At 42.3% G+C, this 57,671-nt stretch carries 52 protein-coding genes and 6 tRNA genes (2 of these 58 running past the window's edge); 32 read left to right on the top strand and 26 right to left on the bottom strand.

All coding sequences use genetic code 11. The features are described from left to right. Window positions 1-1,202, top strand: the 3' portion of a protein-coding gene (gene abuO / locus M5F03_RS16295; protein WP_180116046.1) for a multidrug efflux outer membrane protein AbuO. Its footprint begins 154 nt before the window's first position; 1,202 of the gene's 1,356 nt are visible here — the last part of the coding sequence; its start codon lies off the left edge, out of view; the stop codon is at window positions 1,200-1,202. Window positions 1,203-1,285: 83 nt separating this feature from the next. Beyond that, on the top strand, window positions 1,286-2,002 hold the full coding sequence (gene phoU / locus M5F03_RS16290; protein ID WP_078189433.1) for a phosphate signaling complex protein PhoU: 717 nt from the start codon (window positions 1,286-1,288) through the stop codon (window positions 2,000-2,002). Window positions 2,003-2,059: 57 nt separating this feature from the next. On the opposite strand, the gene M5F03_RS16285 is transcribed toward phoU, so the two are convergent. Beyond that, window positions 2,060-3,856, bottom strand: coding sequence for an ABC transporter ATP-binding protein (locus tag M5F03_RS16285; protein WP_078189432.1), 1,797 nt, complete (start codon window positions 3,854-3,856; stop codon window positions 2,060-2,062). Window positions 3,857-4,028: 172 nt separating this feature from the next. On the opposite strand from M5F03_RS16285, the gene M5F03_RS16280 reads away from it, so the two are divergent. Further along, window positions 4,029-4,655, top strand: a complete 627-nt coding sequence (locus M5F03_RS16280; protein ID WP_249708906.1) for an alpha-ketoglutarate-dependent dioxygenase AlkB family protein — start codon at window positions 4,029-4,031, stop codon at window positions 4,653-4,655. A gap of 230 nt (window positions 4,656-4,885) precedes the next feature. Here the strand turns inward: M5F03_RS16280 and M5F03_RS16275 are convergent, their stop codons facing one another. Next, on the bottom strand, window positions 4,886-5,662 hold the full coding sequence (locus tag M5F03_RS16275) for an IclR family transcriptional regulator (protein WP_249708905.1): 777 nt from the start codon (window positions 5,660-5,662) through the stop codon (window positions 4,886-4,888). A gap of 463 nt (window positions 5,663-6,125) precedes the next feature. Here M5F03_RS16275 and M5F03_RS16270 point away from each other — a divergent pair, with 463 nt between their 5' ends. The 3 genes from M5F03_RS16270 to M5F03_RS16260 are packed head-to-tail and all read left to right on the top strand — an operon-like array spanning window position 6,126 to window position 9,463. After that, the gene (locus tag M5F03_RS16270) at window positions 6,126-8,225 is read left to right on the top strand and encodes an FUSC family protein (RefSeq protein ID WP_249708904.1); all 2,100 of its coding nucleotides are present in this window, start codon (window positions 6,126-6,128) and stop codon (window positions 8,223-8,225) included. Further along, a complete protein-coding gene (locus M5F03_RS16265; RefSeq protein ID WP_078192571.1) occupies window positions 8,218-8,424 on the top strand; it encodes a DUF1656 domain-containing protein in 207 nt (68 codons plus the stop codon). Before M5F03_RS16270 ends, M5F03_RS16265 begins: the two co-directional genes overlap by 8 nt. Before the next feature lie 34 nt (window positions 8,425-8,458). Continuing rightward, on the top strand, window positions 8,459-9,463 hold the full coding sequence (locus tag M5F03_RS16260; protein WP_249708901.1) for an HlyD family secretion protein: 1,005 nt from the start codon (window positions 8,459-8,461) through the stop codon (window positions 9,461-9,463). A gap of 105 nt (window positions 9,464-9,568) precedes the next feature. Here the strand turns inward: M5F03_RS16260 and ruvX are convergent, their stop codons facing one another. Both ruvX and M5F03_RS16250 read right to left on the bottom strand, forming a co-directional pair. Continuing rightward, complete coding sequence (ruvX, locus tag M5F03_RS16255; protein WP_078192570.1) at window positions 9,569-10,012, bottom strand: Holliday junction resolvase RuvX; 444 nt, start codon at window positions 10,010-10,012, stop codon at window positions 9,569-9,571. After that, on the bottom strand, window positions 10,005-10,559 hold the full coding sequence (locus M5F03_RS16250) for a YqgE/AlgH family protein (RefSeq protein WP_078189425.1): 555 nt from the start codon (window positions 10,557-10,559) through the stop codon (window positions 10,005-10,007). The genes ruvX and M5F03_RS16250 overlap by 8 nt, the downstream gene beginning before the upstream one ends. A 308-nt stretch (window positions 10,560-10,867) precedes the next feature. Here M5F03_RS16250 and M5F03_RS16245 point away from each other — a divergent pair, with 308 nt between their 5' ends. After that, complete coding sequence (locus tag M5F03_RS16245) at window positions 10,868-11,593, top strand: hypothetical protein (RefSeq protein WP_249708899.1); 726 nt, start codon at window positions 10,868-10,870, stop codon at window positions 11,591-11,593. A 61-nt stretch (window positions 11,594-11,654) separates the two neighbouring features. On the opposite strand, the gene recN is transcribed toward M5F03_RS16245, so the two are convergent. Then, window positions 11,655-13,316, bottom strand: a complete 1,662-nt coding sequence (gene recN, locus M5F03_RS16240; protein ID WP_249708897.1) for a DNA repair protein RecN — start codon at window positions 13,314-13,316, stop codon at window positions 11,655-11,657. 601 nt (window positions 13,317-13,917) lie between these two features. On the opposite strand from recN, the gene ppnP reads away from it, so the two are divergent. The 3 genes from ppnP to M5F03_RS16225 all read left to right on the top strand — a co-directional run bounded on the left by ppnP (window position 13,918) and on the right by M5F03_RS16225 (window position 16,105). Beyond that, window positions 13,918-14,241 carry a pyrimidine/purine nucleoside phosphorylase gene (gene ppnP, locus M5F03_RS16235; protein ID WP_067763086.1) on the top strand — a complete coding sequence of 108 codons (324 nt, stop codon included), beginning with the start codon at window positions 13,918-13,920 and terminating at the stop codon, window positions 14,239-14,241. Between the two features lie 176 nt (window positions 14,242-14,417). After that, on the top strand, window positions 14,418-15,176 hold the full coding sequence (rlmB, locus tag M5F03_RS16230; RefSeq protein WP_180106790.1) for a 23S rRNA (guanosine(2251)-2'-O)-methyltransferase RlmB: 759 nt from the start codon (window positions 14,418-14,420) through the stop codon (window positions 15,174-15,176). An 8-nt stretch (window positions 15,177-15,184) separates the two neighbouring features. Beyond that, window positions 15,185-16,105 carry a DMT family transporter gene (locus M5F03_RS16225; protein WP_372491165.1) on the top strand — a complete coding sequence of 307 codons (921 nt, stop codon included), beginning with the start codon at window positions 15,185-15,187 and terminating at the stop codon, window positions 16,103-16,105. Between the two features lie 14 nt (window positions 16,106-16,119). Here the strand turns inward: M5F03_RS16225 and coaE are convergent, their stop codons facing one another. From coaE to pilB, 4 genes are read right to left on the bottom strand one after another with little or no spacing between them, the layout of a single operon-like run. Beyond that, a complete protein-coding gene (gene coaE, locus M5F03_RS16220) occupies window positions 16,120-16,722 on the bottom strand; it encodes a dephospho-CoA kinase (protein WP_249708896.1) in 603 nt (200 codons plus the stop codon). A 9-nt stretch (window positions 16,723-16,731) separates the two neighbouring features. Beyond that, window positions 16,732-17,592, bottom strand: coding sequence for a prepilin peptidase (locus M5F03_RS16215; protein ID WP_249708894.1), 861 nt, complete (start codon window positions 17,590-17,592; stop codon window positions 16,732-16,734). Continuing rightward, window positions 17,592-18,818, bottom strand: a complete 1,227-nt coding sequence (locus M5F03_RS16210; protein ID WP_180077152.1) for a type II secretion system F family protein — start codon at window positions 18,816-18,818, stop codon at window positions 17,592-17,594. The genes M5F03_RS16215 and M5F03_RS16210 overlap by 1 nt, the downstream gene beginning before the upstream one ends. A gap of 31 nt (window positions 18,819-18,849) precedes the next feature. Then, a complete protein-coding gene (pilB, locus tag M5F03_RS16205) occupies window positions 18,850-20,559 on the bottom strand; it encodes a type IV-A pilus assembly ATPase PilB (RefSeq protein WP_249708893.1) in 1,710 nt (569 codons plus the stop codon). 275 nt (window positions 20,560-20,834) lie between these two features. Here pilB and tpiA point away from each other — a divergent pair, with 275 nt between their 5' ends. The 13 genes from tpiA to M5F03_RS16140 all read left to right on the top strand — a co-directional run bounded on the left by tpiA (window position 20,835) and on the right by M5F03_RS16140 (window position 29,005). Beyond that, window positions 20,835-21,626, top strand: coding sequence for a triose-phosphate isomerase (tpiA, locus tag M5F03_RS16200; RefSeq protein WP_249708891.1), 792 nt, complete (start codon window positions 20,835-20,837; stop codon window positions 21,624-21,626). Window positions 21,627-21,639: 13 nt separating this feature from the next. Beyond that, window positions 21,640-21,969 (top strand): preprotein translocase subunit SecG, encoded by a 330-nt coding sequence (gene secG / locus M5F03_RS16195; RefSeq protein ID WP_078192560.1) that lies wholly within the window; start codon window positions 21,640-21,642, stop codon window positions 21,967-21,969. A 52-nt stretch (window positions 21,970-22,021) separates the two neighbouring features. Continuing rightward, window positions 22,022-22,106: transfer RNA gene (locus M5F03_RS16190), tRNA-Leu, on the top strand. A 48-nt stretch (window positions 22,107-22,154) separates the two neighbouring features. Beyond that, a tRNA-Met gene (locus tag M5F03_RS16185) sits at window positions 22,155-22,231 on the top strand. Between the two features lie 73 nt (window positions 22,232-22,304). Beyond that, window positions 22,305-22,381: transfer RNA gene (locus M5F03_RS16180), tRNA-Met, on the top strand. 58 nt (window positions 22,382-22,439) lie between these two features. Continuing rightward, window positions 22,440-22,516, top strand: a tRNA-Met gene (locus tag M5F03_RS16175). A 90-nt stretch (window positions 22,517-22,606) separates the two neighbouring features. After that, window positions 22,607-22,683 (top strand) — tRNA-Met (locus M5F03_RS16170). Window positions 22,684-22,899: 216 nt separating this feature from the next. Continuing rightward, complete coding sequence (gene rimP, locus M5F03_RS16165; protein ID WP_078192559.1) at window positions 22,900-23,424, top strand: ribosome maturation factor RimP; 525 nt, start codon at window positions 22,900-22,902, stop codon at window positions 23,422-23,424. A gap of 35 nt (window positions 23,425-23,459) precedes the next feature. Then, window positions 23,460-24,944, top strand: a complete 1,485-nt coding sequence (nusA, locus tag M5F03_RS16160; protein WP_078192558.1) for a transcription termination factor NusA — start codon at window positions 23,460-23,462, stop codon at window positions 24,942-24,944. A gap of 10 nt (window positions 24,945-24,954) precedes the next feature. Further along, entirely contained in the window at window positions 24,955-27,648 is a 2,694-nt protein-coding gene (infB, locus tag M5F03_RS16155; RefSeq protein ID WP_078192557.1) for a translation initiation factor IF-2, read from the top strand. After that, a complete protein-coding gene (locus M5F03_RS16150) occupies window positions 27,648-28,055 on the top strand; it encodes a ribosome-binding factor A (RefSeq protein ID WP_078189413.1) in 408 nt (135 codons plus the stop codon). The genes infB and M5F03_RS16150 overlap by 1 nt, the downstream gene beginning before the upstream one ends. A 195-nt stretch (window positions 28,056-28,250) precedes the next feature. After that, window positions 28,251-28,646 (top strand): tetratricopeptide repeat protein, encoded by a 396-nt coding sequence (locus M5F03_RS16145; protein ID WP_249708890.1) that lies wholly within the window; start codon window positions 28,251-28,253, stop codon window positions 28,644-28,646. Further along, window positions 28,604-29,005 carry a hypothetical protein gene (locus M5F03_RS16140; RefSeq protein ID WP_249708889.1) on the top strand — a complete coding sequence of 134 codons (402 nt, stop codon included), beginning with the start codon at window positions 28,604-28,606 and terminating at the stop codon, window positions 29,003-29,005. Before M5F03_RS16145 ends, M5F03_RS16140 begins: the two co-directional genes overlap by 43 nt. A 66-nt stretch (window positions 29,006-29,071) precedes the next feature. Here M5F03_RS16140 and M5F03_RS16135 read toward each other — a convergent pair whose 3' ends face one another. The 12 genes from M5F03_RS16135 to M5F03_RS16080 form a co-directional block, all read right to left on the bottom strand. Then, the gene (locus M5F03_RS16135) at window positions 29,072-29,473 is read right to left on the bottom strand and encodes a Na+/H+ antiporter subunit G (RefSeq protein ID WP_249708888.1); all 402 of its coding nucleotides are present in this window, start codon (window positions 29,471-29,473) and stop codon (window positions 29,072-29,074) included. Between the two features lie 12 nt (window positions 29,474-29,485). Continuing rightward, window positions 29,486-29,761 (bottom strand): monovalent cation/H+ antiporter subunit F, encoded by a 276-nt coding sequence (locus M5F03_RS16130; protein WP_078192553.1) that lies wholly within the window; start codon window positions 29,759-29,761, stop codon window positions 29,486-29,488. Beyond that, a complete protein-coding gene (locus M5F03_RS16125; protein ID WP_249708887.1) occupies window positions 29,758-30,279 on the bottom strand; it encodes a Na+/H+ antiporter subunit E in 522 nt (173 codons plus the stop codon). The genes M5F03_RS16130 and M5F03_RS16125 overlap by 4 nt, the downstream gene beginning before the upstream one ends. 1 nt (window position 30,280) lies before the next feature. Continuing rightward, the gene (locus M5F03_RS16120; protein ID WP_180133243.1) at window positions 30,281-32,089 is read right to left on the bottom strand and encodes a monovalent cation/H+ antiporter subunit D; all 1,809 of its coding nucleotides are present in this window, start codon (window positions 32,087-32,089) and stop codon (window positions 30,281-30,283) included. Continuing rightward, the gene (locus tag M5F03_RS16115; RefSeq protein ID WP_078189407.1) at window positions 32,089-32,454 is read right to left on the bottom strand and encodes a Na+/H+ antiporter subunit C; all 366 of its coding nucleotides are present in this window, start codon (window positions 32,452-32,454) and stop codon (window positions 32,089-32,091) included. The genes M5F03_RS16120 and M5F03_RS16115 overlap by 1 nt, the downstream gene beginning before the upstream one ends. A gap of 1 nt (window position 32,455) precedes the next feature. Continuing rightward, window positions 32,456-35,296: a monovalent cation/H+ antiporter subunit A gene (locus M5F03_RS16110; RefSeq protein ID WP_249708925.1), complete on the bottom strand. Its 2,841-nt coding sequence runs from the start codon at window positions 35,294-35,296 to the stop codon at window positions 32,456-32,458. Between the two features lie 343 nt (window positions 35,297-35,639). Beyond that, window positions 35,640-37,043: an ATP-binding protein gene (locus M5F03_RS16105; protein ID WP_249708886.1), complete on the bottom strand. Its 1,404-nt coding sequence runs from the start codon at window positions 37,041-37,043 to the stop codon at window positions 35,640-35,642. 46 nt (window positions 37,044-37,089) lie between these two features. Further along, window positions 37,090-38,592: a UvrD-helicase domain-containing protein gene (locus M5F03_RS16100; protein ID WP_111884125.1), complete on the bottom strand. Its 1,503-nt coding sequence runs from the start codon at window positions 38,590-38,592 to the stop codon at window positions 37,090-37,092. Between the two features lie 9 nt (window positions 38,593-38,601). Beyond that, window positions 38,602-39,384 (bottom strand): bifunctional phosphoribosyl-AMP cyclohydrolase/phosphoribosyl-ATP diphosphatase HisIE, encoded by a 783-nt coding sequence (hisIE, locus tag M5F03_RS16095; protein ID WP_180026546.1) that lies wholly within the window; start codon window positions 39,382-39,384, stop codon window positions 38,602-38,604. A 96-nt stretch (window positions 39,385-39,480) separates the two neighbouring features. Next, window positions 39,481-40,782 (bottom strand): FAD-dependent oxidoreductase, encoded by a 1,302-nt coding sequence (locus M5F03_RS16090; RefSeq protein ID WP_249708885.1) that lies wholly within the window; start codon window positions 40,780-40,782, stop codon window positions 39,481-39,483. A 102-nt stretch (window positions 40,783-40,884) separates the two neighbouring features. Then, window positions 40,885-41,772, bottom strand: a complete 888-nt coding sequence (locus tag M5F03_RS16085) for an SDR family NAD(P)-dependent oxidoreductase (RefSeq protein WP_180024275.1) — start codon at window positions 41,770-41,772, stop codon at window positions 40,885-40,887. 401 nt (window positions 41,773-42,173) lie between these two features. Beyond that, window positions 42,174-43,451, bottom strand: coding sequence for an O-acetylhomoserine aminocarboxypropyltransferase/cysteine synthase family protein (locus tag M5F03_RS16080; RefSeq protein WP_180024276.1), 1,278 nt, complete (start codon window positions 43,449-43,451; stop codon window positions 42,174-42,176). A gap of 319 nt (window positions 43,452-43,770) precedes the next feature. Here M5F03_RS16080 and ettA point away from each other — a divergent pair, with 319 nt between their 5' ends. Further along, the gene (ettA, locus tag M5F03_RS16075; protein ID WP_078192544.1) at window positions 43,771-45,432 is read left to right on the top strand and encodes an energy-dependent translational throttle protein EttA; all 1,662 of its coding nucleotides are present in this window, start codon (window positions 43,771-43,773) and stop codon (window positions 45,430-45,432) included. Between the two features lie 64 nt (window positions 45,433-45,496). On the opposite strand, the gene M5F03_RS16070 is transcribed toward ettA, so the two are convergent. Then, on the bottom strand, window positions 45,497-45,907 hold the full coding sequence (locus M5F03_RS16070; protein ID WP_180024277.1) for an SEL1-like repeat protein: 411 nt from the start codon (window positions 45,905-45,907) through the stop codon (window positions 45,497-45,499). Between the two features lie 355 nt (window positions 45,908-46,262). Between M5F03_RS16070 and M5F03_RS16065 the strand changes: the two genes are divergently transcribed. Beyond that, window positions 46,263-47,234 carry a zinc transporter gene (locus tag M5F03_RS16065; protein ID WP_249708882.1) on the top strand — a complete coding sequence of 324 codons (972 nt, stop codon included), beginning with the start codon at window positions 46,263-46,265 and terminating at the stop codon, window positions 47,232-47,234. A 25-nt stretch (window positions 47,235-47,259) separates the two neighbouring features. Here M5F03_RS16065 and M5F03_RS16060 read toward each other — a convergent pair whose 3' ends face one another. The 4 genes from M5F03_RS16060 to M5F03_RS16045 all read right to left on the bottom strand — a co-directional run bounded on the left by M5F03_RS16060 (window position 47,260) and on the right by M5F03_RS16045 (window position 49,894). Beyond that, window positions 47,260-47,601 carry a zinc-ribbon domain-containing protein gene (locus tag M5F03_RS16060; RefSeq protein ID WP_078189395.1) on the bottom strand — a complete coding sequence of 114 codons (342 nt, stop codon included), beginning with the start codon at window positions 47,599-47,601 and terminating at the stop codon, window positions 47,260-47,262. Between the two features lie 154 nt (window positions 47,602-47,755). Beyond that, window positions 47,756-47,831, bottom strand: a tRNA-Glu gene (locus M5F03_RS16055). Between the two features lie 91 nt (window positions 47,832-47,922). Then, complete coding sequence (gltX, locus tag M5F03_RS16050) at window positions 47,923-49,431, bottom strand: glutamate--tRNA ligase (protein ID WP_249708880.1); 1,509 nt, start codon at window positions 49,429-49,431, stop codon at window positions 47,923-47,925. A 169-nt stretch (window positions 49,432-49,600) separates the two neighbouring features. Beyond that, a complete protein-coding gene (locus M5F03_RS16045; protein ID WP_078192541.1) occupies window positions 49,601-49,894 on the bottom strand; it encodes a hypothetical protein in 294 nt (97 codons plus the stop codon). A 381-nt stretch (window positions 49,895-50,275) separates the two neighbouring features. On the opposite strand from M5F03_RS16045, the gene M5F03_RS16040 reads away from it, so the two are divergent. The 7 genes from M5F03_RS16040 to M5F03_RS16010 all read left to right on the top strand — a co-directional run. Next, entirely contained in the window at window positions 50,276-51,283 is a 1,008-nt protein-coding gene (locus tag M5F03_RS16040; RefSeq protein WP_249708878.1) for a sulfate ABC transporter substrate-binding protein, read from the top strand. Between the two features lie 247 nt (window positions 51,284-51,530). Beyond that, window positions 51,531-52,547 (top strand): sulfate ABC transporter substrate-binding protein, encoded by a 1,017-nt coding sequence (locus M5F03_RS16035; protein ID WP_078189545.1) that lies wholly within the window; start codon window positions 51,531-51,533, stop codon window positions 52,545-52,547. Window positions 52,548-52,732: 185 nt separating this feature from the next. After that, window positions 52,733-53,644, top strand: a complete 912-nt coding sequence (gene rsmH, locus M5F03_RS16030) for a 16S rRNA (cytosine(1402)-N(4))-methyltransferase RsmH (RefSeq protein ID WP_180011304.1) — start codon at window positions 52,733-52,735, stop codon at window positions 53,642-53,644. 10 nt (window positions 53,645-53,654) lie between these two features. Continuing rightward, the gene (ftsL, locus tag M5F03_RS16025; RefSeq protein WP_180106813.1) at window positions 53,655-53,987 is read left to right on the top strand and encodes a cell division protein FtsL; all 333 of its coding nucleotides are present in this window, start codon (window positions 53,655-53,657) and stop codon (window positions 53,985-53,987) included. Window positions 53,988-53,999: 12 nt separating this feature from the next. Further along, entirely contained in the window at window positions 54,000-55,826 is a 1,827-nt protein-coding gene (gene ftsI, locus M5F03_RS16020) for a penicillin-binding protein PBP3 (RefSeq protein WP_078192538.1), read from the top strand. A gap of 10 nt (window positions 55,827-55,836) precedes the next feature. Beyond that, window positions 55,837-57,333, top strand: a complete 1,497-nt coding sequence (locus M5F03_RS16015; RefSeq protein WP_249708876.1) for a UDP-N-acetylmuramoyl-L-alanyl-D-glutamate--2,6-diaminopimelate ligase — start codon at window positions 55,837-55,839, stop codon at window positions 57,331-57,333. Between the two features lie 9 nt (window positions 57,334-57,342). After that, window positions 57,343-57,671, top strand: the 5' portion of a protein-coding gene (locus tag M5F03_RS16010; RefSeq protein ID WP_249708874.1) for a UDP-N-acetylmuramoyl-tripeptide--D-alanyl-D-alanine ligase. 1,081 nt of this gene lie beyond the right edge of the window; only the first 329 of its 1,410 coding nucleotides appear in the window; it begins with the start codon at window positions 57,343-57,345; the stop codon falls past the right edge of the window.

The following is a 57,671-nucleotide window of genomic DNA, read 5'->3' as shown; positions in this document are numbered from 1 at the left end:
GGATTGCCAATGGGAACTTACTTCCAACGGTAACAATCTCCGGAAATGTGACCCGAAAAAATCAAAATTCCAACCAAAGCGGCGCTCAAGCCGGGCTGATCATGCCAGACAGCACCACAACAAGACAAATTGCGCTCACTGCTCGTCAGCCCATTTTTCGTTGGGATGCATGGGAAGGGCTGAAGCAAGTCAAGACCTCGATTAATTTAAGTGAAATCAATCTGCGGATTCAAAAACAAGATCATATTTTAAATGTCTCTGAAGCTTATTTTAATGTCCTACGTCAGCAAGCATTGACGGTTGCCAACTTACAAGAAGAACAGGCGCTATCGGAACAGCTGCGCATGATGAATGCTAAATTAAAAGAAGGTTTGGTGGCAAAAAGTGATGTCAGTGAAGCCAATGCACAATATCAAAATGCTCGGGCCAACCGCATGGCGACTAATGTTCAATTGGTTTTGGCGCAGGAACAATTACAACAGTTGATTGGGCCATATCGAGAAAATTTGGCGGTGTTACGTGAAGATTTTCAGTTTGAAAAACCGATTCCAAACAATGTACAAGCCTGGGAAGAACTGGCTCAGGAGCAGAACCTAGGCATTTTACAAGCGCGTATGCAACAACGTTATGCGGAAGATGGCAAACGCGTCGAAAAAGCTGCCTTATATCCTCAGATTGAAGCTGTAGGGACCTATGGTTATAACAAGCAAAGTCCACAATCCATCATGTCGCAAGATGGTCAATTTGATCAGGTGGGGATTGAAATGAACTGGAATGTGTTTAATGGTGGACGGACACAGAAATCCATTAAGCAAGCGGCGATCAATGTTGAAAAAAGCCAAGCACAGGTGGATGCAGCGATTCGAAAAGCACAAACCGATGTAAAAAAATCTTATATGCAAGTCGAAACGGATCAAAGTAAATTACAGGCACGTAAAGCCGCGATGGATTCTTCCGCGCAAGTGTCTTTGGCGTCACAAGCTCAGTACCAAGAAGGTCTGAAAACTATGGTTGATGTGCTACTGGCACAGCGTAATGCCTTTTCAGCCCGTCAAGATTATTTAAATTCCAAGTACGATTATTTAATACATGTATTACAACTCAAAGCCTCCGTTGGGAAATTAACGGAAGCTGATTTAGTGGAAATGAATGCATGGTTGGTCGATCAGAAAAATCAGCCATCGATCCTACTAAAGAAATAATCCATGGTCATAAAAGTTTCACAATCAATATGCTTTAATATGGCACTAAAATCTGCCGATTCACGTTGTAGTGGAGACTCGCTTTGCCTAATAATCCTGTTTTAAACCATCATATTTCTTCGCAATTCAATGAAGAATTGCAGGATGTGCATACCAAATTTATGACCATGGGTGGTTTGGTGGAGCAGCAGGTTGCAAATGCCATTCATGCCTTATTGGATACGGATGCAACGATGGCGATCGATGTTCAATTTCAAGACAATACGGTGAACCGTATGGAAACTGAAATTGATGAAGCGCTTACCCTGATTTTGGCGCGTCGTCATCCTGCTGCGATTGATCTACGCATGGTGATTGCGATGTCGAAAGCCAACACCGATTTAGAACGGATTGGTGATGAAGCGGCAAAAATTGCCCGTATTGCACAAAGTTTGTGTGAAGAAGGTGGTTCACCGCGTGGCTATATGGAAACACGGCATATTGGCAACCAAGTTCGCGTGATGATTCATGATGCGCTCGATGCCTTTGCACGTTTGGATGTAGATCAGGCTTTACGTGTCCTTTTGGCCGATGCTGATATTGACCGCGAGTACCAATCGGCAACCCGTACCCTCATGACGTATATGATAGAAGATCCACGCCACATTACTCGGGTGATGAATGTACTTTGGGTGCTACGTTCACTTGAACGTATTGGTGACCATGCTCGAAATATTTCTGAACAAGTGATTTATATGGTGAAAGGTCTAGATGTCCGTCACACCAGTGTTGAAGAAATTGAGCAAAAAGTTCAGCGTTAATGGATTAGCATCAAGATGAACGAAGCCCATCAAACGATGGGCTTTTTTCGGTCTAAATTAACTATGTGTTTCTTCGTCTTCTTCAAAAGTACGGGCAATTTTGTCAATATTTAAACTTTTCGCCATCGCATCGAAGATTTGCTTATAGGCACCTTCTTGATGGTACAAATCATGATGCTCCCCGTGTTCTACGATTTGTCCATCTTTCATGACGTAGGTGTAATCGGCATCGATAATTTGCGACAAACTATGCGAAATCATGATAACTGTACGCCCTTGCTTAATTTGATCCAGACTATTTTTAATTTGTTCAGCCGCGATAGCATCTAAACTTGCAGTCGGTTCATCCAAGAAAATAATCGGCGGATTTTTCAGGAACATACGTGCCAAGGCAATGCGCTGTTGCTGTCCACCTGAAAGCAGTAAGGCATCTGCTTCATAGGCATGTGGCAGTTTTAAAATCTGATCATGGATCGAGGCTTTCCGTGCTGCATCGAAGACTTCTTGCTCTGTAGCTGTACTTTTGCCATAGCGAATATTTTCAAAAATTGAACCTGGAAAAATATGATTTTTTTGCAATACCAAACCAATATTTTCACGTAAATACTGTGTATCAATCTGTTCTAAATCGATGCCATCGAGTTTGATATTGCCCGCTTGAGGATGATAAAACTTATCCAGTAAGCTAATTAATGTCGATTTACCAGCGCCAGATAAACCAACCAAGGCGGTAATTTTATTTGGTTGGATGGTCATATTGATACGGTGTAATGCCTGAAAACCATTGGGATAACTAAAGTCGACATTGCTCAATTCAAATTGACCTTGAATCGGAGGCTGGGCAGTGCCACTGGTTTCAATTTCATGATCCGCTTCTAAGATGTTAAAGAAGCTTTCTGAATAAATCATCGCAGAGTTAATTTCATCATAGATACGATGCAGCGAGCGAATCGGGGCAGAGACGTTATTAAATAACAACACGTGATACATAATCATCCCGATACTCATTTGCCCATCCAAAACAAAATAGGCCGTCAGAATGATGATCAGCACTACACCGACTTGTTCAATAAAGGTTTTGAGTCCGTCAAAGATATAACTGGTTTGCCGTGTCTGCATTTGGTTTTCAGTCAGTGACTTTTGCAGATTTAATTGCTTTTTCGATTCGACGGCTTCTTTGTTAAAAGATTTAATTACCGTTATCGAATTGATAATACTCAGAATACCCTGATTTTTCTTTTCAAAATTATCGCGTAGGGCACGGCGTTTGCCTGCCAGTTTTTGTGATTGTTTGAAAGTTAGCCAAAAATAAATCGGCACAATAATTGTGGCCACCACGCCAACCCAAACATTGGCATAATACATTAAGCCCAGTGCAATAATAGCACTGGTAAATAGCGGTAAAATATCAATAAAAAAGATTTGAACCAGTCGTGTGAGCGAGCTAACCCCCCGATCAATTCGAGTTTGGAGTTTGCCTGCTTGGTTGTCTTGTTGATCGAAGAATGCCAATCGATAGGTGATAAATTTTTCAATAATGCCTTGGGACAAATCCTGAGAAATTAAAATACGTAATTTTTCACCAAACGATTTTTGTCCAAATTGCACGATGGCATTGATGACTTCTTTTCCCAGTAAAACTACGGTGATGGTGATTAATATATGCCAACCATTGGCTAGACCGAGGCCTTGCTGTAAAAGCTGATTGATGCTGTCTACGGCATATTTGAGTGTCAGGGCATTCACCTGTGCCGTGAGTGAGCCAATTAAGGTCAAGATCAGCGTCACGACCACCAGCCAGCGGTATGGCTGTACGAATGGACGTAATTTTTGGAAAAGCTGCCACAGGTTCATAAGCAATTATTTTTATTGTGAATATGAGCTTTAGTCTAAGACTGAAAATTCTATGCGACAAGTAATGACAATGTTTTGATTTGTGACGAGAGTTTTTCGGCTAAGATATTTTTTAAATGTGCTCACGACATCAGCATCACGCTGCTGTGCCAAACAGTGTTGAGTTGAACCGATGAATTTTGAATTATTTACGCCTGAACCGCATGCAAATCTGTTGCCCTATGATGGTGAAGTTGAAGATTATGGATTGATCTTCAATGCTGAAGACAGTGAAAAATATTTACGCTATTTCCTCACGCAGTTGGCTTGGCAGCATGATGAAGTCATTTTGCATGGACAGTATTTTCAAACGGAACGAAAAGTGGTTTGGTATGGAGATGCTCATTATGAGTATCACTATTCAGGCATGCAAAAGCAGGCATTGATCTGGAATCCAGCTTTACTGCGCTTAAAGCAACATATTGAGCAACGGGTGGGTCAGACGTTTAATTCCTGTTTGGCCAATTTATACGAAAATGGTACGCAAGCGGTGGGGTGGCATAGTGATGATGAGCCATCTTTGCTTTCACCCACACAGCAGGTGGTGATCGCATCTTTGAGTTTTGGTGCAAGCCGAAAGTTTTGCTTTAAACATAAAAGCACTCAAGAGAAAGTACAGCTTTTACTGCAAAGTGGACAGTTGATTGTGATGCGTGGGCAAACCCAACGGTATTGGAAACATGCCCTAATGAAGTCGATGAAAGTGACCGAGCCGAGGGTGAATTTAACCTTTCGTTATTTCTATGATCAACAGCCGTAAAAAAAGCCCATATCTAGATGAGCTTTTTTCTTTCTCTGAGGAAGAGTATAGCGACAATCAACTGAAATCATGGAACACATGGTTGAGATGACTGCTAAAGAACAATAATCATATTATGATAATTTATCTAATATTTATAATTAATAAATTCAATTAATAATATTAATTTATCAGATTAATTAAATATTATCTTTACAACATCGCATCAGTTGTGCGCAATCTGATCAGATTTAAATGGCGTCCGATTCTTCCATCATACTGCTGTATTTTTTCTCAATACGCGCTGTACAGTCTTGCATCATTTCTACGACTTTTTGAAAATTCATAAATTCAAAACGATTTTTAGACGCCAATAGGGTCAAAGCAAGCGGGGATTCTTTACTGGAAAATTTAATCGGAATCGATAAGCTCGACATATTCGGGTCAACTTCACCATTGGAAAAATAATAACCCTGCTTTTTAATCTTTTTCATTTGCAGCATAAATTCTTCTTCATTATGCGCAAAACCAACTTGAGATAACTCGTCCGCAAAACGGTGGTAATAATCTAAAATCCGTTGCTTAGGTAACTGCGACAAAATCACTTTAGACGATGAGCCTTTGTACATTGGACGTGGGCTACCTCGACCATATGCCAAGGCTGCATAGTCTTTATAAAGTTCATGATGTACATCAATGCAAGAGTCGATATTCAGATGCGTCAATAAGCAACAAGACTCTGTGCGTTCCACAATTTCTTTCATGAAGGGAATGCTAATTTGCACCAATGGATCGGTGGTGCGAGAAATAAAATCAAGCACAGCAATTTTTGAACCCAGTGTGTAATCGCCAGAAGTCCCACTGAGGCGCTGCAATAATTCAGCAGAAACCAGTTCTTTTAAATAGCGATAGCTCGTTGGTTTAGATAAGCCTAATTCTTCACTAATAATGTCGACATTGATGATGGGACGAGCAACTGAAAATAAGTCGAGTACGGTGAGAATTTTACCAAAACTGGAAAGCGCCATAAGAACCTGCTTGGTCACAATAAAAATGAATCGTTAAGTTACTTTATAACAAATTGCTCGGCCTGATGTTGCGCTTTTCTACATTGAAAATGAAACAAATCTGAAATATCACAGGGTTTCTTGGGTTATTCTGATAAAAGCATAATAAAAAATTGAAATACGCATTTAAAATATAGGTAAATTATCAAAATAAGATATTAATATTGACTTTAATTTGTTTTTTTATCAAAATTGTCGTGAAAATATCCTATATTGAATAAATATTGCCCATTCTTTCGATGCGCAGGCAATGTTGCACACTACTTTTTGTATTCAAATGGTTTGAAACACGATTTGAATCGCTTCTTTACTTATTGAAATTTCTAGTCATTCCTGTGCCGTGATACAGGTTGTGCTGTCGAATGTTTAAGCATTCGATACGAGGCCGTTTTCACTAAAAAGAAGCAAACCGATGAGATCAATCATGCTGCTGACGAAACAAATACTCGCTTTTCGACCCAATAAAATGGACTGGATTTTTGCGACCAAAACGTTCATCGCGGGCATGTTGGCATTGTATGTGGCCTTTGTACTGAATTTGGCTTATCCGATTTGGGCGATTGGCACCGTTTTCGTAATCGCGAATCCATATTCAGGCATGACGTCTTCAAAAAGTTTATATCGTGTATTAGGGACGTTCTTAGGGGCGGCTGTGTCACTGGTGGCACTGCCACATCTCATCCATATGCCAGTACTGTTTACGGTGTTTTTGGCGGTTTGGGTTGGGTTTTGCCTGTATTTGTCACTGCTAGACCGTACGCCTCGTAGTTATGTTTCCATGTTGGCGGGTTATACCACGGTCATTATCTGTTTTAACGTGGTGTATTTTATTGATACCGCTTCGATCTTCGATATGGCCTTGGGGCGTTTTCTGGAAATTACGGTGGGTGTGGTCTGTAGTGCCATCGTGACCACGACGTTATTTCCAATGCATATTGGTCCTGCGGTTGAAACACGCGTGAGCAAAACCTTTGCCGATACCAAAGAAATATTTGATCAGATTTTATTAGAGCCTGCCGAACTAGAAAATTATTCAAAAAATCTCGGCAATATTGCACGAGATATCGCGGATATACATGTCATGGCGGTGCATTTGTCTTATGAAAAATCAACCTTAAAAGGCATGACACGTCCGTTGCAGGAAATCTTGCATCAGTTGAGTTTGTTGGTCAGTAACTTGGTGGCCATGTCTGAGCGGATGAAACAATTAGACGGTCTGGACACACATTATCGGACGGCACTCAAGCAAGCTCATGAACATATTGCCGCGTTTTTATTAGATCAACATCAGATTGAGGAAAGTGAACTTAATCAATTGCCTGAACAGTTTGAGCAAGATTTTCAACAGATTCAGGCACAGGCATTGCCATCACAACAGGTGATTTTGGGCAGTCTAAAAATGGATATTCGCCATTTTATTCAGAATATTCGTGCGATTCGTCTGCTTTGGCAGCGGGTACAACAAGGCGACTCCACTTTACCAGCTACACTGACTGCCTTGGGCAATAGTCATTATCCGACTTTGCACCGAGATGCGGGGGTTGCCATTCGTGGCGGGGTGTCTGCGTGTCTGATTATTTTAATTTCCACGGGTTTTTGGATCGTTAGTGGTTGGAAAGCTGGATTTATGATGGCTGAAATGGCTGCGATCAGTGCCTGTATTTTAACGGCAATGGATAATCCTGTTCCTGCATTGAAAATGTTTATTCGCGCGAATATGTATGCAGCGGTCGTGGTATTTATCTACGCCTATGGCATTTTCCCGCATGTGACCGCCTTTTGGCAGTTGATCGTGGTGTTAGCACCGTTTGTGATGTTCTGTCTGATGTTGTTTTTACATCCACCTTTGATTGGAATTAGCTTGCCATTACTGATGGGGGCGATTATGGGACTGAATATTCAAAACCGCTTTAGCCTTGATCAGGTGTTTTTCTTTGATGCATCGATTGGGACGGTTTTGGGACCCATTATTTCGGTGTTTATTATTCATTTAGTGCGTGCAATGTCACCAGATATGACGGCCCAACGCATCCTTTCTCAGCATTATAAGGCACTGCGTCAGGCTTTATATCTGCCGTACGGCTTACCGTTTCGGGTGCATTTACGCAGTATGTTGGACCGAATCGGCATCCTAAACAGCAAAATGGTGCAATCAGGAAATTTGAAACAACAGATCGAGTGGGCTTTGGTGGAAGCCAGTGCGGTGATTGATTTGACCCGCTTACAAGAACTGATGAATAAACTCGATCCGAATGATGCACTGGTCGGTAAACTCGAAGAGTTACAACAAGATTTAGATGACTATTTTCGGGCCATGGAACAAGGGCAAAAGAATGTCTTTATGAGCTTGAAACAGCAAATTGTAGAGCGAGTTCAACGATTGAATCAGGCCGTTCAGGGTGTGGAAAACGACGATGTTATGCATCGAATTCAGTATTCACTGAACAATATTCAAAGCAGTTTGTGTCATGTCCTAACACAGCAGACTCCAAATCATTTACAGGTCGAGGCACAACATGGGTGAGCTAAATGTGTATGGCGTCTATGTGCCCATTCTATTGATTCAAGCGGTATTGGCCTATCTGTTATTGCGGATCATCATGCGTTTGCTTGACCGATGGATGGCGCAAGATTGGGTGCCGATGCCCAATATTTTTTATTTGGGTGTATTTGTGATGTTGCTTTGGCTGGTGCATGAAATCTTTATTTTCTGCCAGTTCTAAGCCCCTAAAAAAATGAAATGATTGAGGTAATCGTATGACCAATTTTAATGTCCGAAAATATGTTCGGCCTGTATTGTTGATAATCGTGCTATGCGGCGCATTACTTGCGCTGAAACATATTTGGGACTATTACAATTCGGAACCATGGACGCGTGATGGACGGGTACGTGGTGACGTGATTCAAGTGTCATCGGATGTTTCAGGTTTAATCACAGACGTTTTAGTTCAAGACAACCAACAAGTGAAAAAAGGCCAAGTGTTATTTCGTATAGATGTGGCACGTCAAGCGTTGGATGTTGAGCAAGCCAAATCTGACTTGGCGAAAGCCAAAGCAGGACTCGCAGGGGCTGAAGCACAGCTTGCTGAAGCCAAAGCGAATTTAGTGAAGTCGCAAGCCAATATTAATCTTGCAGATAAAAATGCAAATCGTTATGCAAGTTTGATGGACGGTGCGATTTCAAAACAAGAACAAGATCAAATGTTTGCAGTACGTGATCAATCACATGCAGAGCATGAGCAAACTCAGGCAGCGATTGAACAAGCCAAAGCCAGTGTGGTGCAGCAAAAAGCCCTAATTGAAGCGGCCAATAGCAGTTTACATTTGGCAGAATTGAATTTAAAACGTTCGGAAGTGGTTGCACCGACTGATGGAACATTGTCTAACTTTGAACTCAAAGCAGGGAATTACGTCAAAGTAGGCCAAGCCGTAGCGGCCTTAATTGACCGTCAACAATTGTATGTTGTGGGATATTTTGAAGAAACCAAACTGGATAAAATCTATGTTGGCGCACCGGCAACAATCCAACTGATGGGAAGTTCTGAAGTTTATAAAGGTCATGTACAAGGCGTTGCAACAGGGATTGAAGACCGTGAACGTACCTCGACTGATGGCTTACTGGCCAATGTCAATCCAACCTTTAGTTGGGTCCGTTTGGCACAGCGTGTACCAGTGAAAATTGTACTGGATGAAGTACCGCATGATCAGTTGGCTTTTGTCGCGGGTCGAACCACCACGATTCATATTGTGGATAAAAACTAAGTTATCCCCAATCATTTCATTTGCGCAGCATTGAGTGATCAATCTTGCGCATAAAAAAGCATCCTCTTTTGGATGCTTTTTTATTTGCCTGTTTGTTGAAAGCGCTTAAGGTTTCAGTCCAACTGGATTTCGATACCAACTTTCAATAAACAATGCTGCAGCAAGGCTGTCGGCAGAAAGATTCTTCGCACGGCCTTGGGCTTGATAATGATCTAATTCATCACGCGCTTCACGTGTCGTTAAGCGTTCATCGACCATCAAGGTTTCAATATTGGTTTGGTGGCGAAGGCGTCGTGCAAATTTACGCGCACGTGTGGAGAGTTCAGATTCGCTATCATCCATATTGAGCGGTAGACCCACGATGAACAAATCCGGCTGATACTGTTTCACAATCTTGAGTAGATTATCCCAATTGGGAATGCCATCTTTCATGGGAAAGAGTGGCAGGGGATTTGCACTTTCAATCAGGGCTTGTCCCACAGCCATTCCTGTTTTTTGTGTGCCAAAGTCAAAGGCCATAATCATTTGATATTGTGGTAAATCAGGCATGTCCAATCTCAGATGATAACCACATGCGGTCTACGCCCATTTTTTTATAGGCAGCATCCCAGCGGTCGTCATAAGGTAAGTTAAATATTAAATCCATGTCTGAGTCACAAATGAGCCAATCACCCCGAGCAATTTCTTCTTCTAATTGGCTTTTACCCCAACTGGCATATCCTAGAGCCACCTGATAACGACCAACACCTTCATTGTGTGCAATCGCATCTAAAATATCTTTAGACGTGGTAATGCAGACATTTTCACCTACAGCAATAGACGAATGCCATGTCGGTTGACCGGTATGAAGAACAAAACCTGCCTCTGGGCGCAAAGGACCACCTTGCAACACTTCATGAGGATGCACATTATCTGCCTCAATTTCCAAATCATTCAATAGTTCTTTGATCTGCAAGCCCGAAGGACGATTAATAATGATGCCTTGAGCGCCATCTTCATCATGTCGCGCCAAATAAATCACCGTATTGGCAAAGAATTCATCGTTCATTTCGGGTGGAGCAATCAGGCAGCGGTGTGTGAGGTATTGTTTAGTCACCTAATGGCTTCTCCTTATTGGGGTAAGTTTCATTCTTGGGGGGAATTGCATTCGAATAACGTTGTATTTATCAACATACTAGACTCACAAGTTTTCAACAATGAGTTTTTCTGCAAATTTAATATTTGTCATGCTCGACCAGTGAGGGACATGCTAAAAATCTTCATCGTGCAGGCGGGTCTGCAATGTGGTGAATTGTGAAGCGATGATTGGTGATTTGAACAACAGCAGTACAAAAGTGAGGAGAAGATATACGTGATGGATGACTGAGATTGCTTAAAATAGCAGGATAAACTGAGGGTAAAACAATGACACATTATTCAAAAATAATAGGGATGGCACTCTGTGTAAGCCTACCTATTTCAGGCTTTGCAGGAAGCGCTGACTTACAAAAACATGAATCTCAGGTGATTAAAAAATATAAAAACTTAAATTTTTATGAGGTCAATGAAGCGATAGAACGTGAAATTGTGGATGTCATTGCGGCAGATCCGAGCAGTTTTCACTACGGATTTACGCAACTCGAAAAGCAAGGTTTTGTTCATGTGCAATATTCACCAGATAAAAAACTTAAATTTTATAGTTTTGATGTGTCTGGCGGAGGCACCATGGGGGAGTGGAGCAGCTATGTGCAATATGCAACGGGAAAAACGCAACATTTAGATCAATTTGACTCAGGCTATATCAATCAAATTTTGCCGGTCAACATCCAAAATAAAACTGTATATTTGGTGAAGAGTTATTATAAAGGTGATAATTGCAGTGGACTACATCATCTAAGAGCTGTTGAAGTTGGACCAAAACAGTTACTTAAATCTTATGTATTTCAAACTAAGCAAAAGAAACTAGATCAAATCTCGGTAGATTATGACTGCCATTATGAAACCGATCGTCGTAGCGGTAATGAATATCTCAAAATCAGTCCGAAACACGTGGATGTTATGTTACTCAATCAACAACATCAGCCGCAGTATAAATATTTACGCTATAGCTTAGGCTCGAAAGCCTTTGTGTATCAGGGGATTGTCAAATAGTGTATTTAAGAAAAAAGCCTGTGTACTTTGAATGCACAGGCTTTTTTGAAAGCATCAAAAATTAACTATGTTGAAATTTTAATTGTCGCAACTGTTTTGCGTGTTGTAAGGTCGTTTGACTAATCTCCACACCACCAGTCATTCGAGCCAGCTCTTGGATCCGATCATCTTCTTCTAATTCGATAATGGTACTGCTTGCAGGATCCGTTTGACGTTTTTTCACCAAGAGATGTTGGTCAGATTGTGCTGCAACTTGCGCTTGATGCGTGATACATAGAATTTGCACATGTTGCGCAAGGTCTGCCAATAAACGCCCCACAATTTCCGCTGTACCCCCACTGATCCCAACATCAATTTCATCAAAGACTAACACTTCGGATTCGGTTTTTTCAGCATTCATCACTTGCATGACTAAGGCAATACGAGATAATTCACCACCCGATGCCACGCGTGCTAGAGGCTGAGCAGGAATCCCTTTATTTGCGGTGAACAGTAGTTGAATAAAGCTCAAACCTTCACTTGAAGCTTGTTCAAGCGGTTCAAATTTAAATTCAAAATGAGCCTCTGGGAGCGCGAGCTGCTTCACTTGTTCGGTCAACTGCTTCGCCAATGGGGTAGACGCTTCACGACGAATATCATCCAAATGCTGTGCTTTAGTTAAAAAGTCTTGATGAGACACTTCCACTTGTTCTGCCAACGTTTCAGGATCTTCCAGCTGATGCAGTTGCTCTAACTCAAGTTGCCATGCTTCGTATTCTTGTTTTAAATCTTCAGGCTGAGTACGATATTTACGCGCTAAGCGATGAAAAACTTCCAGTTTGGTATTTAATTCGTCCATACGTTCAGGATCAAAACTTTGACGATCAATAAACTGACGTAAATTTGCGGTGGCATCTTCAATTTCACTTTGAGCGTTCAGCAGCGACGTATAAATTTCAGAAAGTTGTTCACTACGTCCTGCATGTGATTCAATCCGACGAATGATCGCGCCCATTTCTTGATTGATATTTTGCTCGGCGTCATCGAGGGCATTTAGACCATAGCTACAATCTTGCATGATATGTTCATGATGACTGAGACGGTCAAATTCTTGCTCAATTTCTTTGTAGTCCGTTTGCACAACGTCTTCAAGTTCTTCCAATTGAAGTTCAAGCGTTTCTATCCGTTGCTTACGTGTGGCTTGGGCGTCGAGTGCTGCTTGGTGCTGACGAATGTCCTTTTGCCATTTGCTATAAGCATCACGCACGGCTTGAGCAGGCTGATAGAAATTATAATAACGATCCAGCCAATGCTTTGGATAGGGCGGTTCCAAGAGTTGTTGTTGGCTGTGTTGGCTATAGAGTTGTACCAATAAGCGGCCAATTTCTTTTAATTCGGATAAGCTGCTCGGACGTCCATTAATCCATGCTTTGCTGCGACCTGTTGCAAAAATCACGCGACGTAAATGAATTTCCCCAGACTCATCATCCAGCTCATGTTCTTTGAGCCAAAGCGCTTCAGGACTGTGCTCTTGGTAGCTAAAGGTCGCTGTCACATCGGCTTTGTCTGATCCATAGCGCACATAGTTGGTGTCTGTTCGTTCACCTAAACATGCTGATAGTGCGTCTAGCAGCAAAGATTTACCTGCACCCGTTTCACCCGTCAGGACATTAAAGCCTTGTTCAATGTCGATGGCTAAATGGTCGGCTAATGCAAAATTGATCAGAGTTAAATGTGTCAGCATACACGCATCCGAGCTGCGAAAAGTTCTAGTTAAAGATAATTAAGTTTTGTTTTGGTCACAAGATAAGTTTTATTTTAAGATGACGAAAAACCTCATAATTCTATCCTAAATTTCAGTTTAATAAGAAATTAGTTTCGTATCTGCCGTAAGCACGCAGTGTAGTGATGCAAAGAGTAAATGATCTTGCATAACGTGAGCTTAAACCATCCAACATTTTGCTAAGTTCTCACAAAACACGTTTGTGTATGTATTCTTGTATTTAATCTAACGTGTTATTGCCTTAAAACGTCATGATTTGGTCTCTTAAATCCGTCCATATAATTCATTATCCATGTATATATCTGTGAAATGATTTTGCAGCGTTTCAATAGACCCTAACTAGGACTTTAGTGGATGAAATAAAAAAAGTATTTTGTACAAAAGTACAGTATGTTTTAGATTCTCAATGTCAAGGTAGTGAGATGGTATTGGGACATATCCACTTCTCAGATTTTTGTAATTATCTATCTCAAAGTTTTCAACACTGATTGATTAGTTTTTGCAGCACAATTAAACTACTTCAATCAAAATATTATAAATATGCTTTATCTGGAGAAAACGCATGTCAGCACAGTTTGATCATGTATCAGTCATCAAAAAATCAAATGTTTATTTTGGCGGTCTATGTATCAGCCACACTGTGCAATTTGAAGATGGAACCAAGAAAACACTGGGTGTGTTGCTTCCAACTGAACAAGCGCTGACTTTTGAAACCCATGTACCTGAACGTATGGAAATTATTTCAGGTGAATGCCGTGTTCAAATTGCTGATAGCGAAGAAAGCGAACTATTCCGTGCGGGTCAATCGTTCTACGTGCCAGGTAATAGCCGATTTAAAATTGAAACAGATGAAGTCTTGGATTATGTGTGCCACTTAGAAGGCTAATAATTCAATCCATTTAGGCACAGTTTTTTAACCTCAAATCGGTTAAACTATGTGTCATAGCATAAATCCTGTAAAGCTTGCTTTGCAGGATTTTTCTTTTTGATAACCTAAGCTGTGCGCTGGGTGATCATACCCTGTTTAAAAGTTTATCGAAGTTTGCAAATTAGAGGTCGTTCATGGCGAAACCGGAATATTATTATGGCGTTCATTCAGTGGAGTCATTACTGGAACTTGAGCCAGAACGCGTATTAACTTTATTTGCGTTAAAAGGACGTGATGATCAGCGTTTAAAACGTATTTTTGAGTTGGCAGAACCGTTTGGTGTTAGCATTCAAAAAGCTAGCCGTGATAGTTTGGAAAAACTTGCGGGACAACCGTTCCATCAAGGTGTGGTCGCGGCTGTACGCCCCCATCCAGTCTTAAACGAAAAAGATTTAGAGGCTTTATTACAAGCCAATCCCAATGCGTTGCTATTGGCTTTAGATCATATTACAGACCCACATAACCTTGGTGCATGTATCCGTACAGCGGCAGCTATGGGCGTTGAAGCCGTGATTGCACCGCGTGATCGTTCAGCGACGCTTACCCCAACAGCCCGCAAAGTTGCTGCTGGTGGTGCTGAAAAAGTGAAGTTTATTCAGGTGACCAACTTGGCGCGTACATTGGCTCAAATCAAAGACGACTTTAATGTACGCGTGGTCGGCACCATGCTAGATGAAAAAGCGTTGCCGATTCAAAAATTTGACTTCACTGGTACGGGTGTATGTGTGGTGATGGGCGCTGAAGATACAGGTTTGCGTCCTATTACGCAGGCGCAATGTGATCAAACTGTTTACATTCCAATGGCTGGTAACTTGCAAAGCTTAAATGTCAGTGTCGCAACCGGTATGGCATTGTATGAAGCATGTCGTCAACGTAACAATGAATTGAAATAGAAGTGATGATGTCTCCCCAAAAGCAAGGTTATTTATATGTTTTCATTACCATGTGTATTTGGGGTGGATTCACCTTAACGGCGCGTTTAAGCGCCAATTGGGGAATCAGTGCTTGGGACATTACTGCACTTCGGTTTGCTTTGGCATTTTGCATCTTAATGCCAATTTTGATTTATAAAAAAGATACGGCTTTTTTATGGAAGAAAGAGCCTTTTATCCTCGCCATGCTCGGCGGGGTGACCTATTGTTTAACAGCCTATAGCGCATTTCATTATGCTCCTGCGGCCCATGCTGCAATTTTTCTCAATGGTTGTATTCCCTTATGTACAGCCATAGCCGCGTTTCTGATCTTCAAACAGCCGATCGATAAGCATACGTGGATCAGTGTGGTGATTATGGTCTCTGCCATTAGCTTAATGAGCTATTTAATGTACGTCGAGACTGGTGTGGCATTTGGTTTAGGTGATTTGCTATTTTTTATCAGTGCCATTTGGTGGGGGATATTTACGGTATTGCTTAAGCAATGGAGGCTCTCTGCTTGGCATGCCATGGCGGGGGTTGCGGTTTGGTCTGCCGTGGTATTCGTGCCTATTTATCTACTATTTTTCCCTAAACATTGGTCTGACCCAGAGCCATTGCAACTCATTGGACAAGTTATCTTTCACGGTATTTTTGTGGTGATTATTGCGACTTTAACGTATGTAGAGGCGATCAAGCGCCTGGGTGCATTTAAAGCCGGAAGTATCGTAACTTTGGCACCTTTTATTGCTGCAATTTTAGCGGTACCGCTGCTGAATGAACCCTTAAGTTTTGCAATTGTGTGTGGATTGGTCGGGATGGGGATTGGAGCGATTCAACCGTGGAAATGGTTGGGACGAAAGGACAGTCTAGAGCAGCAACTCGAACAACAAAAAAAGCAGTCTGAGTAAGACTGCTTTTTTATTTAGCTTTTTTCAGCGTGCGCTAAGTACTTGAGATGCAACGGCCGAAGCTGTGCATAAAGATGATCTAAATGACCATCATTCAGCACGACATCATCTGCAATTTTTTGCTTTTCCTGTCTTGGCATTTGTACTTGAATAATTTTTTGGATTTGTTCGATAGTTTGACCATCGCGCTGTGATGCACGCTGAATTTGCAATTGTTCCGTGGCATCAATCAGCAAGGTGTGATTGGTCAATTCATGTTGATTGGTTTCAAATAACAGTGGTGAAACCAAGATGACATAGGGGCTAGTGGCTTCGTTTAATTGTTGGATAATGGACTGGCGTATTGCAGGATGGGTAATGGCTTCAAGTGTTTGACGTGCTGTAGGATCTTTAAAGATATGCTCACGTAATGCACGCCGATTTAACTCACCATTCGCAAGTAAAACCCAATCACCAAATTGTTGTTGAATCTGAATCAGTGCGGGTTGCCCCGGTTCGACAACCTCGCGAGCAACGATATCAGCATCGACGACTTGAATGCCTTGGAGTTCAAACCAATTGCTTGCAGCAGATTTACCGCTACCAATACCACCTGTTAAACCCAAGACAAATGTCATACAACGACCTTACTGACCCAAATAAATTTTCATAATTTGATCACCCCATAAAAAGGCGATCCATCCGGCGATGGCAATATAGGGACCAAATGCAAAAGGTTGGTTTTCTTTACGGACTTTGAGCAAAATAATGCCAATGATTGCACCCACCAGTGAAGAGAGTAATACAATCAGTGGAAGCAGGAAAGGGCCCATCCACGCACCCAAGGCAGCTAATAGCTTAAAGTCACCATAGCCCATACCTTCTTTGCCAGTGATGATTTTAAATAAATAGTAAACAATCCATAGGCATAAGAACCCGATGATATACCCCCAAATGGCTGAGGTTGCAGAGGTATAAATGGCATAGCTATTCACGCCAAGCCCGAGTGCAGCCAAAGGAAGGGTATAGCGGTCAGGTAAAAGTTGGGTGTCAAAGTCAATAAATGTTAAGGCAATCAATACATAAGTCAGCACCAAACCAAACAGCATCTGGATGGTTGGACCAAAAACTGCAACAACAATCAGCGCACAGATCATGGTGAGTAATTCGATCAGTGGATAACGGCTACTGATCGGGTTTTTGCAACTTCCACATTTTCCGCGTAACACGATCCAACTGATGACTGGAATGTTTTGATACCAACGAATGGGCGTTTTGCATTTTGGGCAGGTTGAAGCAGGTGTGCTCAGTGTGATCTTTGTTTCGTCAATAATCGGTTGATCCGGATGTAAAAACAGTTGGCAATCCGTACGCCATTCTTGTTCCATCATCTTTGGTGTGCGGTAAATTACCACATTCAAAAAACTACCGATGCAAAGACTAAAAATCCCAATTGCGATATATAACGCAATTGGGGTATTAATTAAATATGTTATTAATTCTTGCATTAAACCACAGAACCCATTTGGAAGATTGGAAGATACATTGCAATCACAAGACCACCAACGAGGACACCTAGTACCGCCATAATCAAGGGTTCCATCATCGAAGTTAAGCCATCTACGGCATTATCCACTTCATTTTCATAATGCGTTGCCACTTTGTCTAGCATAGCATCCAAGGCACCGGATTCTTCACCAATAGCCACCATTTGAATCGCCATAGATGGGAATTTATCGGTGACACGCATCGCAAACTGCAGCTGTTGACCAGTCGCCACATCTTCACGAATTTTCATGACCGCTGTTTCATAGACCACGTTGTTGGTTGCACCTGCGGTTGATTCAAGCGCATCGATTAAGGGTACACCCGCGGCAAATGTGGTTGCCAAGGTACGGCTATAGCGGGCAATAATTGCTTTATAAACCAAATCCCCAAAAATTGGTGCTTTGAGTGCAGCTTTGTCTAAGAAGTCTCTGAAAGCTTTGCTACGTTTTTTTGCTTCCATGAAACCAGCAATCAAAGCGCCAATTCCAATGATGAGGAAGAACCAATATTTTTGCATCCATTCCGACATGTTAACTACCATTTTGGTAAAGGCAGGTAGGTCTGCACCAAATGATGAAAACAAGTCTTGGAATACGGGAACTACTTTTACCATCAAAATGATTGTCACAATAACAGCGACAACAATTACCGCTGCTGGGTATTTCATGGCTTTTTTAATTTTTTGCTTAAGCAATTCACTTTTTTCTTTGTAAATTGCAACACGGTCTAACATGGTTTCAAGTGCACCCGATTGTTCACCTGATTCAACTAATGAGCAAAATAGGTTGTCGAAATACTGCGGATATTTACGGAGTGCACCAGCAAATGTATTGCCACCTTCAACTTCACCTTTAATCCCCAAGACCACTTCACGCATGGCTGGGTTTTCTAAGCCTTCCGCCACGATTTCGAACCCCTGAACGAGCGGTACACCGGCTTTCATCATGGTTGCAAGTTGGCGCGTGAATACCGTGATATCCAAAGTGGATACTTTCTTTTTCATCAAGCCTTCGAGAATGTTTTTACGTTTTTCTCGAATGGTTTTAATGGTGATGCCTTGCTTACGTAAAGTGACTTTAGCTAAAGCCATATTACGCGAAGGCATTTCCCCTTTGATTTTCGCCCCTTTGCGATCCACGCCTTCATAACTGAAGGTTGGCATCATCTGCGCTTTTTTTACAGCCATGAATTTATCCTTATTTTAAATACTAATTCACTTACTCACTGGTCACACGATTGACTTCTTGAAGTGAAGTCACCCCCTGCATGACCTTAATTAAGCCTGAACGGCGTAAATTGTTGAAACCTGCTTGATTTGAAGCTTCGGCAATTTGTAAGGCATTGCCGTCTTCCATAATAATTCTTGAAATTTCAGGTGTCACTTTCATGACTTCGTAAATACCCACACGACCTTTATAGCCTTCACGGCATTCGGCACAACCCACAGGCTGGTATATTTGGAATTCTGGTGTATTTAAATCATCTTCGGTAAAACCAAGCTCCAATAGACTTTGTTTTGGTACGTCTACTGTTTCTTTACATAGTGAACATAGGCGACGTGCAAGTCGCTGCGCAATGACAAGGTTCACGGATGTCGCGATGTTAAATGAAGGCACGCCCATATTGCGTAAGCGTGTCAGTGTTTCAGGTGCACTATTGGTATGCAGTGTAGACATCACCATGTGACCTGTTTGAGCCGCTTTAATTGCAATTTCAGCCGTTTCTAAATCTCGAATCTCACCGACCATCACAATATCAGGGTCTTGACGTAAGAATGATTTTAAGGCTGCAGAGAAGGTGAGGCCGACTTTATTATTTACGTTGACCTGATTGATCCCTTCTAAGTTAATTTCCACGGGATCTTCGGCCGTTGAAATGTTGGTATCTTCACGGTTGAGAATATTTAAACCTGTATATAGAGATACGGTTTTACCGGAACCCGTTGGACCGGTAATGAGCAGCATGCCTTGTGGTTTTTCTAAAGCTTGCATGAACAGTTCTTTTTGATCAGGTTCATAACCCAACGCATCAATCCCTAGCATCGCACTAGATGGATCAAGGATACGTAGAACAAGTTTTTCACCAAACAATGTTGGTAAAGAGTTCACACGGAAGTCGATAGCTTTGTTCTTTGACAGCTTTAACTTGATACGACCGTCTTGAGGTATACGCTTTTCCGAGATGTCCATTTGTGACATGACTTTTAAACGCGAAGCAAGTCGAGTCGCGAGCTGCAAGGGCGGATTTGTAATTGTTCTTAACACGCCATCGACACGGTAGCGGACGCGATAGGTTTTTTCGTAGGGTTCAAAATGTAAGTCAGATGCACCCATACGAATTGCGTCGACTAGCAGCTTATTGATGTATTTAACAATTGGAGCTTCATCCCCCGTTGCCTCATCTTCATCTTCTTTCGTTGGATCAATAGTTTCCTGTTCTAAATCAAGATCAAAGTCATCATCAAAGTCAAAAGTACTTTCTTCAGCAAAGTTCTGTTCAATTAACTTTTCAAGTTTGTCATGTTCAACAATAACTGTTTCGGTATTCAGCTTACTACCAAATCGAATGGCATCCACTGCTTCAATATTGGTGGGGTTACTGATCGCAACGAATAATAAATTGCCATGTTTAAAAATAGGCAAAATACGATGCTTGGTAATGAGTTTATCTTCAAATTCATCACGTATAATTAAAGACGTATCATAAGTTGAAATATCAAAAACCGGTTCACCGAACTCTATCGAAATGGTTTCTGCGATCAGGCGTGCTGAAAGGCGATATTCCTGAATCAAATGCGGCACGATATCTTGATGAGCCTTTTTTGAATTTTGCAGCGCTGCTTGCATTTTTTCGGCAGACAGATGCCCTTCGTCAACTAAGCGACGAATAAACCCCGTAAATCTTGAAGAACCTTGAACTGCTGTCATGCTTTTACTTGCCTATGCTTCAGTCTGTTTATAATTGGTATAGCAAAATTATACTTTTGTTGCACAAAAATACCATATCTTAAAGTGTTGTCACTAGCTAAGAATTGGTAAAAAGCATGAACCAGTCCTTAAATCTGCTTAATTTTTTTACAGAAAAGTGAAGATCTTGGAATGACTGGTGTGCTTCGAAGATGCAAATGTGTTGAAATTTATCTTCAAAATTATGAATTACGTGTAGAATGTGCCCGATTTCATCTTTGTCATGTGGGATAAATATGTCGGGTTCGACGATTACGCCTTGGGTAGTGGGTAACTGGAAAATGAACCCATTGCAAGCCGATGCTGGCGCACTTCTTAAGAATTTTAAGCAATTATTAGATGAACAAAATATTGCTGAATCGGCATGTCATATTGGGGTTGCACCAACAGCTATTGCTCTGACCACGGTGCAAAATGAATTAACACAAGCTAGCCGTAACATCATAACCGTTGCACAAGACGTTTCTCGCGTTGCAGGTACAGGTGCATATACGGGTGAACTCAGTGCTGAGCTATTAAAAGATTATGGTGTTGAGTTTGTACTGATTGGTCATTCGGAACGCCGTGAAATATTCGCTGATCAACCGCATATCATTAATGAAAAAGTAAAAAATGCATTAAACGCAGGTTTGACTGTGATTTATTGTGTGGGTGAAAGCTTAGAACAACGTGAAAGCGGCCAAGCAGAACAGATTGTGTTACAACAAATATGTGATATTGCTGCTGTTGTGCAAGCAGAGCAGTGGAAACAAATTGTGGTAGCTTATGAGCCAATTTGGGCCATTGGCACAGGTAAAACAGCGTCACCTGAAGATGCGCAAGCGATGCACGCTAAAATTCGTGAAGGTTTAAGCCAAATCACCCCAATGGGACTTCATACTGCGATTCTTTATGGTGGTAGTGTAAAACCTGAAAATGCAGTAGAGTTGGCAGCCTGTCCGGATATCAATGGTGCGCTGGTCGGTGGTGCATCATTAAATGCAGAGTCGTTTTATAAAATTGCTCAAGCATTTGCAAATACAAAATAATTAGGAGTTCAGCATGCATACGTTTGTGCTGGTGGTACATATTATCTTAGCGATTTTAATGATCGTGCTGATTTTAGTTCAGCATGGTAAAGGCGCAGATGCGGGTGCATCTTTTGGTGGCGGCGGTGCTGCAACTGTATTTGGTGCATCGGGTTCGGGTAACTTTATGACCCGTTTGACTGCGATTTTAACGGCTTTGTTCTTCGTTACGAGCTTGACACTTGCTGTGTTTGCAAAGAAACAAACGACAGATGCTTATAGTCTGAATGCGATTTCTTCAGTACCGACTGCGCCTGCAAAATCGGCTGAAACTTCGCCAACTGCACCAAAAAGCGCTGAATAATTTATTTAGAGCTTTCTTTTTTGACGTGTTGCGACTAGAATGCGTCACAGCTGCGGTGGTGGTGGAATTGGTAGACACGCTACCTTGAGGTGGTAGTGCTTTCGGGCGTGGGGGTTCAAGTCCCCCCTTCCGCACCAACTTATAATCCAGAATATAAGTTGGTGTATGCAGCAAAACTCTGTTGATGCGGGATGGAGCAGTCTGGTAGCTCGTCGGGCTCATAACCCGAAGGTCGTTGGTTCAAATCCAGCTCCCGCTACCAATCAATTCTATTTTTAAGATGCAAACTTTTAAATGGACAGCTTTTAAAGCTGAGAAAACTATTTGCATATTGATGCGGGGTGGAGCAGTCTGGTAGCTCGTCGGGCTCATAACCCGAAGGTCGTTGGTTCAAATCCAGCCCCCGCTACCAATCTTATATAGCACACAATCTATATAAGCAGTTTATCTGAAAGTCATTGTGATGTTGATGCGGGATGGAGCAGTCTGGTAGCTCGTCGGGCTCATAACCCGAAGGTCGTTGGTTCAAATCCAGCTCCCGCTACCAATCCTCTGAGATGCAACTCAGTAGGGCAATTCTTCAGGTTGTTTTAGATTGAAAATGACCAAGAAATTGTATATAATTTTTGCATGTTGATGCGGGATGGAGCAGTCTGGTAGCTCGTCGGGCTCATAACCCGAAGGTCGTTGGTTCAAATCCAGCTCCCGCTACCAAGTTTCTAAAAGAGGCTCACAACTAGGTGGGCCTTTTTGCACAGTGGACTATGGTTTTCTGTGTAATAATGGGGCGATTTACGCCCTTTTTTATTGGCTATCGTGTAGTGTCGACAGTATTTTGGTCAAACCGTCATGTTTCACTACTACTATAGTTTCGCATTGGTCTGTAGTGGTCATTTCGACCATCGAATCGCACAAATTTGACGAGAGTAAATGAAGCTATCAAATAAAACTCAAGCACTTCAGGACTTAATTGCCCCAGCGGTGCAAGCATGTGATGTAGAACTTTGGGGGATTGATTTCCAACCTCAAGGAAAACGTTCACTGTTACGTATTTATATCGACCGTGAAGTTGATGAAAATGCAGAACCTGTCATCAATGAAGATGGTGAAGTTGAGCAAGGCCGTGGTATCGGCGTGCAGGACTGTGTTCGTGTCACTCAGCAAGTGGGTGCGATGTTGGATGTACATGATCCAATTTCAGGCGAATATGCATTAGAAGTGTCATCTCCAGGTTGGGATCGTCAGTTCTTTAAATTGGAACAAATGACGGCATATATTGGTCAGCAAGTCGCTTTGCGTTTGATCAGTGCTGTAGATAATCGTCGTAAATTCCAAGCCAAACTTGTTAACGTAGACCTTGAGAACGAAATGATTCAGGTTGAAGTTGAAAAGCAACAAGTGTTGGATATTGACAGCCACAATATTGATAAAGCAAATCTGGTTTTCCAAGATTAATTTAATAAATAAGAATCTGAACGAATAGGTGACTTATGGCTCGTGAAATTCTTACCGTAGTAGAAACGGTTAGTAACGAAAAAGGTGTAAGTCGTGATGCAATTTTTGAAGCGCTTGAACAAGCTTTAGTTGCAGCGACTAAGAAGAAATTCTACGAGGGAACTCACTCGGAAGAAGCTCGTCTACGTGTAGAAATCGACCGTCGTACTGGTGATTACCGTACTTTCCGTCAATGGGAAGTGGTTGCCGACGAAGATCACGAAATGCCAGCATGCCAAGATGCGATCTCTGATGTAGATCCTGCAAAATGGGCAATTGGGGATATCCGTGAACTTGAAGTTGAATCGATTGATTTCGGTCGTATTGCGGCACAAATTGCGAAACAAGTAATTGTTCAAAAAATTCGTGAAGCAGAGCGTGCGCTAATTGCAGATGCTTACGAATCTAAAGTTGGTGAACTCATCTACGGTGAAGTGAAAAAACAAACCAAAGATGGCTTTATCATTGATTTAGGTGACAATGCAGAAGCATATCTTGCGCGTGAAGAAATGATCGCTAAAGAAATTCTACGTCCTAAACAACGTGTAAACGCGATTTTGTTTAACGTAAACCGTGAAGGCCGTGGTGCTCAGTTATTACTTTCTCGTTCTAAACCAGAAATGCTCATTGCATTGATGAAGAAAGAAATTCCTGAAATTGCTGAAGAAATCATTGAGATTAAGGCTGCTGCACGCCAACCTGGCGTTCGTGCTAAAATCGCTGTGAAAACAAACGATCACCGTATTGATCCTGTAGGTGCATGTATTGGTATGCGTGGTACACGTATCCAAGCAGTTCAATCAGAGTTAAATGGTGAGCGTATTGATGTAGTCGTTTGGTCTGATGACGCGGCACAGTACATTGCAAGTGCTCTAGAGCCTGCTGATGTATCAGGTATCGTGATTGATGAAGAAGAACGTACTGCAGATATTATTTTTGCAACGAGTGATCAGTTAGCACGTGCAATTGGGTCTCAAGGTCAAAACGTACGCTTAGCATCTGAATTGACTGGTTACAAGCTCAATATGATGCTTGAAGAAGAATATCACGCACGCCAACAAAACGAAGCGCAACAATATTTAGATATGTTTGTTACACGTCTAGATATTGATGAAGACTTAGCGATGGCGTTGGTTGAAATGGGTTTCACATCATTAGAAGAAATTGCGTATGTTCCTGCGGAAACATTCGATGAGATCGAACTTGATGCTGAAACTGTTGAAATGCTACAAGGTCGTGCAAAAGAAATTGCATTGGCTGATGCATTGAAGCAACAAGAAAACATCCAAGAGCCAAGCGAAGAGCTTGCTGCAATGGAAGGCGTGACTAAAGAAATCGCATATGCGCTTGCCGCTCGCGGTGTGGTAACTGTAGATGATCTTGCAGATCAAGCCACTGACGATATCTCTGATATCGAAGGTTTAGGTGCTGAAAAAGCAGGTCAACTTATTATGAAAGCGCGCGAATCATGGTTTAACTAGGAGGTAATATATGACGGACAAGTCGATTAAGGAGTTAGCTCTCAGCGTGGGTCGTCCAGTTGAGAAGCTACTGGAACAGGTTCGTGATGCGGGTTTACCACAAACTAAACCTGACGATATTATCTCCACTGAACAACAAAATGCCCTCGTTAACCATTTGAAAAAAGTTCATGGTCAGGATGCGGGCAATGCAGGACAAATCACGTTGAAACGTAAAACTACCAGTACTGCTAAAGTGGCGAGTACATCGGGTAAGGCAAAAACGATTAATGTAGAAGTTCGTAAGAAACATACATTTGTTAAACCGGATCCTGAGCAAATTAAAGCTGAAGCATTAGCGAAAGCACAAGCTGACCAACAAGCACGTAAACAGGAACCTAAGGTTGAAGCGAAAGCTGAAGAACCGAAGCAACAACCAGTATCTAAAGCGAAACAAGCTTTAGAAGCAATGCGCGCTGCTGCGAAGCAAGAACATGCGAAGCAAGAAACACCGAAAGCTGCGGTTGTTGTAAAACGTAAGTCAAACAACAAGCCAATTACAAAACCTGTTGAAACTCTAGAACAGAAAAAAGCACGTGAAGCTCAAGCAGCACAATTGAAAGCTGTAGAAGAAGCGGCGCGTCGTAAAGCCGCTGAAGAAGCGCAACAACGTACGCTTGAGCAAATGCGTCAAATGGCGTCTAAGTATTCTAACGAAGACACTACTGCGACCATTCGTGTTGTAGATGATTCTCCGCTTGCTGCCGGCCTTGTAGGTCAGGCATATGAAGATTCATTTGCGAAAGAAGACCGTGAAATTAAACGTGGTACCAATACCAACAATTCACGTTCACCTAAAAAAGGTGGTCGTCGTGGCGAAGAGCAATCTTTCCGTGATAACTCACATAAACGTGGTTTAAAAACAAGTCAAGCGAACAAGCATGGCTTTGAAAAACCAGTTAAAAAACAAGTTTATGATGTTGAAATTGGTGAAACGATTGTTGTTGCTGACTTGGCTGCGAAAATGGCGGTTAAAGTTCGCGAAGTTATCAAATCACTCATGAAAATGGGGGAATTGGTTACTCAAAACCAAGCGATTGATCAAGAAATTGCAGCACTTGTTGTTGAAGAAATGGGTCACAATCCAGTACTTGTTTCGGATACACAAGCAGAAGACAACTTACTTGAAGCAGCTGAAGAAGCGCGTGGTGTCCAAACCACTCGTCCGCCAGTTGTGACAATTATGGGTCACGTTGACCATGGTAAAACATCACTTCTTGACCGTATTCGTCGCTCTAAAGTGGCTGCAGGTGAAGCAGGTGGTATCACACAGCATATTGGTGCTTACCATGTGAAAACTGAAAAAGGTATTATTACTTTCTTAGATACACCGGGACACGCAGCATTTACTGCAATGCGTTCACGTGGTGCGAAATCTACAGATATCGTAGTTTTGGTTGTTGCAGCAGATGATGGTGTTATGCCACAAACTGCGGAAGCGATTGACCATGCACGTGCAGCAGGTACGCCAATTATTGTTGCTATCAACAAAATGGATAAAGAGTCTGCTGATCCAGATCGCGTATTGAATGAGTTGACGACGAAAGAAATTGTACCTGAGCAATGGGGCGGTGACGTTCCAGTGGCAATGGTTTCTGCGCACACCGGTGCAGGTATCGACGAACTTCTTGACTTGATCTCAATTCAAGCCGAACTTCTTGAGCTTAAAGCATCTGAAGAGGGTGCAGCACAAGGTGTTGTAATTGAAGCACGTGTAGACAAAGGTCGTGGTGCGGTAACGTCGATTCTTGTTCAAAACGGTACATTGAAAGTGGGTGACCTTGTTCTTGCAGGTTCATCATATGGTCGTGTACGTGCGATGACAGATGAAAATGGTCAACGTATTAAATCTGCTGGTCCTTCGATTCCTGTGGAAATCTTGGGTCTACCAGAAGCGCCAATGGCAGGTGATGAAGTTCTTGTTGTAAATGACGAGAAAAAAGCACGTGAAGTTGCTGATGCGCGTATGGATCGTGAACGTCAAAAACGTCTTGAACGTCAATCTGCGATGCGTCTTGAAAATATCATGGCGTCTATGGGCAAGAAAGATGTGCCTATTGTCAACGTAGTATTGAAAACAGACGTACGTGGTACTTTGGAAGCATTACACGTTGCACTTGCTGAACTTGCAACTGATGAAGTAAAAGTACGTATTATTGGTTCAGGTGTTGGTGCGATCACTGAGTCTGACGTAACACTTGCTGAATCTTCAGAAGCGGTTCTTCTCGGCTTTAACGTACGTGCTGATAATACTGCACGTCAAAAAGCTGATGCTGATGGTATCGACATTCGTTACTACTCGATCATCTATCAATTAATTGATGATGTGAAAGATGCGATGAGCGGTAAATTGGCGCCTGAACACCGTGAAACAATTCTGGGTGTTGCTGAAGTACGTGAAGTGTTCCACTCAAGTAAATTCGGTGCTGCTGCAGGTTGTATGGTACTTGAAGGTACATTACACCGTAATAAACCGATTCGCGTATTACGTGATGACGTGGTGGTATTCCAAGGCGAGCTTGAATCTCTTCGTCGCTACAAAGATGTGGTTGAAGAAGTTCGTGCCGGTATGGAATGTGGTCTTGCGGTGAAAGGCTATAAAGACATCAAAGCACAAGATAAGATTGAAGTGTACGATGTTCAATTAATTAAACGGAGTCTTTAATGGCGGGTAGTCAACGTCTGAAGCGTATGGCGGATACAGTACAACGTGAGTTGTCAGAACTGATCCGTCAGGAGCTGAAAGATCCACGCTTAGGTGGTCTCGTGACCATCTCTGCCGTGAAGGTGAGCCCAGACTTAGGATATGCCGAAGTTTATGTGACTGTAATGGGTCGTGAGCTAGGCGATGAGCAAAGTGAAGCCGCAAATAAAGAGACTTTAGATGTCTTGAATAAAGCATCTGGTTTCTTGCGTCATGAACTAAGCCGTCGTATCAAAACACGTATTACGCCACGTTTGCGTTTCCATTACGACAAAACAAATGCTTATGGCAACTATATGTTTGGTCTAATTGCGGAAGCGGTCAAGGACTTACCTCCTACTGACGAAGCAAAAAAAGATGATGAATAATTCAGTTCGCTGAATGAAAAAAGCCACCTTTGGGTGGCTTTTTTATGTTTGAATAACGGTAATTTAAAAACTCAATCACTTTAAAATTATAATATGCCAATGAAAGACAGGTCGAACATGATATTTAATCCGCCAATCTGTAAAAATAATGAATTGAAAAAAATAATCCTTTTGAGTAGCGCATTATTTATTACTATGCCAAGTTGGGCATGTTTAAATACCTATGTAGAAGATTTTTATACATCTGATTCACAAAAAGAAAATCAACGCGAAGAACATCATGACGAGAAATTGAATAACTTTGTATCAAGGCATCCTAGCCCAATAGACTATCAGGCAGAAAATGATTATGCCGTACATCAGATTTATGCAGGTAAATACGATTTAGCCATTATGGTTTTAAGTGAAATTGAAAAAGAGCATCCAGGTTTACCGAAGACGGCAGTGAATTTAGGTACTGCATATGAGTTGATCGGCAATATTAAACTGGCCAAAAATTGGATTGCAGAAGGTATGAAGCGTGATCCATCGATACATCTTAGCAGTGAATGGATTCATCTGAATATTTTAACAGCCAAAGAAAAAGTGTGACACCAAAAAATTTTCATGAATATCTATTGTTGAATGTATATTATGGAACAGGTTATGTACCCGATGCACACTGGAAGAATCAGCGAAAACTCACAACAGCAGAATATGATGCTATACGAGAGCAGGCTAGTTTACAGATTAATGAGCAGAAAAATTTTGTTTCAAGACAGGATGCCGTGATGGCACAGCTGTTTTATGAATTGGCGAATCTTGAGATGAGCCAGAATCAGCCTGGCTGGTATAACAATTTTCAAAGTAGTTTTGAGACTAACTTACTGATTGATTTAGCTAGGCAGTATGGTTTAAAAAAACATCTTATAACCAAAAACGTTTGCAATATATGGCTCAAGGGAATGTAATTGAGAAATTATGGATGAAAATTAAAGACTTTTGGGCTATAAGGGATAATCAAACTGGATCTAGATTTAATCCAGATCCTCCGGTTTTGAATGGAGTTTAGAGTGAAAAGCACGGCGGCGAGTTCTTTGCCAAGGAAGAGGGCGATTAAGCGCTTCTGGCGCATCACCACTCATCGAGCGTAATCGTAAATGTAATGCCGCTTGTGCCATGAGGTTTGCAGAAACGGGCGCGGTGATAAAGGCAAAGAGCGTGATCAGGACCTCTGCAAAACCAAAACGGCCTTGAAATGCCGCATAAATAATTGCAGCAATTAGAAAACTTCCTAAGCCTAAAGTGCTCGATTTGGTCGGTGCGTGCAGTCGCATAAATAAGTCAGGTAGGCGAACCATGCCAATACCGCCGACCAACATGAAAAAAGCGCCAATAACCAAAAAAATCGAGACCAAAATTTCCATGACTAATTGCATATTAAAGGACTCCTAGTCGATGACGTGGCCAGTAGTGAAATAACGCGCTAAAGCAGCTGTAGATACAAACCCAAGCATGGCAACCAATAAAGCCCCTTCAAACATTGATGTACTTGCCCAATAAATACCTAAAATGACGATTAAGCAGGTGGCATTTAAGAACAAAGTATCTAAAGCAAGTAGTCGGTCCACAACTGAGGGTCCCATCACCAAGCGGATGAGGCACAGTAACATCGAGATCGTCACCGCAACTAAACAAATGCCAAGCGCATAAGGTAAAATTGTCATGCAGACTCTCCTGTATCAGCGCCAAAAATGAGGATGAGAGGGCGTTCATAGCGCTCTTTAATGGTTTGAATTTCTGCTTCAGGATCATCCGTACTCAGGGCATGGACCAAAATATCACCACGGTCTTGGTCAATCCCAGCAGACACCGTACCGGGTGTCGTGGTGATGATCATCGCAAGCAGAGAATTGACTTCTTCATGCTGTGTATCGAGAGGAACACGAAACCATTTCGGATGCAATTTATGTGTCGGACCAAGGACGAGTTTTGCAACATGGATGTTACTGACAATAATATCCCATAACACCACAAAGAATAATTTACATACTGCCAGCCAGTTGATATTCGGTGTTCGATCAATAAAAGGGCGAACCATTCGCGGAATAACAATTGCTAAAACCAAGGCCATGCATAGTGTGGCCGCATCTAAACTGTGCGCTAACATCACCCAGCTCAGACCAACCATGACTGATACCAATGGATGCGGAAACCAGCGATTAAATAAAGATAGTGTCGCCATGTTAAGGCACCTCCATTGGTTTCAGCTGGGTCTCTTCAGGCAATTTTTCTTCTTGTTGCTGTCCCTGAATTTGGCGTCGCTTATATTCAGAAATATGTTCGCCATTTAGGGTTTCAGGCGCAATCAATGCAGGGATGAGGTGTGCATTTGGATCCGCTGATTCGCCACCATATTTGGTTTCAGGTAAATTTTCAGGATCATAAGGTTGAACACTGATAATTTGACCTTCTTTATCCTTTTTCAATAGCAACGATTCATATAATGGGTTGTCTTGAATTTGCTGCGCAGTCTTGTAGGTATAGTCATAGATTGGTGCAGCAAAGACCATATATCCCACAAGCGCTGTTAATAGTAGATAAATGGTCTTGTCATTGCGTAGCGGAGCCTTATTCGGCAAAGCCTGATAACGTTGATATTCTTCAGTATCAATATCATCTTCTGGACGAGATGAACGCCAGAAAAGTACAAAACCAGCGCGGGTAAATGCCATGATACTGAGTAAACTCACCAACAAAACAATTAAAATAATCATGATTTGGTAAGGTGAATTGGCTGTTGCTTGTAAGATAAATACTTTACCCAAAAAGCCGCTAAATGGTGGTAGACCAGCCATCATCAACGCAATGATGAAATAGCAGACAGCAACTGTATTATGCTGTTTCATGCGGGGCGCAAGTTTAAAATGATCTTTAAATTCGCCGCGTTGTGAGGTAATCCAACCCGATAGAATATAAAAAGCTGCACCAATAATGGTACTGTGAATCAGGTAATAAAGTCCTGCAGCCCATGCATCCGTATTAAAGAGTGAAATCGCAACCAATATTGTACCGATAGAAGACAAAATCATAAAACCGACAAAACGACGTAAACGATCCGTTCCGATTGCACCATAAGCACCATAGAGCGACGTCACTAAACCAATCGGTAATAGCCACTGCTGTAAGATTTCACGGCTAATCCCATCGTCAAACACAGTGCCATTAACACGGAGAATGGCATAGATGCCGACCTTGGTCATAATGGTGAACAAGGCTGCGACAGGAGTGGTTGCCACAGCATAGGTCTTTGGTAACCAGAACCCTACAGGCAGCATTGCTGCCTTGATGCCAAAGACGGTAAACAGTAACAATGCACCAGCTACAGCAATACGATGTTGATCCGCTTCAAGCAAAGGCATCAGTCGTGCAACATCTGCCATATTTAAGCTACCTACACTGCCATAAATCATCCCGAGTCCGATCAGGAAGAGAGCAGAGGCAAATAGGTTAATGGTGACGTAATGAATACCCAATTGAAAACGTGCTTTGCCTTGGCCGTGTAAGAGCAAAACGTACGATGCCATCAACAGGATTTCAAAGAAGACAAATAGGTTAAATAAATCGCCTGTTAGGAATGCACCACACAAACCCATCAGTAAGAAATGGCACATGGCATGGAAATAACGACCACGCTCATCCCATTCTTTGCTGGCAAACCACATCACTGGCACAGCAAGACCATAAGTCAGCACCAACATGAATGCTGAGAGTCGATCTAGAACTAAGACAATACCAAACGGTGCGGCCCATTCACTCAGGTTATAAACCAAGACTTGGCCAGAGCTGGCGATCATCAAATAACTGATAGATGTGATCAGCCCAAGGATGCCAGAAACATAGCTGATTCCACGACGCCAAGGTTGTCGCCAGTCATGTGCCAACGAGCCAGAGCCGGGGTTGCCCAACAGGACTAAAATAAATGCAGTAATTGCAGGAATTAAAATACTGAAAATCGGGCTGTGGGTAGTCCAAAATTGGATGAAGTCATGCATTATGGCTCATCCTCCCGCGGGTCAATTTGCGGTATTTCTTCTTTGGAGTCCACATGATCTGTTCCGGTTTCATAGCGGCTACGCAGAGCCAATTGTACGATAAAGGCAGTGGTCGCAAAGCCAATCACAATGGCGGTTAGGACCAAGGCTTGTGGTAAAGGATCGGTCGCTTTGGTTGTTTCCGTTAACACAGCCGGTGCGTTGACATGAATACGTCCCATGACAAATAAAAATAAGTTCACAGCATAGCCAATCATGGCTAAACCCAGCACGACAGGAAAGGTACGTGCCCGCAAAATCAGGTATACCCCTGTTGCGGTCAGTAAGCCAATGGCTGAAGCGAGTAAAAATTCTAAACTAATCATCTTATTCGCCTCTTGGAACTGGACCAGACATACTCGAGTGACGCGAGTCGCCTAAGACGGAAATCATTAACATCGTCGCACCCACAACAGTGATGTAGACACCTGTGTCGAAGAGGGCAGCGGAGGCAAGGTGCATTTCACCTAAAATGGGTGGTGAGACATAGATATGAGCACTGGTCAGGAATGGGCGGCCCCATAGCCAAGCAGCGATCCCTGTCAAACCCGCAATGGTTAAACCAATACCAATCCACACTTCATATAAGCGACCTGATTTTGCACCAATCAATTGTTCAGCACGGTCTTGACCGAGCGCGATATATTGAATCACTAAGGCTAAAGAGGTAATTAAACCTGCAATAAAGCCACCGCCAGGTAAGTTATGACCCCGTAGGAAAATATACAGACTGATCACCAAGGCCAAAGGCAAAATCCAAGATGAGGTAATACGGAACATCAGTGGCGACGGATTAAAACGATAGGTCAGACCTTGCGTAATGGTGGTGCCATGAGCACGCATACCATCCATCATGCATAGCGTACCAATTGCAGCAATTCCCAGTACGGTAATTTCACCAAAGGTATCGAAACCACGGAAGTCCACCAAGATCACGTTGACCACATTGGTACCACCACCAAGTGGGATAGACTGCTGCATGAAGAACCATGAAATGGAATTGTGATCACGGGTCATGATCAACCATGAAATCCATGCAATCCCTAGACCTGCAATAATCGCAATCAATGCATCTCGCCAACGACGTGACACGCTCGACTCATAAGGGGTGAGCTGTGGTAATAACGATAGGCTCATGAGTAAGAGCACGGTGGTCACCACGTCAACAGTAATCTGTGTTAACGCCAAATCGGGAGCGGAGAAACAGATAAACACCATGGTCACAACCAGACCGACTGCACCACTGATGAGGACGGCTTTAATCCGTTCATGGTGGAACCAAAGCATCATCCAACATGCAGAGAATAATAATAGCCATAGAACGATCGCGATGACCGGTGCATGTACCAGTTCACGGCTGCCTGTGCCGATGCCTTGCAGCCAAAATGGAACGATGACGATGGCCACACTAAAGATCAAAATCCATAATAAATAGCTTTGTAATTTGCCATTTTCAGTAAAGCGACGGAACTTTCTTGAGCTGAGTAATAGATGCTTTAAAAATAAGTCGAACAGCACTTTACCTTGTAATCGACCCAAAAGTGGATCTAAGTCGATCCGGCGTAATTTGCCGCCCTTTGCCAATGCGAAGTAGAAAATTAAACCACCCAATAGTGCTATTACACTCATCAAAAGCGGTGCATTTAAACCATGCCAAATCGCTAAATGTGTACCTTCAAACGCAGGGTTTTGAATACTCGCACGTGCTGTGCTGTTGACTATATGCTCAACCAATAGGGCAGGGAATAATCCAACTAAAATACATAAAGCAGCCAGTAAGGTTGCTGGTGCGCGCATACCAAAAGGTGGTTCATGTGCTTCTTTATTGGGAACTTCTTTCCCCAGTGGACCATCAAAAAATACCCCATGAACCAAACGTACTGAGTACGCGACAGCAAAGATACCGGCAAAAGTAGCGATGATAGCCGACACGATCATCACTGGCCCAGTCAAGTTGGCCAAAAGTTCAGTAAAGAACATCTCTTTAGAGAGGAAACCATTGGTTAATGGGACACCTGCCATAGAGGCCGCAGTGATCATAGTTAGCGTTGCGGTAAACGGAAGTAATTGCCATAAACCAGAGATTTTTCGTAAATCGCGTGTACCTGATTCGTGGTCAATAATCCCTGCGATCATAAACAAGGCTGCTTTGAAGGTTGCATGGTTAATGATATGGAAAATGGCAGCCGCAACTGCGAGGGGAGATCCGATCCCGAGTAAGCAAACAATCAGACCTAAATGGCTGATGGTGGAATAGGCCAAAAGCCCTTTTAAATCTTCTTTGAAAATTGCAAAAAAGGCCGCCATACATAAGGTAAATAAGCCAATAAAGGTGACCAAGTTGTGATACAACGCAGCGCCTGCAAAAATCGGTAATAAGCGTGCAAGCAGGAAAATTCCGGCTTTCACCATCGTGGCAGAGTGTAAATAGGCCGAGACGGGGGTCGGTGCCGCCATAGCATTTGGCAACCAAAAATGGAAAGGGAACTGCGCACTTTTAGTAAATGCTCCCATTAATATTAATAGCAGTGTGGGTACAAAAAGCGAGTGCTGCTGAATTTGGCTACTCATCGTTAGGATTTGATCAATCTGATAGGTGCCCGTGATTTGCGCCAACAGAATAAAACCACCCAGCATACATAAACCACCCATACCTGTAATGGTCAAAGCCATTCGAGAGCCACGCTGAGCTGCGTCGTAATTGCTCCAATAACCAACCAAAAGGAAAGATGAAATGCTGGTAAGTTCCCAGAAAATAAGCAATAAAATTAAATTATTAGACAATGAAATGCCGAGCATGGCAGCCATGAACAGCATCAATAAAACATACAGTTTACTGAGCGAATTCTTTGGACTTAAATAATAGTAGGCATAGATATAAATTAAGGTGCCGATCCCGGTAATGAGCAGGGAAAACAATAAGCCCAGTGCATCGAGACGGAAACTGAAATCAATGCCAACTTGAGTGAGCCATGGCCATGTTTGAATGATGGTTTTGCCATTAAATACATTTTGAGCCTGACTCAATAATAAAACTAAACTGCTGAGGCTGACGCCAATCGCCCCTAAAGCTGTTACCCCGCGAGAGAATTGCTTCAACCACGAGACAAGTGTTGTGCCTAGTATTAACGGTAACAATATAATAATCGGTAGCACACTCGTATCCATTGTCATGATTAGGCGGTGAAACCTAGGTGTATTTCATCTTTCAAGGATTACAGGACAGCAAAGAGCAGTCCAAAAATTCAATCTTGAAAGCCATGTGTGTCAAAAAAAATTAAAAACAAGCTGTGTTGCGCAACTCGTGAAGCGATAGCAATTTCCGATGTTACTATGAAAATTGCAAATAAAACCGATCATATTACATGCGTAAAACAACATCAATCTTTTTTATGACCCACTTACACATTATACGCCTGACGAAACTGTCTAGACATCTATTGCGGCCTTATTGCTGAATATTTAAACATCGAGGCTATGGATTACACTCAGTCAATCAACCTCAGTATTTTTAACTCAGCGGTTGGATCGTAATGTCCTGATCACCTCGCTGTGATAAAGCCCTAACCAATTCTTGTTGCTGTTGCTCGGTCAGTTGTGTCTGAATTAATTGCAACATGTGCTGGATAGAATCTGGACTGTTCAACGGCTCATTTAATTCAGTCTCTTCAGTTTTAGGTGGAAGCGATGGTTTAGATCCGAGTTGCAACTGCTGATAAATTTGATCATAGGTTTCTTGTAGTTTTTCAGGCTGAATCTCACTGAGCTTTTTATTCTGTAATTGTAAGCACTGAAAGCGAGAAGCCTGTTCCATCAGTTCAGGACGGTTGCCGCTGGCAATGATTTGGAGTCGTGGAAACGCTTGATTTAAACGGGTCAAAATCACTTGAGTCATGTTTTGATCGAGTTGGTGGTCTATGGCGTCGATCAATAAAATGCCGTCACCTTCTTGGCATGGATATAAGCTATGAGGATTGAGTAGACACAGGCGACGTACAATATCACCAATTAAGGCCACAAGGTTGCGCACACTATTCGACAGCTGTTGAAATAACATGTCTTTGCCTTGATAGCAGACCATTAACTGTAATTTGGGATGATATTGCAGATAAATATTGGTTACATCGGGCAACACGGTCTCTAAGGCTTGTTTTAATGATCTGAGTGACGGCGCGTGTAGATCGGCCTGAGCTTGTGCTAGTTTATGCCCAAAAAGAGGCGTGTCTGATGCATTGGGTATATCGGCTTGGGTTTTAGGATGTAATAAATTTTGAATTAATTCGGCACTTTGCGCATTTTCAATGTCGGATATTTCTCGAAACCACTCAAAAAAACGAATAAACGTGGTAAAGGGAATGGCCGATATTTCATAAGCATGCGAAGGCTGAAAAATAGCAGGATTATTTTTATTGAGAATATTCACATCGTTGACGAAACGTTCAGCAGGGTAATAGGCAATGAGTGGCAACCCTTGTAACGGATCGGCTTTGAGGGCTTTTTGATACAGCGCAACCATCGATTCTAATTGCTGTGTTTCGGCCTTACTGAGGCCGACGCCTTGACTGTTTAAGGTTTTGTACAATTGCCATGAACAACATTGTGGGTCTTGGTCTTGTTGATCACTTGAAAGCTGAAATGAGCCTATGTCTTCGGGAAAACTGACTTGAATATCAAGTTTCGATTGCAAGCGATTTAACATGATGTCTTGATCGAGCATTACCACGCCTGCGGTGCGTAAATCTTTATAACGTGCAGCGAACCAAGTGAGGGCCTGATAACTAAAGCGTAGTAGGGAGGTTTTTCCAGAACTTTGATCACCCAAAATTAAGGTGATCGGCAGATCGTGGTAATTAAAATTGAGGGTGATATCAGTAAAATGAAGGGTGTGCTTGAGTTGGATCGATTGTAATTTCATGGTGCACCTTTTACTGATTTATTGTTTATTCACCTTTTTCATCATACTAGCTGACCGCTTGTGCCAAAGATTTGGGCATTTGACGTTTTAAGTGCTGCATCAAGTCATAAATATGATGGATATTTAAACTTACTTTAGCACGTGTGCAAGCCACGTAAAGTAACCGTAACTCTTCGTCACTAATTTTATAATCTTTATCGTTGAGCTTAAATTGGTAGTCATCTTCAATATGTACCCGATCCCATTCTAAACCTTTGGCTTTATGGGCGGTCGAGATAATGTAGTCGGCTTGATCAATTGGGGTGATTTTCGCCAGCGCCTTTTTCAGTGGGTCAGTACCGTGGTCATCGACCAACTTCACCAGCGGTTTAATATCGCTGCCGTCATTGGTTTCACAATATTCATGCACATCATGCCATGAGTTAAACCACGCAAGCTCTGGGACATCGACTACGCGCTTGCCTTGCTTGAGCATGGCTGCAGCATCGACAAAACGATTGAGTCGCGCATGATCTGCTTGCAGGCTAACTTTTTCGCCCTTAACCAAACCCGCCAATAACAGTTCCATCGCGCGTGCATTGGTACGACATAAAATGGCATCCCGCATCTTGGTATGTGGCTTATTGACCACTTTAGAGTTGAGCTGCGGATTACCCAATAACGGCACGGTTTCGTTCAATGCGCCCAGTAGAGCATTGGCATTCAAGGCAATTTCTTCACCAAAACGGAAAGACGTGGTTAAACGGGATTCGGGTAAAGGGAGTTGCTGCATGGCATTGACTGCGCCACGCCATGCATAAATTTGTTGATGCGCATCGCCAACATAGATGACTTGGGTATTCCGCTGTTTCAGTAAAATCCCTAGCATTAGTGGGTCAGCATCTTGAGCTTCATCGAACAGCACATAATCCGCAGGAATATTCGGTTCAGACAAAGCCCAAAGTTTTAAATAAATATCGTGTCCAATCCCTGCTGCATGGTTCGGATCAATCGACTCTAACCAACGACGTTCAATGGCAGGATACAAATGCTTTTGTAAGCTTTCGATATCGTCCGGATGCAGCCAACTCGGTGCTTGTAGATGTCGTGGGGCAGGGTACTGTGAACTGGTCGAACAGAAATAACTGACAGCGTTTGCCACCAGACTTGCCAAACGCGAAGGCATGAGTACATATTTTTCATAACGACCGCCCATCATACGACGTAAGGTGATCGGTTCTAGTCGATATTCTTTGGCAATAAAGCTCGGACTTAAACGTGGTAGACGCAGTTTGTCAGTCACTCCACGTGGAACACTACGATAAGCCAATGAGTGGAAGGTTCGACAGTCGACATTTTGATGAAAACGATTCTGTGCTTCGGTGGCAATGGCTTTGTTAAAGGCCAAGTACATGCCACGCCGCTGAGGCATGGCATCACTGATCATTTGCAGTGTGGTTGTTTTACCTGTGCCAGCATAGGCAATCACTTTAAATGATTTACCAAGACGTGCGTTATCTATGGCGGTGGCCTGCTCATAGGTCGCGGTCGGTTTTTTAAGATCTGGCACGGTTGCGTCTTAGTGCTGACGGTTGGCTTTTTCAACCAAACCGGAAAGGCCTTGACGACGAGCGAGTTCGTTAAGTACCAATTGAGGATCAATATCGAAATAACCCAACATCACAATGGTATGGAACCAAAGGTCTGCTACTTCGTAAATCAGATCGTTTTTGTTGTCTTCATTGGCTTCGATTTTAAAATCTTTAGCGGCAATGATGGTTTCAACACTTTCTTCACCGATTTTTTCTAAAATTTTGTTGAGGCCTTTATGGTAAAGCTTTGCCACATAAGAGGACTCAGGATCAGCTTGTTTGCGTTCAGCCATCATTTTACCTAAGTAGTCGAGTACTTCGACTTGCTCAGATTGCGCATTGGATGCATTCATCGCAAGGGTATGCGGATTTGCTGATTTTACACCATAAATTGCAGCAGGATCTTTCAATTGCGCATCGACAATTTCCCAGCCATTGGCAGTAAGCTTGCGGTAGAAGCATGACTCACGGCCGGTATGGCAGGCAATGCCGCCATGCTGTTCAATTTGTAGCACAATCACGTCAGCATCACAGTCCAAACGGATTTCATGTACGGTTTGGAAATGGCCAGATTCTTCACCTTTGTGCCATAGCTTATTGCGTGAACGTGAAAAGTACACCGCCTGATTTTTTTCTGCAGTTTGCGCCAACGCTTCACGGTTCATCCATGCCACCATCAATACGCGCCCGCTTTGATGATGCTGTGCAATAGCAGGCACTAAGCCTTGTTCGTTAAATTTTACTTCATCGAGCCATTGCAGGTTGTTCATGAGGATTTCACCAATTCAAAAATCAAAAAATAAATGCCGCAGCATTTGAGCAGCACTATAGTGTAAGCCATCAAGAGAATGATGGGGAGTTAATTCTTAATCAAATTTTAAATTGCGCAGTTCCGCTGCAGAATCATCTGCAGGCTTTCGGGCAATGTCAGCATAATTCATTTGCCCAAATGCACCCGTTTTTAAGCCGGAAATCGTAATCGCCATTTCTTTGCGGAAAAACGGCAGCTGATACATAGCACGAAATGAAAAATCACGGAGCGGCGCTGTCCAGCGATGATGTGATTGATAAAAAGGAGTCAGCAAGCGACTAAAAAATTGGTAAAATCGCACGGAGGACAACCGCAGTTGATGATACTCCTGCCAGAGGTTTTGCAGTGAGGAGTCCTGTTGATATTGAAGCAGAGCTTGACTGATGGCCCATGCATCGAGCAAAGCCATATTGGCGCCTTGTCCAAGCTGTGGACTCATGGCATGAGCAGCATCGCCTAATATGCCGATGCGACCTTCACCAAGTTTGCTCAGCACCACATCACGATAATTGGCAGATAGCCATTGCTGCGGATCATCTGGATGTGGAATCACATGCGCTAACCATTCTGCAACACTCGGCCAGCGTTTTGAAACTTCAAGCAACCATTGCTGCTGTGCGTTCTTTGTTTTTAAGAATCCCTCTAAATCTTCTGTAGGTAGACTCCAGAAAATGCTCGAAAGGCGCTGTTCAGGCTGTGTTGGAATTGCTCCCGTTGGCATCACACCCATCATGATATTGGAACGGTCATAGAACTGATGCAAGATCTGCGGATTGAGTACTTCGCATTCAGGCACGATGATCCACTTCGCCCCCCAAGGATAGGCTTGGTTGAGCTTTTCCCACGCTTTAGGACGTAAATGGCTGCGTGCACCATTGGCGATCAGCACGAGATCAAACTGACGTTGAAAAGATTGATCTGCGGACTGCCCAATTACGTTTATACCCTCACTGGATTCTTGAAGTTCATGCACTTCATGCGCCATACACCACTCAACGTGTTGAGGATATTCACCGACTTTGGATGCGAGGACATGACAGAGCGTGGCACGGTGAATGCCGAGTCCATATGAACGTTCATCGGCTTGTCGATAATGACTGTTAATCAGCAAGTCGCCGCCAGCCAGTTGACCTTCCAGACCTGTTACCACAGCACCTAGGCTTAAGGCATGTTCCAAAATGCCTAAATGTTCGAAAACCGCAAGCCCGGCGGGTTGTAATAATAATCCTGCGCCCACAGGTTCAAGTTGTGAGACTTTTTCATATAAGCAGATTTGATGGCCTTGAGCAGCAAGCATTGCTGCAGCGGCTAATCCTGCTGTACCTGCACCGATGATGGCAATATTTTGAGTTTTCATTGTTATAAAAGTTGATTTTATCTCAGCCCAATGTAGCAAAGTTGTCGTATAAAACCCAATAAAAAAGCCCTCATAAGGGCTTTTTAAAGGGTGAGTCAGGTCTTACCAGTGTTCACCAGGGAATAGGCGAGCATATGCTTTTTGTACCCAATTGAGTTTTTCTTGCTTACCAATAGACGCTGAAGAGCTTGGGAACAAGTTATAACCAATCGACATGAGTTTGTTATTAATGTCAGGAGCGATGGAATAGGTGATTGAAGCCAAACGGCCCAAATTGGTCGCCACTTTCTTCGGACGTTTCACGATGGCATAGGCAATCAGGTCAGTTGCTTGTTCTGGAGAAAGCGTTGGAACATATTTATAAATTTTGGTTGGGGCGATCATTGGCGTGCGCACCAATGGCATGTAGACCGACGTGATGGCAATATTATGCGAGTGAACTTCAGCACTTAGGCAACGGCTGAAAGCATCTAATGCGGCTTTAGATGCAACATATGCAGAGAAGCGTGTTGCATTGGCCAATACACCAATCGAACTGATGTTGATGATATGACCTTCACGACGAATCATCATTTTAGGCAACAGGTTCATCACCAAACGTACCGCGCCAAAATAGTTCAGCTGCATGGTGCGTTCAAAATCATGGAAACGATCGGTTGATTCATGCACGGCACGACGAATAGAACGGCCAGCGTTATTAATTAAGATATCAATATGATCGACGGAAGCGAGGATTTGTTGTGCCACAGCATCAATGGATTCCATATCATTGAGGTCACATGGGAAAACATCGGCTTTACCGCCAGTGGCTTCAATTTCAGCTTTTACGGCATCAAGAGTTTCTTTGGTACGTGCAACCAGTAGAACATGTGCGCCTGCATTGGCAAGGCGATGCGCTGTGGTTAAGCCAATACCACTCGATGCACCGGTGATTAAAATAGTCTTACCGTTGACACGGTCAACGAAACGTTTCTCAAGTCTTGAATTCACGATGAGGTTCCCTGTTAAATCAGTTTTATTGTATTCATTTATCGGCCCGACAACGCTAGTGCAGGGCTGTTTTAAGTCAGCGGTATGATAGCGTTTTATTTCAAAAAAGCCATATGATAAGTAATTGATAATAAAATAATATTTAGAGTTTTTACTCTAAATTAAAATCCCTATTTACTCAATTTTTAACACATAAATATGTGAAAGAGAAGTGCTTTTATCGACATCGTTGCAACGTAAAAAAAGTCGATTTTCAAGATAAATAAAATTGTAAATAAATATAGAAGCAGGGCCATAGATGCCCAAAATTGGAAGGCGGATTATGTGGGGGTGGTTATTTAAATGAAATGGAAATAAAAACAGGCCTTAAAAATAAGGCCTGTGGATTGTGCACTTGTGGTTTAAACAGCAGCTAAGGCTTGCTCTAAGTCGGCAATCAAGTCATCTGCATGCTCGATCCCAATCGATAAACGAACCATATCAACGCTGACACCGGCTGCTTTGAGTTCATCTTCATTGAGCTGGCGATGTGTCGTGGTCGCAGGATGGCAAGCTAAACTTTTGGCATCACCAATATTCACAAGGCGAGTAAATAACTGCAACGCATCGATGAAACGCGTGCCGCCTGCAAGGCCATCTTGAACTCCAAATGAAAGAATCGCAGATGGTTTGCCTTTGACATATTTTTGCGCCAAAGCATGCTGAGGATGGTCTTTTAGGCCAGCGTAGTTGACCCATTTTACTTTTGGATGCGCTTGTAAATATTCAGCCACTTTTTGCGCATTTTCAGTATGACGTTCCATGCGCAGGCTTAAGGTTTCCAAACCTTGTAAGATCAAAAACACATTGTGCGGGCTGATCGCAGCGCCTGTATTACGCAGTGGGACCACGCGCGCACGGGCAATGTAGGCTGCGTCACCTAAAGCTTCGACATAATTGACCCCGTGGTAGCTTGGATCAGGGGTGTTGAGTGATTTAAAGCGTTCAGGGTATTTGCCCCAAGGAAATTTGCCGCTATCGACGATGATGCCACCGATCGAATTACCATGACCGCCAATATATTTTGTGAGTGAGTGCACCACGATGTCGGCACCAAATTCAAATGATTTTTGCAGAACAGGTGTGGCAACAGTATTGTCTACGACTACAGGTATGCCAAATTCATGCGCAATTTTCGAAATTGCTTCGAGGTCAATAATATTGCCCAATGGGTTACCAATAGATTCGACAAAGACCAACTTGGTTTTGTCATCGATGAGGCTACGCAGTGCTTCGGGGTTTTGATAATCAAAGAAGCGAACTTCAATGCCTTGTTTCGGCAGGGTGTGGGCAAACAGGTTATATGTGCCGCCGTACAGGGTCGAAACTGAAGCGATATTGTCGCCTGCTTCAGCAATGGTTTGAATCGCATATGTAATGGCCGCCATACCAGAGGCTAAGGCCAAAGCGCCTATACCGCCTTCGAGTGCTGCAACACGCTGTTCAAGTACCGCCGTGGTTGGATTCATAATGCGGGTATAAATATTACCCTGAACTTTTAAGTCAAATAAATCAGCACCATGCTGTGTGTTATCAAAGGAATATGAGGTGGTTTGATAAATCGGCACCGCAACCGCTTTGGTGGTTGGCTCCGGGGTATACCCCGCGTGAATTGCTAAAGTTTCGTCTTTATATGTCATGATTACATCATCTAAGTGAGCTAATTTTTTAAACAGTCTATCACTTATATATATGAATAAAAGTGCTTTATTTATAAAATTAATATCATAATTATTCATATTGTTGAAAAATTTTCAGCTAAAGATGAGCGAAATTATGCTTAAAAACGCATGTTTAAATTTTGTTCGCCATTAAACTTGTAACAATGCATTGAAGGCGTGTGCGAAACCTTATTTTTTCACGACTTTATGCGTATAATAGCCGATTATTTTTTCGCTCAATTGAGCAGGGGCAACTTTGTGTTGTTCCGTATATGTTTTGACTATTGAGGAGTCCTAAGTGGCCCAATATATTTACACGATGAACCGTGTGTCGAAGATGGTTCCGCCTAAGCGCGAAATCCTGAAAGACATCTCTTTATCATTTTTCCCAGGCGCAAAAATTGGTGTGCTTGGTCTAAACGGTGCAGGTAAATCTACCTTGCTTCGTATTATGGCGGGCGTAGATAAAGATTTCTCAGGTGAAGCACGTGCTCAACCGGGTATCAAAATTGGTTACCTTGAACAAGAGCCGCCATTGGATGAAAGCAAAGACGTTCGTGGTAACGTTGAAGACGGTTTACGTGAGCCGTTAGATGCTTTGGCGCGTCTTGATGAAGTGTTTGCAGAATATGCAGCAGAAGATGCTGACTTTGATGCACTTGCAAAAGAACAAGAGAAGTTAGAAGCCATTATCCATTCATGGGATGCACATAATATTGTGAACCAAATGGATCAGGCTGCTGCAGCGTTGAACCTTCCAGCTTGGGATGCAGATGTATCTAAGTTGTCTGGTGGTGAGCGCCGTCGTGTTGCACTTTGCCGTTTGTTATTGTCTAAACCAGACATGTTACTTCTAGATGAACCAACGAACCATTTGGATGCTTCATCAGTATCATGGTTGGAACGTTTCTTGAAAGACTTCCCTGGTACGATCGTTGCGATTACCCATGACCGTTACTTCTTGGATAATGTGGCAGAGTGGATTCTTGAGCTTGACCGCGGCATGGGTATTCCATACCAAGGCAACTACTCTTCTTGGTTAGAGCAGAAAAATGCCCGTTTAGAGCAAGAACAGAAGCAAGAAGAATCTTTTGCTAAAGCATTGAAAAAAGAACTTGAATGGGTTCGTTCAAATGCTAAAGGTCAGCAAAAGAAAAACAAAGCGCGTATGGAGCGTTTTGAAGAGCTTAACTCACGCGAATTCCAACAGCGTAACGAAACATCTGAAATCTATATTCCACCTGGTCCACGTCTAGGTAATAAAGTTGTAGAAGTTGAAGGTATTAGTAAATCCTTTGGTGACCGTACACTTTATAAAGATTTATCGTTCGTTGTACCACCTGCTGCAATTGTAGGTATCGTGGGCGAAAACGGTGCGGGTAAAACCACATTATTCCGTATGATGACAGGCGAACAACAACCAGATACAGGTACAATTACACTGGGTGAGTCTGTTAAAGTGGCTTATGTTGGTCAGATTCGTGACACCTTAGATGACAACAAAACTGTTTGGGAAGAAGTTTCTGGCGGTTTAGATATCTTGAAAATTGGTGAATACGAAATCGCATCTCGTGCGTATATCGGTCGCTTTAACTTCAAAGGTCAAGATCAGCAAAAACGTGTAGGTCAATTGTCAGGTGGTGAACGTAACCGTTTACAACTTGCGAAAATCCTGCAAATGGGCGCAAACGTCATCTTACTCGATGAACCGTCAAACGACTTGGATATCGAAACTTTACGTGCGCTTGAAGATGCCATTTTAGTATTCCCAGGTACAGTCATGGTGATCTCGCATGACCGTTGGTTCCTCGACCGTATTGCAACGCACATCTTGTCATTTGAAGGTGAAACCCCTGAATTCTTCACGGGTAACTACCATGAATTTGAAGAATACCGTCGTAAACGTGATGGTGATGACCTTGTTGCAAAGCGTCAAAAATACCGCAAAATTGGCAACTAAGTTCCAGTTTTAAAATAAAAAAACCAGCCTGCGGGCTGGTTTTTTATTACTTAGGATGCAATGACTATACGACAATGTCTTCATAGGCATGATGTAAGACGTAGTCTGCTTGTTCATGGCCTTGTGCAGCTGCTTTACTGAGCCAAAGCTCTGCAAGTTCATAATTGCGGTCTAAGCCGAGTTCACCACGTAAATAACCGAGACCTAAGCGATATTGGGCATCTTTATGACCTTTTAATGCGGCACTTAAGAAATTCCACATGGCATTGCGATAGTCAGTAGGGGATTGGTCTGCTGAATCCATAGTATGGTGACTGAGAAAGTCTTGATGGTGTTGAGCCGCAAGAATTTCAAAATAAGTCCCTTGGGCGTAATCACCTTCGGCTTCTGGAATCGAAAGATGCATTCCTTGCAACTTTGGATTCATCTGTTGTGACAACAGTGCATAGATTTTTTTCAGAGCTTGTATCATCATTGTTAAACTCCTTGTTTCTAAATATAACCACTTGATTAATAAAAATATTAATTGCAGTCATTCGTGCGCTGCGATGAATGATTTAATTGTTTTAAACAGATCACACTTAAGATGAAAATTAGCATGCTTGTCATGATATGTGAATAGGTATTGAAAAATATTTATAAGTAATTTCAGTCATCTAGATCGCGAAAAATTATTTTTAATAAATTGAAAGTAGATGCTGAAAAAAGTAGTTTTAAAGTTTGAAGGTAAAACGTAGTACTGAAGGTTGAATCATGTAATTTTATTACGTTTACTGCACCTGTTAAGCTTCAAGACTTAAGAACATATAATTTATAAAGGTCAGAAAATAATGAGTGAGCATCATGGGCATGACCACAGCCATGCCGTTGTGACGGAAGGGAATGTCAAAAAATTAAGTTTTGCCTTAGCACTGACCACGACGTTTTTGATTATTGAAGTCATTGCTGGATTTGTGACACAAAGTTTGGCGCTATTGTCAGATGCGGCACATATGTTCACCGATGCTGCAGCCCTTGCCATAGCATTGGTCGCGATCAAAATTGGCAAGCTTCCTGCTGACAACAAACGCACCTTTGGCTATCAGCGTTTTGAGATTTTAGCTGCCTTGTTTAATGCCTTGATGTTATTTGTAGTTGCAATATATATCTTGTATGAGGCCTATCAGCGCTTTTCAACGCCGCCGGAAATTCAAAGTATGGGCATGATGATTGTCGCCGTTATTGGTTTGATCATTAACTTAATCTCGATGCGTATTTTATTTTCCAGTTCACAAGAAAGCTTGAATGTGAAGGGGGCGTATCTAGAAGTGTTGAGTGATGCCCTAGGTTCGGTTGGTGTAATTATTGGTGCAGCGATTATTTATTTTACGGGCTGGATGTGGGTCGATACACTAATTGCAGTGCTCATTGGCTTTTGGGTTTTACCAAGGACTTGGATTTTACTCAAACAAAGTATCAATATTTTATTAGAAGGCGTGCCTGAAGAAATTGACATAGAAAAGTTACGCAATGATTTATTGGCACTCAATGGGGTAGAGAGTATTCACCAGTTAAAGGTCTGGGCAATAACATCAAAGAATGTGCATTTGACAGTTCATCTCTTTGCACCAGAAGCCGATCGTAATGCCTTGTATTTTGAGGCGATTGAAATGTTGCAACATGAACATGGAATCACGGAGATGACATTACAAATCGAAGAAGATGAATGTGTGGTACACCAACATACCCAAAAGTCTGATCATGCACATGGGCATCATCAAGATGATCACGCGCATTCACATGATGAATCACATCAGCACTAATGCTGATGTAATTTAAATGGCCGGCTTAGATTTCCCATTCATGATTACATTCGCGGCATTTCCATTTTTTCTGTGATTGCATAAAACCTTGCATTGAAATTTTGAAATCTGGCAGGTCGCGATAGAACATGAAGCCAGCAATCAAGCAAGCAATAAATACAACAACAGTCGCAGTTTGTAATGTAGTACCTGCACCGTCACCAAAAATCCACATTGCGATGCTGATAATCACCAACAGTAAAAGAATAAATACCGCAGGGATGAGGATAATCAGGCTTTTAGGCACGACAGGACGAGCAACAGGCTGACCTGCTTGCGCAAGGGGCATAATTTTAGGGCTTTGACATTTTGGGCAACGGTATTGCATTGCAACTCCATAATTTTAATCTATGGTTTATTTTAATCAGAATGACGCAGAAAGCAAAAATACCGTAAATTTAAATTAGATAAAATTTAGGCAATAAAAAACCCAAGTCATAATGCTTGGGTTTTTTATAAGATGATTTGCATCACCTTGAATATGGCGTCCCTACGGGGATTCGAACCCCGGTTACCGCCGTGAAAGGGCGATGTCCTAGGCCTCTAGACGATAGGGACAATTTGAGGCAACTTAGAGTTGGTTGACACCATCTCTCGGTATGGGCGCTATATTAGGGGGATAACGCCCATCCGTCAACTAAAAAATCAATTAAGCTTCATCAACTGCATCATTTTTCGGCAGTTTTAAGCTTTCATTGAGTTTTTCCCATGCTTTTGTTTCTTTTTTACTCGGGCCGCCCACAATTTCAAGTGCATGACGTAAGCGAGCAAAGGTTAAATCAGGACCAATGGTTACCATCGATTGCATAACCGGTGTCGAAGATGTTGAACCTGCAATAGCAATAAAGAAGGTTGGCATGAAGTCACGAAGTTTAATGTCCATTTGGTTCGCCAAATCCATAAGCGTTTGGCTGACGGTGTCATTGTTCCAAGTGAACATGCTTTCTAGACGCCAAATGGCAAATTGAAGGCTTTGACGCACTTGTTCTTCAGTCAATTTTTTGCTTTCAAACTGTTCTTTGCTGAGTGTTGGGAATTGGTTGAAATAAAAACCTGCCCAATTCACAGCTTCAGATAATAAATTAATACGCGGTTGAATCGCAGCAGCAATTTCTTCCAAGGTATTACGATCTGATTTCCAAGCCAGTAGGGTATCGAGCAATTGACCCGGTGTTAAACCTTTAATCCATTGACCATTTAACCAGTTTAGCTTTTCAACATCAAAGATTGGACCGCCTAGTGATACACGTTGAATGTCAAAGTTTTCAATCATTTCAGCCAAAGTGAATTTTTCACTTTCATCCGGCATTGACCAGCCCATACGGCCTAAGTAGTTCAATAATGCTTCAGGTAAAACGCCGATGTCTTTGTAGTAGTTAATTGACGTTGGGTTTTTACGTTTAGACAGTTTTGATTTATCTGGGTTACGTAACAGCGGCATGTGGCATAGCACTGGCATGTCCCAACCAAAATATTTGTACAACAATTGGTGTTTAGGCGCAGATGGAATCCATTCTTCACCACGAATCACGTGAGTGATTTCCATTAAATGGTCATCAACCACGTTTGCCAAGTGATACGTCGGTAAACCATCGGTTTTCAGTAGAATTTGCATGTCGACTTGCGCCCAAGGAATTTCGACTTCACCACGTAGTAAGTCGTTAAATTTACAAATCCCTTCTTCAGGCACTTTCATACGAATGACATGCGGTTCACCAGCAGCCAAACGCTGTGCAACTTCTTCTGGAGTGTGTTTTAAGCCACGACCGTCATAACGCGGTGATTCACCACGCGCTTGTTGTTCCGCACGCATTTGATCGAGTTCTTCTGCTGTTGCGAAGCAGTAGAATGCATGGCCTTTTTCAACCAGTTCCAAAGCATATTGTTTATAAATGTCCATACGTTCAGATTGACGGTATGGCGCATGAGGGCCACCCACATCTGGACCTTCTGACCAGTTCAAACCTAACCAACGCAATGAATCTAAAATCATTTTCTCAGATTCTGGGGTAGAGCGCAGTTGGTCTGTATCTTCAATACGAAGAATAAATTCACCGCCATGTTGCTTCGCAAAACATAAGTTAAACAATGCAATATAAGCAGTCCCAACATGCGGGAAACCAGTAGGAGAAGGTGCGATACGAGTACGAACAGTCATAATCAGCTTTTAATCAGAATGTAAATTGGGATCTATTATAACGAAAAAGCCTGATCACTTAATGCTTAATTCAACATTGAATGATCAGGCGTTTTTTAGTATTTTTTAGACGACAGTAGGGGAACTCGTCTAAAACAATAGCTTGGACAGCATCAGTATGCTGATGTCGTTATGAGTTGCTACCAGAAAAAATGGCTTGAACAAAACGAGAAAAACTTTGGTTTTGTGATGCAAAGAAACTTTGAGTCGGTGCAGCTTTAATAGACGTAAGTACTTTTAAATTATCGTCTGTACGGCCTTTACCTTCAGATTTTTGCTGATTAATCGCTTTTTCGATCAATGAGGTACGTTCAGCAGGCATCGTAAGTTTGTTATTCGATGCGGTGCTGGTTGCAGCACAAAAACCAGTCTGTGCAGTAACGCTTAAACTTAAGCCTAGGCATAATGCGTATGAAAATTTCATGTCCAAATCTCCCCCTAGTTTTGGTGATGGAACTTTTTATTTGCAAAATAGTTTTAATATTTAGACTACGATTTAACCATCTTTCGTAATTAAAAAGTAGAACTACGTCACAATTTTTACAAAAAAACTAAAAAAGTCTGTACTGGGATTACCTAAATAGACTGTTTTCTCCAGATTTTCGGATGTTTTAGCAAACAACTATGAAGATAGCATGGAGATCGCTTCTGATTGTTGCTGCATTAGCAGAATTAAAGCTTTAAATACGTTATTTTTAGATATCTTTAAAACAGAAATAGATTTGAATTTATATTATAGATAGCTGATTGTTAAAGTTATTTTTGATTTATATAGTGCTCTCAAGATCAATTTGAGTTTGAGCAGATGAAAAAAATAATAGCATCGGGCATTTTCGCATTGTTGGGTGGGGTGGCGGTACAGGTGTATGCCGCAAAAGATTTCTTAAATGTCTCATATGATCCAACACGTGAGTTTTATCAGGAATATAACCAAGAATTTGGACAATATTGGAAAAAACGTACAGGACAAGAGATTAATTTTAAACAATCTCACGGTGGCTCTGGCAAACAAGCTCGTGCAGTAGCAACGGGTTTACAAGCAGACGTTGTCACTTTGGCATTGGCAAATGATATTGATGAAATTGTGGCGACCGGACAAATCAATAAAAATTGGCAAAAACAATTTCCACATAATTCTGCTCCGTATACCTCAACCATCGTATTTTTGGTGCGTAAGGGCAACCCGAAAAAAATTAAAGATTGGAATGACCTGATCAAACCGGGTGTTGAAATTATTACGCCAAATCCAAAAACAGGTGGGGCACCGCGTTGGATCTATTTATCAGCTTGGGGATATGCTTTAAAACAACCGGGTGGAAATGAGGCCAAAGCCAAAGAATTGGTGAAAAAACTCTATAGCAATGTCAAAGTATTGGATTCTGGTGCACGTGGTTCGCTCACGACCTTTGCTGAGCGTGGCATTGGAGATGTCTTATTGTCTTGGGAAAATGAGGCACTATTAGCGACTCAGGGCCTAGGCAAAGATAAATATGACATTGTTTATCCTTCTATTTCGATTTTAGCTGAACCTTCGGTGGCTGTGGTAGATAAAACCGTCGATAAAAATGGTAATCGAAATTTAGCGAAGGGTTATTTGAACTACCTATATTCACCTAAGGGCCAAGAGCTGGCAGGCAAATATTTCTTCCGCCCTCGCGATGCAAAAGCCACTGCAAAGTACGCTGCCCAATTCCCGAAAGTTCAAACCTTTACCATTGATAAAGTGTTTGGCGGTTGGGCAAAAGCGCAAAAAACACATTTTGTGAATGGTGCGATTTTTGATCAAATCTATAGTGAAAAGAATAAAGAGTAAGTCTGTAAATAAAGTTGAGTGGAGTAAAAACGGATGATTTATATTATCCGTTTTTTGCATATGTAATGCATAAAAATCTATATATAGGGAATAAGTAGATTGTTTTGTGTATTTTAATATGAAAAACAAACAATTAAATTCGCTACGTTAGCTGTATTCAGCAAGACGTCTAAACTTGCTGCAATTGCGATTTATGACTTTATTTCATATATTTAGCAGTATTGAATATAACTTTATGCTGGCTGTTATGAAAACTCAATTTAAGGCGTGGCTCAGTGCTGCGTTGCTTGCCACTGGTGTTGCTTTCTCTGCGTCTGCTCAGGCCGCTGATCGTGAATTTTTAAACGTTTCTTATGATGCAACGCGTGAATTTTATGACGAATTTAATAAGTCATTTGGTGCATATTGGAAAGAGCGTACGGGTAAAACGGTTGCATTTAAACAATCACATGGTGGTTCAGGTAAACAAGCCCGTTCTGTGGTTGACGGTTTAAAAGGTGATGTCGTGACTTTGGCTTTGGCCAATGACATCGAAGAAATTGTGAAGTCTGGACAGATTCAGCCGGGCTGGCAAAAAGAGTTTCCACATAACTCAGCGCCATATACGTCAACGATTGTCTTCATGGTGCGTAAGGGCAACCCGAAACATATTAAAGATTGGTCTGATTTAACCAAACCGGGCGTACAAATTATTACCCCAAACCCGAAAACTGGCGGTCTCCCACGTTGGGTTTACTTGTCAGCTTGGGGTTATGCTTTGAAACAGCCGGGTGGTAATGAAGCGAAAGCCAAAGATTTCGTGGGTAAGATGTACCATAACGTAAAAGTAATGGACTCTGCGGCACGTGCATCGATGACTACATTTGCAGAACGTGGTATTGGTGATGTGTTATTGACTTGGGAAAACGAAGCTTTAGTTACGCAAAAAACTTTGGGTAAAAACAAATTTGATATCGTATATCCATCGATGTCGATTTTGACTGAGCCTTCAGTGGCAATCGTAGACAAAACTGTCGATAAGAATGGTAATAAATGGTTAGCTCAAGGCTATATCAATTATCTTTATTCTCCATTAGGTCAAGAGATGGCTGCTCGTCATTTCTATCGTCCACGTAATGCAGCAGTTTTAGCAAAATATAAATCACAGTTCCCGCCATTAAAAACCTTTACCATTGATGAAGTGTTTGGTGGTTGGGCAAAAGCTCAACAAACACATTTTGTGAATGGTGCGATCTTCGATCAGATCTATAATAACAAGCGCTAATACATCGAAATCTAGGATTTGAGATGTACAAAGACCTCCTTCGGGAGGTTTTTTAATGGATGGCAAAAAATAAAAACGGTTTTCTCTATGGAAAGTAATATTTCTGTACAAAAAGACGTTTGGAGCTTTGCTAAAACAAGGTAATAATGTGCAGTTACATTTTTAGCTGTGTTGAACGAACCCTTATGTCGCATATTTCTGTATTACTTCATGAAACTGTTGATGCTTTACTGGCAGATCGCAATACAGGAATTTTCGTAGATGGCACATTTGGGCGTGGTGGTCATACGCGTTTATTACTGTCTAAATTAGATGAGAACGCACGTGTTTATGCCTTTGATAAAGACCCGCAAGCATTGGCTGTTGCAGCAGAATTAGAACAAGAAGATGCGCGTTTTAAAATCATTCACGCTAGTTTTGCAGACTTAAAAGAAGAACTGCGTAGTCGAGGTATCGACTTGGTCGACGGTATTATGGCGGATTTAGGGGTATCATCTCCGCAGCTAGACCAAGCAGAGCGTGGCTTTAGTTTTATGAAAGATGGCCCACTTGATATGCGTATGGACAATTCACAAGGTCCAACAGCCGCAGAGTGGTTGGTTGATATTGAAGAAGAAGATTTAGCTAATATTATTTTTAAATATGGTGAAGAACGTTATAGCCGCCGTATTGCCAAAGCAATTAAAGCAGCAGGATATATTGAAACCACAGCTCAATTGGCCGAAATTGTGAAAGTTGCCCACCCAAAATGGGAAAAAAATAAACATGCAGCGACACGGACTTTCCAAGCAATTCGTATTGCTATTAACAAAGAACTCGACGATATTGATATCTTCTTACCTCAAGCGGTGGAGATGCTGAAACCTGAAGGCACTCTGGCAGTGATCAGTTTCCATTCTTTAGAGGATCGTTTAATTAAACAATTTATTCAAAAAGAATCTACACTTGCAGAAGACACAGGCTGGGGTTTACCACAAAAACGCGAAGATACCCGCCGCTTAAAAAAAGTGTCACGAATTAAAGCAAGTGAAGAAGAAGTTAAAGCCAATCCACGATCTCGTAGTGCTTGGCTTCGTGTGGCAGAGCGTTTAGCTTAAAAGGCAAAGAATGAAAACCGAAGCAATCGAAAAAAACTCTGATCAATCGCAGTCTAAGAAAATCATTACATACAGCATTTTATTGCTCTTGGTTTTTGTGAGTGCGATTATGGTGGTGTTTCAAGTCTTTGAATATCGCCAAGATTATCGTCAATTGAGTACCTATATGCGTGAAAGGGATGACCTCAACGCAGAATGGGGGCGTTTGCTGATCGAACAACAAACTTTTGGTGCAACAGCCCAAATTGGGACACGTGCAGTTACCCAATTACGGATGTATTCGCCTCCTATTGCACAAACCGTTGTTATTTCATTGCCACAAACTCCAGAACAGAAAAAATAGGCTGCCGGTCACATGGTTGAAAAGAGAAACAAACAAACTCCGCGTAAAAAACAGCAGTCTGTTACTGGTCGTACAGCCATTTCGGTGGAGATGTGGCGCTATCACTTGATGTGGGCGGTGGTTTTACTGTGCTTTATTGCATTGGTCGGGCGGGCTTTTTATGTACAAATCATCAATAAAGACTTTTTACAAAATAAAGCCAATGCCAAAATTTTAAGAACTGAAACCTTAAAAGCCATGCGCGGTGTAATCTATGACCGTCACGGCGTTCCTTTAGCCATTAGTACTCCGATCATGAAAATCGTGATCGATCCACGTGATTATTTTGACAATAAAAAACTCTTTGAAGAAATTACGGCGGAATTGGCTAAAGATCCAAACAACCGTAAGTTAAAACGTCAATTACCAGATAAAAATCTGAATTTAGATGAACTCGCTGATGCTGTAGGGATGGATCGTGCTGAATTGAGACGCAAAATGAATGAGCGTCCACGTTCACGTTATTTAGTTTTAAAGAAAGAAGTGCCACCACAACAAGCTGAATTGATCATGAAACGTGACTTTCAGGGGGTATATACCGAGAAAAACTATAAGCGCTACTATCCACAGCCTCAGCCAAACTCACAAATTATTGGTTTAACCAATAGTGAGGGTATGGGCATCGAAGGTTTAGAGATGCAATTGAATGAACGTCTTGCAGGCGTAGATGGTGCGCAGCAAATTGTCCGAGATAAAAAAGGCAACCGCGTTAAAGACCCTGAGATCGTGAAAGAGGTTGAGTCGGGTGAAAATATCACGCTGAGTATTGATTCACGTTTGCAATACATTATGTATCGTGAGTTGACTGCAGCCGGCGTAGCCAATAACGCACGTTCTGCAACCGCGATTGCCGTGGATGTCAAAACAGGTGAAATTTTAGCGATGACGTCTTGGCCGTCGTACAACCCGAATGATAAAAAAGGTGTCTTAAATAAAGATGCTATGCGTAACCGTGGTGCGATTGACTCCTTTGAGCCAGGTTCAACCATGAAGCCATTGACCGTGGCAATGGCATTGGAAAGCGGTAAATACACGGCAAATACCGTTGTAAATACCACACCCGGTTCTATGCGTGTAGGGAATCATACTATCCGAGATACGCATAACTATGGCCCTCTGACTTTGGGCGGCATTATTCAAAAATCGTCTAACGTCGGTGTGGCAAAAATCGCTTTATCTCTCCCTTATGAAACATTACCAACGTTCTATCAACGTCTTGGCTTTGGTCAACGTTCAGCGGTGAAATTCCCCGGCGAAAGTGCTGGTCTGATTTTGCCGAAGAGTAAATGGAATGTGTCAGAAGTAGCGACCATGGCTTATGGTTATGGTTTGAACGCTACAGTGCTTCAACTGGCTGATGCTTATGCCATGATTGCCAATAAGGGCGTCAAAATGCCACTGAGCTTGTACAAGCTTGAGGAAAAGCCGAAAGGTGAGCAGATGGTTGACCCTAAAATTGCTGATCAAGTGCTTTTAATGATGGAAGCAGTGACCTTGCCGGGTGGTACGGCACGTCAAGCCAATATTCCGGGTTATCGCGTGGCGGGTAAAACTGGTACAGCACATAAATTACGTGCAGACCGTAAAGGCTATTCGACTTCAGAATATCGAGCACTCTTTGCCGGTGTTGCACCAGTGAGTGATCCACGTTTGGCCATGATTGTTGTAGTGGAAAACCCGACAGGTCAGTATTACGGTGGTCTGGTGGCTGCACCAGTTTTCGCTCGTGTAATGCAAGAATCTTTACGTTTAATGAACGTACCATTAGATAAACCTTTAGACACTCCTAAGATCCAGTAATAGGTGATGAATGAAAATTACGTTTCAAGATCTATACACCGTTGAACAGCCCGCTGAATGGATGTCGCAATCCTTTCAGGGCTTCAATCTGGATAGTCGCAAAGTTACAGCAGGGCAAATATTTATTGCCCTGACTTCGTTTTCGCAACCTGAAAAAACAGCACAATTTGCACGTGCAGCGTTAGAGAATGGCGCGTTGGCTGTCATTTCAGAAACTGATTTGGGCTTGGATCAAAGTGTCGTGATCGCGGATGTGCGTCAATTGATGGGGCAGTGGCAAAAGCAATATTTACAGGCGACTCAACCAGCTCAAGCTGCACGAATTTTGGCCGTGACGGGTACCAATGGTAAAACCACGATCTCTCGTTTAATCGCTGAATTACTCATGCTGCAAGGCAAAAAATGTGCAGTGATGGGAACCACTGGTAATGGAATTTTACCGAATTTAGAAGCCTCTTCTCACACCACTTTAGATGCGTTACATATGCAAAATGCATTGCATGCCTATGCGCTTGAGGGTGCAGAGTTTGCTGCCATTGAGGCAAGTTCGCATGGCTTAGAACAAGGTCGATTAAATGGCTGTGCAATTGAAATTGCCGCTTATAGCAATTTAAGTCGTGACCATTTGGATTATCATAAAACCCTTGAAGCCTATGCTGAAGCGAAATCACGTTTGTTTCAGTTTCCATCGCTCAAAGTTGCAGTCATCAATCTCGATGATGAACATGCAGAAGTGATGCTGAATGCCGCACGCCAAAACCCGGCTCAGCCTAAAATTTTGACTTATTCAACGCGTCAGGCTGCGGATTATCAAGTGACGGATATTCAATACAGCTTAACGGGCGCACAATTTAAATTGCGTACTGCTCAAGCTGAATTTGTGGTGCAAAGTCCATTATTGGGACACTTCAATATTGAAAATATTGTGGCGAGCTTAATTTCAGCGGAGCAAGCGGGTTTTGACTTATCTGCCTTGATCGCAACTGCGCCCAAGTTAAAAGGTGCACCGGGTCGTATGCAAGTGATCCGTGATGATGAACGCCTGTTTGTGGTGGATTATGCACATACACCAGATGCCTTGATTCAAGTGTTACAGACCTTAAAACGTCATGTATCGCAACAGCTATGGGCGGTGTTTGGCTGTGGTGGTGATCGTGACCGTGGTAAGCGTCCATTGATGACACAAGCGGCATTAAACCATGCAGATATTGCGTTGATTACCTCAGATAATCCACGTACTGAAAACCCAGAACAAATTTTTGCAGATATGAAGGCTGGTATTGATTTCACTGGAAAAACTGTCCATGAAATCCATGACCGCCGTGAAGCGATTAAATTCGCAGTCAACCATGCGCAAGCGGGTGATATTGTGGTGATTGCTGGTAAAGGCCATGAAAACTATCAAGAAATTGATGGAGTTCGACATTGGTTTGATGATGTGGTGGAAGTGAAATCAGCGATTGATTCACAGCATCACAACACTGACTCGGCTTATCCAGCGCAATAGGAAACAGATATGCATACTTCAACGACCAGTACGGTTCCATTAGAACCATGGACTGCCGAACAGTTGGTTCAAGCGACACAAGGTCACTGGCATAATAATCAAGCGCCGACAGGTCCTGTAAAACGAATTTTGACCGATTCACGTCATGCAGAGCAAGGTGACGCTTTTCTTGCCCTGAAAGGTGAGCGCTTTGACGCGCATGACTTCCTTGCTCAAGTGGCTGAAAAGGGTTGTGAAATTGCCATCGTTAGTCATCCGGTCGATGTGGATATTTATCAGTTGGTGGTTGCAGATACACGTTTGGCGCTTGGACATTTGGGTGCATTTCGTCGTGCCCA

This window comes from Acinetobacter amyesii (genome assembly GCF_023499985.1).
GTDB classification, from domain to species: Bacteria; Pseudomonadota; Gammaproteobacteria; order Pseudomonadales; family Moraxellaceae; genus Acinetobacter; species Acinetobacter amyesii.
This window is presented reverse-complemented; position numbering and strand designations above follow the sequence as displayed.

Coding starts and splice junctions, on each gene's coding strand:
- M5F03_RS16285 (WP_078189432.1), bottom strand. CDS start 3,856: ATGAACCTGTGGCAGCTTTTCCAAAAATTACGTCCATTCGTACAGCCA.
- M5F03_RS16280 (WP_249708906.1), top strand. CDS start 4,029: ATGAATTTTGAATTATTTACGCCTGAACCGCATGCAAATCTGTTGCCC.
- M5F03_RS16275 (WP_249708905.1), bottom strand. CDS start 5,662: ATGGCGCTTTCCAGTTTTGGTAAAATTCTCACCGTACTCGACTTATTT.
- M5F03_RS16270 (WP_249708904.1), top strand. CDS start 6,126: ATGCTGCTGACGAAACAAATACTCGCTTTTCGACCCAATAAAATGGAC.
- M5F03_RS16265 (WP_078192571.1), top strand. CDS start 8,218: ATGGGTGAGCTAAATGTGTATGGCGTCTATGTGCCCATTCTATTGATT.
- M5F03_RS16260 (WP_249708901.1), top strand. CDS start 8,459: ATGACCAATTTTAATGTCCGAAAATATGTTCGGCCTGTATTGTTGATA.
- ruvX (WP_078192570.1), bottom strand. CDS start 10,012: ATGCCTGATTTACCACAATATCAAATGATTATGGCCTTTGACTTTGGC.
- M5F03_RS16245 (WP_249708899.1), top strand. CDS start 10,868: ATGACACATTATTCAAAAATAATAGGGATGGCACTCTGTGTAAGCCTA.
- recN (WP_249708897.1), bottom strand. CDS start 13,316: ATGCTGACACATTTAACTCTGATCAATTTTGCATTAGCCGACCATTTA.
- ppnP (WP_067763086.1), top strand. CDS start 13,918: ATGTCAGCACAGTTTGATCATGTATCAGTCATCAAAAAATCAAATGTT.
- rlmB (WP_180106790.1), top strand. CDS start 14,418: ATGGCGAAACCGGAATATTATTATGGCGTTCATTCAGTGGAGTCATTA.
- M5F03_RS16225 (WP_372491165.1), top strand. CDS start 15,185: ATGTCTCCCCAAAAGCAAGGTTATTTATATGTTTTCATTACCATGTGT.
- coaE (WP_249708896.1), bottom strand. CDS start 16,722: ATGACATTTGTCTTGGGTTTAACAGGTGGTATTGGTAGCGGTAAATCT.
- M5F03_RS16215 (WP_249708894.1), bottom strand. CDS start 17,592: ATGCAAGAATTAATAACATATTTAATTAATACCCCAATTGCGTTATAT.
- M5F03_RS16210 (WP_180077152.1), bottom strand. CDS start 18,818: ATGGCTGTAAAAAAAGCGCAGATGATGCCAACCTTCAGTTATGAAGGC.
- pilB (WP_249708893.1), bottom strand. CDS start 20,559: ATGACAGCAGTTCAAGGTTCTTCAAGATTTACGGGGTTTATTCGTCGC.
- tpiA (WP_249708891.1), top strand. CDS start 20,835: ATGTCGGGTTCGACGATTACGCCTTGGGTAGTGGGTAACTGGAAAATG.
- secG (WP_078192560.1), top strand. CDS start 21,640: ATGCATACGTTTGTGCTGGTGGTACATATTATCTTAGCGATTTTAATG.
- rimP (WP_078192559.1), top strand. CDS start 22,900: ATGAAGCTATCAAATAAAACTCAAGCACTTCAGGACTTAATTGCCCCA.
- nusA (WP_078192558.1), top strand. CDS start 23,460: ATGGCTCGTGAAATTCTTACCGTAGTAGAAACGGTTAGTAACGAAAAA.
- infB (WP_078192557.1), top strand. CDS start 24,955: ATGACGGACAAGTCGATTAAGGAGTTAGCTCTCAGCGTGGGTCGTCCA.
- M5F03_RS16150 (WP_078189413.1), top strand. CDS start 27,648: ATGGCGGGTAGTCAACGTCTGAAGCGTATGGCGGATACAGTACAACGT.
- M5F03_RS16145 (WP_249708890.1), top strand. CDS start 28,251: ATGCCAAGTTGGGCATGTTTAAATACCTATGTAGAAGATTTTTATACA.
- M5F03_RS16140 (WP_249708889.1), top strand. CDS start 28,604: ATGGATTCATCTGAATATTTTAACAGCCAAAGAAAAAGTGTGACACCA.
- M5F03_RS16135 (WP_249708888.1), bottom strand. CDS start 29,473: ATGCAATTAGTCATGGAAATTTTGGTCTCGATTTTTTTGGTTATTGGC.
- M5F03_RS16130 (WP_078192553.1), bottom strand. CDS start 29,761: ATGACAATTTTACCTTATGCGCTTGGCATTTGTTTAGTTGCGGTGACG.
- M5F03_RS16125 (WP_249708887.1), bottom strand. CDS start 30,279: ATGGCGACACTATCTTTATTTAATCGCTGGTTTCCGCATCCATTGGTA.
- M5F03_RS16120 (WP_180133243.1), bottom strand. CDS start 32,089: ATGCATGACTTCATCCAATTTTGGACTACCCACAGCCCGATTTTCAGT.
- M5F03_RS16115 (WP_078189407.1), bottom strand. CDS start 32,454: ATGATTAGTTTAGAATTTTTACTCGCTTCAGCCATTGGCTTACTGACC.
- M5F03_RS16110 (WP_249708925.1), bottom strand. CDS start 35,296: ATGGATACGAGTGTGCTACCGATTATTATATTGTTACCGTTAATACTA.
- M5F03_RS16105 (WP_249708886.1), bottom strand. CDS start 37,043: ATGAAATTACAATCGATCCAACTCAAGCACACCCTTCATTTTACTGAT.
- hisIE (WP_180026546.1), bottom strand. CDS start 39,384: ATGAACAACCTGCAATGGCTCGATGAAGTAAAATTTAACGAACAAGGC.
- M5F03_RS16090 (WP_249708885.1), bottom strand. CDS start 40,782: ATGAAAACTCAAAATATTGCCATCATCGGTGCAGGTACAGCAGGATTA.
- M5F03_RS16080 (WP_180024276.1), bottom strand. CDS start 43,451: ATGACATATAAAGACGAAACTTTAGCAATTCACGCGGGGTATACCCCG.
- M5F03_RS16070 (WP_180024277.1), bottom strand. CDS start 45,907: ATGATGATACAAGCTCTGAAAAAAATCTATGCACTGTTGTCACAACAG.
- M5F03_RS16065 (WP_249708882.1), top strand. CDS start 46,263: ATGAGTGAGCATCATGGGCATGACCACAGCCATGCCGTTGTGACGGAA.
- M5F03_RS16060 (WP_078189395.1), bottom strand. CDS start 47,601: ATGCAATACCGTTGCCCAAAATGTCAAAGCCCTAAAATTATGCCCCTT.
- gltX (WP_249708880.1), bottom strand. CDS start 49,431: ATGACTGTTCGTACTCGTATCGCACCTTCTCCTACTGGTTTCCCGCAT.
- M5F03_RS16045 (WP_078192541.1), bottom strand. CDS start 49,894: ATGAAATTTTCATACGCATTATGCCTAGGCTTAAGTTTAAGCGTTACT.
- M5F03_RS16040 (WP_249708878.1), top strand. CDS start 50,276: ATGAAAAAAATAATAGCATCGGGCATTTTCGCATTGTTGGGTGGGGTG.
- M5F03_RS16035 (WP_078189545.1), top strand. CDS start 51,531: ATGAAAACTCAATTTAAGGCGTGGCTCAGTGCTGCGTTGCTTGCCACT.
- rsmH (WP_180011304.1), top strand. CDS start 52,733: ATGTCGCATATTTCTGTATTACTTCATGAAACTGTTGATGCTTTACTG.
- ftsL (WP_180106813.1), top strand. CDS start 53,655: ATGAAAACCGAAGCAATCGAAAAAAACTCTGATCAATCGCAGTCTAAG.
- ftsI (WP_078192538.1), top strand. CDS start 54,000: ATGGTTGAAAAGAGAAACAAACAAACTCCGCGTAAAAAACAGCAGTCT.
- M5F03_RS16015 (WP_249708876.1), top strand. CDS start 55,837: ATGAAAATTACGTTTCAAGATCTATACACCGTTGAACAGCCCGCTGAA.